The organism is Vibrio sp. 1159 (genome assembly GCF_033340395.1).
Taxonomy (GTDB): domain Bacteria; phylum Pseudomonadota; class Gammaproteobacteria; order Enterobacterales; family Vibrionaceae; genus Vibrio; species Vibrio alginolyticus.
This window is the reverse complement of record NZ_JAWOWL010000002.1, coordinates 288,358-344,493: the sequence shown is the minus strand read 5'-3', so window position 1 is coordinate 344,493 and position 56,136 is coordinate 288,358. Positions and strand designations below refer to the sequence as shown.

Here is a 56,136-nt window from a genome sequence, read left to right as displayed (position 1 = left end):
TCTGCTCTATATCAACACTCATAACTATCTCTGCAATCTCGTTTTCTTAATACTACATTAAGAAACATTTCAATCACAGTGATGGTAGTCTATTGACATAGGTTTATGACAGCTAAGCCCCCCAAAGAGGTTTCACGGTATTTTTTATTCATATCTTTACCAGTCTGATACATGGTTTCGATAACTTTATCTAACGAAATTAAGCATTTACTTGTGCGCTTTAATGCCATACGCGATGCATTAATCGCTTTCATTGCTCCCATGGCATTTCTTTCAATACAAGGTACTTGAACCAAGCCGCCAATCGGGTCACAAGTCATACCCAATGAATGCTCCATCGCAATTTCCGCAGCAATACAAATCTGCTCGTTACTGCCCCCTCTTAGCGCTGTTAAGCCAGCGGCAGCCATGGATGAAGAAACCCCAACTTCTCCCTGACACCCCACTTCTGCACCAGAAATTGACGCGTTAGTTTTATATAAGATGCCGATAGCGCCGGCGACTGCGAGAAAGTCTTTTAGCTGTTTAACATCGAGCTCTTTGATGAAGCGATGGTAGTACATCAATACCGCCGGAATCACCCCTGCTGCGCCATTCGTTGGAGAAGTAACGACTTGCCCTCCTGCTGCATTTTCTTCACTAACCGCAAAGGCGAAGAGATTGATCCAATCCATGATCTCCATCGGATCGTTTTCAACTGCAGCGTTGGCTTCGAGCTTTTTCAAAAGGTTTGGTGCTCGACGAGTGACATTTAGACCACCTTCCAAAATCCCTTCCGTATCGAAGCCACGTTGCATGCAGAGCGACATCACTTTCCAAATTTGCTCTGCTCTTTGGTTAATTTCTTCGTCTGAGCGAAATGCGAGTTCGTTTTGGAGGATCATGCCTCCCAAGCTGAAACCGTTCGTCTCGGCTTTTTCCAGCATCTCATCTGCGGATGTAAACGGAAATGGTACTGCGACCTCATTTTGTTGCGTGCCGTTCTCTAGTTCGTCGGCGGTGGCGATGAATCCGCCTCCAATGGAGTAATAAATTTCAAACGCTACTTGATCTCCAGCTGCGTCTAATGCCGTAATCGTCATACCATTTTCATGCAGGGGAAGGTTGTCGCTATGAAAGACGATGTCATGGTCGTAGCTAAACTCAATCTGGTGTGTACCGGCGAGCATGAGCGTATTATTGTCTATGGTATTTTGTAGCGCACTTTTGGCACTGCTCATTTTGATGGTATCAGGTTTATTTCCCATCAAACCAAGGACCGTGGCTCGGTCTGTATGGTGCCCTCGACCTGTCAGTGACAATGAGCCATAAAGGTCCACTTGCACCCGATGCACTTTCGCCATAGAGTCGCTAACTAGCTGAGTGAAATGGAATCCGGCAAGCATAGGACCATTAGTGTGGGAGCTGGATGGCCCGACACCAATTTTAAATATATCGAAAATCGACAGCATAATTGACTTCCTTTAGCAGTGAACCTTTATAAAGGTCTCTAGAACAGTGTTGTTAACTAGATGTTAAAGCTTGTGGGTCGGGAGTGAAAGAAGATTTTTGTAACACTGCCAACTAAGCGCGAGATTTTAAAATGAAGTTAGACAACATCGTCATCGTTTTAGGTAAACGCCTCGTCAATAACAGGTTGACCTCTGAGGGCATAACCAGAGTCGAAGCTTTGTCTTGTAGGACTGCATCACTACCGATAGAGCGAACGGTGATTGTTTTTTGTGGCGGAGTAACGCAAGGACAAAGTGTTTCTGAAGCAGAGGCGATGTACGCGTATTTTAGAACCCTAAACGCAGACTCTGTGAATCCGTTCCCTGAACGTCATATACTCTTAGAAACGGAGTCGTTGAACACGTTTCAAAACATGCGTTATGTTTCCCAAGTTTTGTGCAAAAGTGGGTTGTTCGAGTTATGGTTGGGGCATCCGGTTGAGGTTATCTTGCTGTCTAATGACTACCACCTCGAACGAATCATTGATATCCAGAATTTGATGGATGAGCAAGGCTTATTACGAGTACTTAAATCCGATTGCGAATCCATGGGGGTGACCCTCAATATTCCACTGGATATCAGCAAACATATTAGCGTGCCATACCCACATAAAGGGCTTATGGCGGAGACATTCTTGCTACTCGATGAACTCACAACCTACCGAGTTTATTTAGAAGGGGTCAAGCATGGCGTATTTTTCCGAGATTTATCAATTGTCCGAAAAAAGCCACTTATGATCGCAAGAGATACTATTCATAAATTGCTCTCTTTACCGCTCGATAAAGAGGCTTTGCAACATATTGAAGAAATGAAAAAGGCCGTCGAAATGACGGCCTTGGATGAATCTGTAGGTGCTGCGGAAAAGGCATTAAGTATCTTCCATCCGATACTGACGGCATTGAACCGTCGCTTTGACCCAGAGTCTATTCATTAAGCTCGCGTTTTGTGCGGACGGCGCTTAATGCGATCAAACAGTAGCAAAGCAGTTCTATACCTTCTTCTGAGATATTTTTAACATCACGGATGTAATTTTCGTCCATCACTTGTTGCCAAAAACTACCCATACCATACAAACGAGAGAAGACTAATAATAGCATTACAGCACCAACTAATAGCTTCATATGTGGCACCGTTAAAATGGTCGCCATTTCGTTCATGGTACCTTTACCACCTTGGTAAGCTTTGGCGCAAGCCAGTGCGGTGACAGCAAGTGCTGGGAAAACCCAAGAGCCATGATGAATCATGTCTGTCCAATAGTCCGTTTCGCGAATAATCAGTACTGCAAAAAATCCTGCAATCAAAATAGCCGCATGCTTTAGCTGAGGCTGTTGTTTCGATAAGCTGAAAAACGACCATGATGCAATAGCAAGCATCACAAGCTGGAGCGTTTCTGTAACGGAAAGCTCGCCAAGGCTTGATCCCAACACGACATAATCAAGACGAAGACTAAGGTTAACGAGAATACTTATAGCGACAATCATCAAGGCGTTTAAACTCGATTTATAAATAATGCGCTTTGATTTTTCAGTAACAACGTTGCTTGGGGCTGACTCGGCTTCTTTTACTATTTGTGTTTTCATCTTGCTCACCTGTCCCAGAAAATGTGGAAGAAATGTGAATTAGTGTGATCTGTGTTTGGAATTTTATTGTCCAAGTGGAAAGTTATGTCAGGGGAATGTCAAGAATAGAACACTGTTCGATATAGGGTCGATGTGCGGTAAAGTCAGAGATATGTAAAAACAACGTAAGAACACTTTGATAAATCAAATAAAAAGGAGCCCAAAGGCTCCTAAGTGATAGAGGGAAGGTGACGTATCGATAAAAATAATTAGTAGTTGTCACCCTCATTTTCTTTGTGATTCTCGCGATAGTATTCCCATTGCTCGACGCGTTCATTGTCCGACAGCACACAGTAAGTGACACGTTCGCCGTTTTCCGACACGGTATCCAGCTCACCACCTTGCTGAACACAGTATACGGCTGCGGGATTTGCAACGGAGGTATACTCAGTTGATCGGGTCGCTCCCTCGTAAGTTGAACAACCAGCCAGTACCAATGTTGCAGCCATAGCCATCATTAAATTTGTCTTTTTCATTCTTTATCTCCGCATGGGGTGGGCGAGTATTGTATTGATTATAGGCAACTTTAAGAGATTATTGTCTTATCGATGTTAAAAGTAAGAGGGACGTATAAGAATTTAGATATTCTCATTTATTGCTGATTAGCACGTCACACTTCTGTTCTTGGCGTATTGTTGTGAAGGTCATATCAATCACTTCCTGACAAGCGCTCGAACGTACCTGGCCTACAACAATGATTTAAAGTGTGAAATTCGGTAATATGCGCACAAAACATTGACCGTGGTATTTTCGATGAGACATTTAAAATCGACCGTTCATCCAGACATAGAGCATTTGGATGACAAAATTGTTTTTCAGCGCAATGCAGCGCGAGCCATTGTACTTGATGGTGAAGATGTGCTGTTGCTCTATACAGAACGTTACCATGACTACACGCTACCAGGCGGTGGTATTGATGATGGTGAAGATGTCATTGCTGGATTAGTCCGTGAATTAGAGGAAGAAACGGGCGCCCAAAATATACATGGTATTAAGCCTTTCGGAATCTTTGAGGAGTTTCGTCCGTGGTACAAGGATGACGCTGACGTGATGCACATGGTGTCGTATTGTTATACATGTAAAATCGAACGTGAGCTAGGCGAAACGGCGTATGAAGATTACGAAGTTAAAAATGGAATGCGCCCAGTATGGATGAACATACACGAAGCAATTGCACACAATGAAAAAACGATGGCAGAAAGCCCGAAAAAAGGCATGAGCATTGAGCGCGAAACGTTTTTACTTCAGTTGATTTCTAAAGAATTACTATAAACAGCTAGTTTGCAGCATTACGACTTAGCTTCTGTTGGCTCTATTGTGGGCAAAGATTTTAGAGCAATAAAAAAGTCCGGACTCCCCCCCGGAACCCGGACTTATTCCAGACGCGCAAGCGAAGCGTCATCTTGATATGTTAGATTTGTTTCGAACTATGAAAACAATAGCTGTTTTACATTTAGTGTGTAAATAATTATTAGGTCTGACCATTGGTTTTCATGTTTTTTTGCAAACGCAATGTGACGCATATCTACCCAATTGCCAAGCGCAATTGGGGCGCTTTTTAGTAAACCACTACTCTTTCTTATCTTTGAGATACCTTACCTCAACTTTTTTGCACACGTTTGCATAGAGATCACGAGTTTTCAAATTCGCCGAACAGGATCTTGTAATTTTACGTTTCTCTGACATTGAGCTCTGTCGTAGCTTTTATCACAAATTAACTAGCGGAGGCAGTCGGCTAAAGTCGACCAGCGGTTGTGAAATCATAGGAGCGTCTGGAGCAAACAAGAGTAAAGGTTGAAATGATGAGGATTGTAACTGACCGATATCTATCAACTTTTCCAATGCATAGAAGCGGCTGACGTATTGGCGAGTCTCGTTAGGCAGCGTGAGTTGTTGGAAATCTCGACTTCCTGCTCGCTGAATAGCACGTGCAACACGTCCTTCTCCGGCATTGTATGCAGCTAAAGTGAGAGCCATATTTTGATCGAATTTGTTGTATAAAAACGCCAGGTACTTGAGCGCGGCCGTTGTGCTGGCTTCTGTGTCAAAGCGATCGTCTTGTTTTGTATTTATCGTTAATCCGAATCGTTTCGCTGTGGTTGGTATCAATTGCCAAAGTCCGGCGGCGTTAGCATGAGAAACGGCTTTGGGATTGTAAGAAGACTCTAACATTGGCACTAAGGCTAGGCTATTTGGTAATGAGTGGTTTTGAAGCTGTTTGAAAATGTGGTTAATTACCGGTTTGGATGAATCGAGACGCTTGGCAATTTGTGGCTTGTATGGGGCTAATACTTGATACTGCGTTTGAATATCGACAGCATTTGGTTTTGCCTGGCATGTGAATGGAAGGTAGGACAGAAAGGCAATAAAAATAAAAAGGCCTACAGTACTCAGCCGAGATGGCGACTGAATCTGTAGGCAAGACGAACATCGTTTAGAACGATTTATCTTCATAAGTGTGTTGCACAGGTTGTTTGAGTTGACTGACCAACTCATGGAACGCCGCAGAGCTGTGGCCATTGCTCTGATTGTATTGTTGGCACTGACTTACCAACGTTTCCAATAGCGCCCATTGTTTTCTAGCTTGCATACCTATTTGGGCAGGCAAAGCGTTGAAAATTCGTTTTACGCTGGCGTCATTACATGCTAACCCCAGCGCTCGCATACACTGGCTTCTGTCATTGGCGGAGCGGCTGAGTTTATTGAGTATCGGCATTTGTTTTTGAACATTGTCGTTCAGTGCCTCTCCATCAAACTTTAAGTACAATACCTTTTGCTGCTGAAGCAAAGGAAGCAGTTGTTGATAAAGCTTAATATCCTCAGATATAGAGCGAACAAATTGTTGAATTCGCTGCGATACTGCGCTTGCCATGATGTCTTCCTAGCGTTTTATTACTCGTGACCTGTATGGAACTGCATGATTGCCTTGGATAACACTTTTGTATCTAGGCTAAGTTCACCACGCGCTAATGCGTTGCGTACTTGTTCTACTTTTTCCATATCAACATCAGGTAGTGATGCCATTTCAGCTTGAGCGCGATCTATCGCTACGGTATTCGCTTGAAATGCAGGCTCGTGTACTTTGCTCTGTTCGACGACGTCGACAGGCTGTTTGCTTGCTTGCTGTAATTTTGTTTGTGGGACATGACCGCCCGCGACTTTGTCGATTTTCATGCTGTGGTCCTCATCATCATGTTCTAAATTAAGTAGGCGGTTAGAATGTGATAAACATTAAATATTTTTTTTGTACTCGAAGTTCAGTGTTACTGACGAGAGCCAAAATTAAAAAATGTTACCCCGAGTCAAAAAATCAAAATTGAGTATGAACCTGGTTTAATCCAGTTACGACTGCTCTTATGACCTTGCCCGAACTTGGGTTTTCCACGTCAATTTGTTGCCCTTTCGCTCCATCTTCTAAGGCGACTCCTTTTGTGCTGGCACTAAATCCATTTTTGCTCGCAATGACTATGACTTCATTGCCTTTCTCGATTAGAGGTGGGGCCGACAAATTGGATGGATTAACCACTTGTCCAGCCCGCAAACGACGAGAGGTTTCTAAGCCTACTGCTTGCTCGGGGCGAGTATAAAAATCGTCTTGGCGAGAGATGGTTCGGGTTTCAAGCTTTATGTGTTTAGCCGTTACGACTTCATTTCGGCCAACCGTGGTTGTCGCGACCAAAACAGGCAGAGTCAGCGAAGACTTTATCGTAACGTTAATTCGCCATGGTGATGCGATATTGTCGCAGCTGACTGAGCGCTTGAGGTTACCGACTGGCAACGTGTTGTTGTCACGACCTGTGATAACTAAAGGCGATCCACATTCTGGCAAGTGATTGGCTGAACCGGGCACCCACATGTCGAAGTCCAGTTTGTACTTCCCCCACTGATTGGAGAGCGCTACGCGATCCACCTCTTGTTCGAAATCCGTTGCTACAACGGATTTTATCTCTTCAACGCTTAGGGTTTTGTCATTGGTGTTGGCGAATGCTTGTTCTGATGTCAAAGCGAGTAACGTCAGCATTATTGTTGAGGAAGTGGACACTTTCCTCTTGTTTTTAATGCTTTCCGAGAACCGGAAGTTTGGCTTCCATCCTTGTTTGTAAGTCATTGATATATATAGCTATTTTTTATGGCACGTATCTTGTTTGTATGTTGGCGTATTCGAGCCAACTGTAAGGAAGATGCATGGCGATCACATTTGAAAATGCTTTAGGAGTACATCCAGAGGCACTTAATTTTCGCGTTCAGCGTACCAAAGTCCTCGCCAGTAACCTAGCAAATGTTGACACCCCTGGGTATTTGGCGAAAGACCTAAGTTTCACCACCGTAATGAACCAAGTGACGGCAGGTGGTGTGAACAAACCGGTGCCAAAGTTCCAGGTTCAGGCCCAATACTCGGTGCCTTACCAGAATAGCAAAAATGGCAACACCGTAGAGCTTGGTGTTGAACAAGCAAAATTCACGCAAAACAACATGGACTTTCAAACTAGCCTGACGTTTCTCAACATGAAATTTAATGGCTTAGCGAAAGCGATTGAGGGACGTTAATTATGTCATTCACTGATATTTACTCGATCACTGGTTCCGCGATGACAGCACAAACTGTGCGTCTGAATACGGTAGCCAGTAACTTAGCAAACGCAGATGCAGTATCTGCAAATCCAGAAGATGCTTATAAAGCGCTTAAGCCAGTATTTGCGACTGTGTACCAAAAAACGCAAATGACAACGGAAAATGGAGCTTATCCCAATGCAGAAGTTCGCATTGTTGACGTTGTTAAAAATGCTGGAGATGCAGAGAAGCGTTTTGAGCCGAACAACCCACTGGCTAATGATGAAGGCTATGTGTTTTACCCAGATATTGATGTAGTTGCTGAAATGGCAGACATGATGTCCGCAACACGCAGCTTCGAAACGAATGTTGAAGTATTAGCCAATGTAAAAAGTATGCAGCAAGGTCTGCTTAGATTAGGGCAGGGTAGCTAATGAGTATTGCACAATACACCCCTTTATCGTCTGACGCTCCAGTAAATACAAAAGCAAAAGACAGCAACGGTATCTCACCAAACCCTAAAGACATGAACAGTGCTTCTTCATTGGAGAATGAGTTTATTTCTTTGATGGTGGCTCAAATTCAAAACCAAGACCCACTTAATCCCCTTGATGGTACGGAATACGTTGGTCAATTGGCTCAGTTCTCGCAGGTACAAAGTACCGAGAATATGTCTAAGACAATGCAACAGAGCATGGTGTTACTGGACAACATGCAAGTGCTGTCAACAGCGGGCCTTGTTGGGCAAACGGTTTACGTCAACGCGGATGAATTTCAGCTTGGTGAAGACGTACAAAACGGAAAAATCGAACTCGCTCATAGCTCAAACCAAGTCACGTTAGTTGTTAAAGATGAATTTGGACAATCAACTAAAGTGCCACTAGGTGCTCACGGTAAAGGTGACGTCGACTTTTCAATTAATCCTGAAGAACTTGGTCTTAAACCAGGCAAATACTCAGTGGCCGTAGAAGTGCAAGAAGGGCAAGCAAGTCCAAATGTGCTGATGGCAGGCACTGTTGAGCAAGTGCGCATTCCTAATACCGGTGGCGCAGCATTAGTCAATGTCCATGGCGTTGGCAACGTTCCTTTCTATCAAATCACTCAGTTTGGTGCTTAACCAAATACGGAAATCAGAGGTCTATTTATGAGTTTTAACATCGCACTAAGTGGTCTGGACGCGACCAACACAGAGCTAAACACAATCAGTCACAACATTGCCAACGCATCAACGTATGGTTTTAAAGGTGGCCGCACAGAATTCTCCGCTGTATATAACGGCATGCAACTTGGTGGTGTGGAAGTCGCGTCAATTTCACAGAACTTCGACAAAGACGGCAGTATCACAGGAACTGGCCGCGCGATGGACCTAGCTATTAATGGCGGTGGCTTTTTTGTTACTAAAGATAATATGGGCCAAATGTTGTACACACGTTCAGGTGTGTTCTCAACGGATAAGAACAACTTTGTTACGGCTAACAGCGGTGCAAAGCTTCAAGGTTACAGTGTCGATAGCAACAACAACCTAATGACAGGTTCTGTGGGTAATATTCAGGTATCGACTTCCTCACTGAATGCTAAAGCAACAGACAGCTTAGATTTTGTTGCGAACTTCGACGCAAGCGCGTCTGTTATTGATAAAGCCGTAACGCCATTCAATCCAAAAGATCCAAGCTCATTTAACTCGTCTTACACAACAAAAGTCTACGACTCATTGGGTAACTCGCACACGGTAACTCAGTACTTTACTAAGACTGCTTCTAACTCGTGGGAAGTGAACGTTCAAGTAGATGGCGGTACGACGCCAGTAGCAACTGTGCCTGTAACGTTTGGTAAAGACGGCTCGCTTTCAACACCGACTGCGCCGTTTAATGTTTCATTCCCTGCAGCAGGCGCGAACGCGATGAGTGTAGACATTAACCTGAAAGGCAGCACGCAATTTGGTGCAGCTTTTGGCGTAAGTACTAATAGCCCTAACGGTTACACGTCAGGTGAACTTGCAGGTGTACGCGTTGAAGGTAACGGCATGGTTTACGCGACTTACACTAACGGCCAATCACAGCTACAAGGTCAGGTTGTTCTTGCTGATTTTGCAAACACACAAGGCTTAGCGAAAGTGAGTGGAACATCATGGACTCAAAGCTTTAGCTCAGGTGCTCCAATTATGGGTGTTCCGGGTTCAGGTACGATGGGTGACCTAACTCCGGGTGCATTAGAAGGTTCTAACGTTGACTTAACCAGCGAGCTTGTTGCTCTAATGACTGCACAACGCAACTACCAAGCAAACGCAAAGACAATTTCTACCAGCGACAAGCTTACTCAAGCTTTGTTTAACGCGGTGTAATGGGAGTTTTGCATGGATAGTTTGTTATTTACGGCAACGTCGGGTGCCAGCCGAGTTCTTAAAGCGCAGCACGTTCGTTCAAACAACTTATCAAATGCTGATACTGCGGGTTTTCGAGCGGATATGGAGCGTGTGCGTAGTGTAGAGATGCAAGGCCCAGGTTTTGATGGTCGCACTATGGTTGTGACCAACTCTGCTTCAACACGTTTCGACGCTGGCGATATTGTGAAAACAGGACGTCCGTTGGACGTTGCGGTTATGGGTGAGGGGTATCTCTCTGTAGAAACCCCAGCGGGTAACGAAGCTTACACCCGTGCAGGCAATATTCAGGTCGATACTTTTGGCGCTCTAACAATCAATGGGTTCCCTGTCCTCGGTGACAATGGTCCTTTGGTTGTGCCGGATTATCAAAAGATTGAAATCAGCGAACGTGGTCAAGTCTCAGTGATCCCACCAGGTGGCGGCGCAGAAATTGTGGCAGGCACTTTGAAGTTGGTTAAACCGGAAATTAATCAACTGCAAAAAGAGAGCGATAGCTTGCTGCACAGCGTAGATGGCGTGCCATTCGCGGCAGATGAAACCGTGCAACTCTCTCCTGAGCACATTGAGGGCAGTAACGTATCTGCTATTGATGAATTGGTTAGTGTGATGTCGCTGACGCGCAACTTTGAAATGCAAGTTCGCATGATGAAAACGGCGGAAACTCTAGCAAAAGCTGGTAACAAATTAATGGCGGCGAGCTAAGTCTCGCCCCGCAAGGAGTAAAAAATGCATTCAGCATTATGGGTAAGTAAGACAGGCATGGCAGCGCAAGACACTAAGATGACTGCCATTTCTAACAACCTAGCAAACGTAAACACGGTAGGCTTTAAGCGTGACCGAGTTGTATTTGAAGATCTTTTCTACAGCATTCAGCGTCAACCAGGCGCTCAAGTAGACCAAGTTAACGAACTACCAAGTGGTATTCAGCTAGGTAGCGGTGTTCGCGTTGTTGGCACACAAAAAGTATTCACTCAAGGTAATACCCAAAACACAACGCAAGAGTTGGATCTTGCTGTAATGGGTCAGGGTTTCTTTCAAATAGAAAACTCGGACGGACAGATCATGTATACACGTAATGGTCAGTTCCATCGAAACTCAGAAGGCTTAATGGTGAACAGTCAGGGCCTGCCTTTAGAGCCTCAAATCCAGATCCCAGACAATGCGGTCTCTTTCTCTGTAGGTGTTGATGGCACCGTGACTACAACAACAGCAGACGATCCAACACCTCAGCAGCTTGGTCAAATTACACTTGCAAAATTCATCAATCCAGCAGGCTTAGAGGCCATGGGTGGCAACTTATTTCGTGAAACGGAAGCCAGCGGTCCAGCTGATGAGCTGATTGCTGGAGCTGATGGTGCCGGCATTATCAAGCAAGGTGCACTGGAAGGGTCAAACGTACAAGTAGTAGAAGAGATGGTCGACATGATCACCACTCAACGTGCGTATGAGATGAATGCGAAAGTGGTCTCTGCTGCAGATGACATGCTGAAGTTTGTTTCGCAATCAATGTAAGTATGAAATTGGTGATGATGAAGGAAAAAGCAATGAAATGGCTTTCTAAGAGTTGGGCAGTAGCCGCCGTGTTGCTGGTGGGATGTGCTGGCCGTCAGGAATTTATTCCGCCTGAGCCGAATGCTGAGGAATATGCACCACCAACGCTCGATTACACGCTGCCGGAAACCCAATCTGGTAGCCTTTATCGTCACCAATACACGATGACCCTGTTCCAGGATCGTCGTGCTTACCGAGTTGGCGATGTATTAACGGTTCAACTATCAGAAGAAACCTCATCGAGTAAAAATGCGGGTACTAAGTTCGGTAAAAGTTCAGCAATTAACTTTGTGGCGCCGACCATAGGCACGAAAACTATCGATGAGTTAGGGGTTAGCGTGGATGGCAAACGTAACTTCGATGGCAGTGCATCAAGTTCACAAGGCAACAAGCTTCAAGGTGCCATTACGGTAACGGTACACGAAGTATTACCTAATGGCGTATTGCGTATCAGCGGTGAAAAATGGCTTCGTCTGAATCAAGGCGACGAGTTTATTCGTCTAACCGGTATCGTCCGTGTGGATGATATTAACCGCAGTAACCAAGTTTCTTCTCAACGAATTGCTGATGCAAGAATTACCTACGCAGGTCGCGGAGCGCTAGCTGACAGCAACGCAGCCGGGTGGCTAACTCAGTTCTTCAACAGCCCATGGGTACCTTTCTAATGAAGACAATGCAATCTTTCTTTATGTCTCTCCTATTGGTGTTGACCTTGGGACTACCAGGCACTTCACGTGCTGAAGCGGAAATTCCGATCATGGACTTGGTCGATGTTCGCGGCATTCGAGAAAACCAGCTGGTTGGTTATGGTTTGGTGGTTGGCTTAGCCGGCCAAGGTGACCGAAACCAAGTGAAATTTACCTCTCAATCTATTACCAACATGCTACGTCAGTTTGGGGTTCAAATTGATGACAGTATGAACCCTAAGCTACGAAATGTGGCTTCTGTGAGTGTGACAGCGTCCGTTGATCCAATGGCAGGCCCAGGACAAACGTTGGATGTGGTTGTGTCTTCAATCGGTGATGCAAAGAGCCTTCGTGGTGGTACGTTATTGCTAACGCCTTTACGTGGTATTGATGGCGAAGTGTACGCGATTGCGCAAGGCAACGTGGTTGTGGGGGGCTTATCTGCAGAGGGGCGAAGTGGCTCCAAAGTAGAAGTGAACACACCAACGGCGGGTCGCGTTCCGAATGGTGCGACTTTAGAGAGAGAAATCAAAACAGATTTCAACCAACGTGATGAAATCACCCTAAACCTGCGCAAGCCTAGCTTCACTACAGCAAAAAATATTGCGCGTGAAATTAACAACACTTTTGGACCTAACGTTGCAGTTGCGATCAATAAAGCGCGCATTGATATGCGTGCACCAAAAGATACACAGCAGCGTGTCGTCATGATGTCGATGCTTGAAGAAATGAGCGTCGTTGAAGGCCGTAAACCTGCTCGTATTGTCTTTAACTCTCGCACTGGCACCGTGGTGATCGGTAAGAGTGTCAAAGTGAGTGAAGCAGCAGTAAGTCACGGTAACTTAACCGTGCGAATTTCTGAATCACAACAAGTTAGTCAGCCTAATGCGTTTGCAAATGGCGATACGAAAGTCGTTAACCAAACGGATCTTGATGTGAATGAAGATCTCGCTCAGATGGTGATTTGGCCTCCAGGCACGGAACTTAACACCATAGTTAATGCGGTAAATAGTTTAGGTGCCACGCCTACAGACTTGATGTCTATCCTGCAAGCTTTGAGTGAAGCGGGTGCATTGAACGCTGAATTGGTCGTGATATAAGGAGTTAAGGATGAAGCTAGACAGTACCAATGAACAAACTCAGTTAAATTCGATGCTTTATCACGACAATAGTGCATTGGCTAACATCAAGCATAGTCGTGATCAAGAAGGCGCACTTGAAGTCGTCGCAGGTCAATTTGAGGCAATGTTCCTACAAATGGTGTTACGCCAAATGCGCAGCAGTAGTGATGCTCTTGCTGATAAAGACAGCCCGTTTGCCAGTCAGCAACAAGGGGTATTCCGTGATATGTATGACGGTCAGCTGGCGATGGAACTAGCAAAGAAACAGAGCTCAGGCATTGCCAATATGCTCATCCAGCAGCTGAGCCCGTCTATGCGTGAGGTTGCTTTCGATGCTGCGCGCAACATCTCATCCGCTAACGATGGTAAAGCTTCGAATTCTGAATCTATCTCACAAGTAGATTCTAAAGAGGTGGAGAAGAATTCAAGCCTATTTAATACCGCTTCTCAAGCCGTCGCCTCTGTTAAACAGGTATTCGGTGAGGCCGGTATGACTACCGCGTTTTCTCAGCCGTTGATCAGAAAAATGGAGCTGTAAATGAACCTAGTTAATATTGCCCTTTCAGGTTTAGGCGCGAACCGTGTGGCCCTAGACGTAACCGCGCAAAACGTGGCAAACGTGAATACCGTGGGTTACAGTCGTCAACAAGCGTTGATGGCATCTGTCGATGATGGTAAAGCCAATCGCTTAAGTCCAGGTTTAGGGGTAGAAGTCACTAGCATTCGCCGCGTTACTGATCAATTTCTGATTAAGCAAACGTGGTCGACTAACAGTATGGCGGCATACGCATCTGGATACACCAGTAACATGAGTCAGCTGGAGAATACGCTTGGTGCCGATGGTTTCAGTATATCGGCTGGCTTGGACTCGCTAAACGCTGCGCTTAACGATGCGACCGTTAAGCCGGAATCCATACCTTACCGCCAGCAGATCATTAACGAATCTGAAGCTTTGGCCCGCCGTTTTAATACGCTTACCGAGTCTTTATACAATCAACATAAAGACATGAGTGACCAACGTAATGCAGCGCTTAACCACGCGAATAGCCTTATGGAAAATATCGCGAAGGTGAACAAGCAACTGGTAGAGATGCAAGGTACAGGTGGTAACCCATCACAGTTAATGGATGAACGAGATAGGTTAATCGGTGAGTTATCTCAAACCATTGAAATCAAAACAACACAGCAGCATGACGGCAGTGTTCAGGTCACACTAACCTCTGGTCAACCGCTTGTGATGGGTACGGACCATGGCAAACTGGAAGCCATTCCTGACCCGAGTGATCCTTACTTGGCGGACTTACACGTCACGTTCTCGAATCAAAGTTTTGCGATTGGTGACTCGCTTGGTGGCAAATTAGGTGCGATTAATGACTATCAAACCGAAGTGTTGAAACCAAACCAATTGGCTCTGAATGACATGGCGAAAGCTCTCGCGGATGAATACAACGCCGTGCTTGCGACTGGCAAAGACTTAAATGGCAACCCAGGTAAACCTTTGTTCAGCTATGACCCAGCAAACCCTGCAGCCAGTTTGGATATTACCAAGCTAACTCCAGATGAGCTTGCGTTCTCAAGTGATGGAACACCTGGTAACGCAGATGCGTTGCAATCATTGATCGAGTTAAGCAACAAGCCAGTGGCGGTATCAGGTTACGGCTCAGTAAGCTTGAACGATGCCTTTAGTTCAATGGTGGGTCAAACCGCAATTAAAGCACGCCAAGCTAACGCTGATTATCAAGCGAAGTTAGCCATGAACAAGCAAGCGCACGCAGCTCGCGATAATGTTAGTTCCGTAAACAGCGATGAAGAAGCGGCTAACCTAATGATGTTTGCTAATGCGCACAATGCCAACATGAAAGTGATCAGCACAGCAAATCAACTGCTCGATTCTATTCTGCAGTTATTCTAAGAGGAAAGTTTAGATGCGAATTAGTGACAATCAATTTAGTCAAATGATGTTGCACAGCTTGCAGAGCAATAGCGCGGGACTAGGCGAAGCTCTGCAACAGATGTCTACTGGCAAGCGCTTGACCAAGCTGTCTGATGATCCAATGGCTTCGATCAAGTTGCTTAACTTAGACCGAGAAACCAGTGCGATTGCTCAGTACAAAAACAACATTGAAAACGTAAAAACGACGCTATCGAGTCAAGAAACCCATTTAGATTCGATCAAAGAAAGCTTAAAAAGCATGCGAGACATCGCGCTTTGGGGTGCGAACGGCTCTCTTACTGACGAAAGTCGTGGCGGTATGATTACAGAGCTTAAGAGTTACCGTGACTCTATTGAGTCGTCTTTTAACGCGCAGGATGAAGAAGGGCACTACCTTTTCTCTGGTACTAAAACGGATACTGCGGCTGTAAGTAAAGCGAGCGGCAGCTACGTAATTGAAGGTAATAGTGACAAGCGCGTAGTAACAATTGCTAAAGGTGTCACGATGGATTCCAATATGACTGCAAAAGAAATATTGGACCTTGGGGGAGGTCATAACGTGCTTAACCAAATTGATGCGCTGATCAAAGAGTTTGAGAGCCCTACCGCCAACTTCAGAGCTGAAGTTGAGGCGAGTATCAGCGCTATCGACGATACTTTTTCAAACGTACTAGGGACCATGACTGAGATTGGTGGTCGACACAACAACTTAGATCTTGTTGGTGGCGCGCACAGTGAAAACAAGCTGTTCGTTGACAAAGTATCTGGAGACCTCTCTGCTCTGGACTATGGTGAAGCGTCGGTACGATTGAGTAATTACATGGCCGCTTTGCAAGCAACGCAAGCAAGCTATGTGAAGATCGATGGTTTGTCGCTGTTTGACCGTTTATAAGGTTAGGAAGTTCTTTTTATGGTAATGAGTACAGTAGAGGTTAGACCCCATAGCATACGCTTAGGTGGACAAGAACAAGCCTCTATCATGCCGACCCGTTCTGCAGACTCAAGTACGGCAATTAAACCGCGCCCGGCGCAAATTCAGGCTGACACTGCGTCAGCCTACTCTGTATCTGGTATTCAGCTTACGCAGGGTCAGCAGCAAGCCACGGCGGTTCAGATCGCGTCCAAATCGCTGCAGGTGATTGGCAAAGAGCTCACGCAAATTAAACGTGGTTTGACGCAAGCTATTAATCAAGGCGTACAAAATGTTCCTGGTTTGCAGGATACATTGGTTCGTTCTAAAGCCACCATCCAAAAAGTCGTTGAGCAAGCACGTTTCGATGGCCAGAAAGTCCTAAATAACGAACTGCACTTAAAACTGGATAAAGCGGATATTCGTCGCTTTTCTATTCCAGGTTTGAATGTTCATCGCTTAAGCGACAAGGCCGAGCAAATCCGTTTGGATTTTCCTCAAGGTCAAGCGGTGATGATTCAGTTTGATGGACAATCAGACGGTGAGCGAACGGTCAAAATGCTGGATCGCAGCTTGATTGCGTTAGGAATGCGAGCCTCATTAGCCGATGATGGCAGCATTTTATTTGAAGCCAGAGACAACGCTTATCAACAAATGCAGCAAAAGGTGATGGTAACGGGGGAAGGGCACCGCTTCCCTGCGGGACAGCCTAACGTTTTGAACTTAAAGTCTGAGCCAGATGGTATTGCGGAGCTCGGGTTTGATCTAGGCCCACGCGACGGCATCAAGCAGACGATTGCCAAAGTAAATCAGCATCTGAAACAAGTTCAAACGAGCTTGCAGGAAGCGAAAGCTTTTCATGGTGAACTGAATACTCAAATGCGTTCTATCCAAACCAAAACCGCACAGCTTTCAGTCAATGAAGTGAATGCAAAACTGGATGGATTCATGCAAAAGTCTGGCGAGTTTACTTCAACTTTTCAGGCATTGAATGCGCAAGCAAACGTGCGTCGTCATACCGTGGTCGCTTTACTGAAGTAACGAACACTCCAATGATTCCCGGCTTTACACTGTTATCGTCCCCCAATAACGAAAACAGCGCACTGTCGGGAATCTCTCTTTGACTCGTCTAGGGCTCGAGTGCTTTTGCCACCGAACGATTCAATTTCTGGAATAGCCATCCAAGTGCTATCAAAGACGCACCTAAGCCTAAGAAGCTTATTGCTCGCCAGAACCCATCCAGAGAGCTCACATCCCATAAGAATACTTTCAGTGCGACACAGGCAAGGACCACTAGACCGACACGCTGCATCATCAGGCCCTGTTGGGTCACGCCGCGCCAAGTCAGCAATCCACCTACGAGCAAGCCAGCCACTGAATAACTGAACAACTCTGCCATGCTGGTTGGCTGATACAGCATCATCGATGTGGTTTGCCAGAATTGACGGATAGACATCCCCAACCAAATGGCTGCAAGTAAAAAGCCTAGACTAGCAATCGCAAATCGATGAACTTGCAACGTATTCCAGCGTTTAAAGGTTGCGATAAGCAGGATGCAAGCTGGTAACAGCCAGCCGATACTCAGCATGTTAAAGATGGGAAGTGCTTGTGCCGAGACGTTATCAGTCACCAACGGCGATTCTGCCGTATTAAGCAAAATAATCAATATAGCGAACGCGCACCAAAGCAAGTAACTATAGATTTCGTAGATACGGCTTAAGCGTTGCGCAAATTGGCTGCGGTAGCTGTATACCAAACCCATAACTAATGCTTGATTGGCAAAGACTGCCGCACTTGTGAAGTCGATGTGCCCCAAGTAACCATATTGCCCCGTTAACCAGTAGTTAGTTTGGGTGAACAATGCCATTAAGAATACATGTAAAAACGCCCCTTCAAACCAGTTGGTCAGTTCTCGGTCCACTTGTTTTAGTGTTGAACGAGCATAAGACAAGATGAAGAGAGAAGGCATATAACTCACAAGAACCCAAGCCCAATGCCCAGCTTCTACCGGTTGCCATTCGGGGATGAAAGGTAGCAGCGTGAGTCGGATAACCAGTATTCCCATTGCCACTTTAATCGCCCAACTCGCAGGTCGAAATAACCCGACTTGAGCCTGTAAGGCCATTATCGCAACTTGTATTGAGATTGCTGTTGTTAACCAAGTATCGCTCAACCAAGCAAAAGCAATACCTATGATTAAAGCATGCATAACGGCAGAGCATTCTAATGCCAACGAACGTGCACGCTGACCAAGCACAACGTAGTAAGTGGCCATCAATGCGCAGAATGCAGTCCAATACCACAGGTAGCCCTGCATAAATTCGTCAATATAAAACAACGTAATTAAGCTCATCGCGGGAGCCAGTACCAGAAGAAGCAGCCCACTGAGTTGCGAACGGTCACTAAGTGATTGGCAATATGTTCGATAGCAGATCAGCGCAATACTCACCGCCAATGCGAATAGGATGCTAGCTTCTCGCTCTACCATATACAGCGCATCAAAAGCGATGGTAAGAACTATCAGCGCGGTTGCCGAGACGAGTATGGATGGCAAAAATACACGTAATGACCAGCCTGTACGAAGTGCTGGTAGCCAGATGCTCGCAACAAGCAGCGTATAACAGTACGCCATTTGTAGAGTGTTCAGCTCCGGCATTCTGGTGACGGCAGAAAAGGTCAATAAAGCAGTTGCGAGAGCGGTAGCGGTCGGCGAGTTTGTCCACTTGCTTTGATAGTGACGAAAGCGAGGATTGAGCATCCAACCCATTCTCGGAACCGCGAAAATGAGATACAAAGTGATGGAGAGATAAATCGCGAGCCACGAGAACAACCGTTCTGTTGGTACACTCTCAATCAACAGCAACATCCAAATGACATGTGGAATCGCGATACTTGGCGTAATCCATGCCCTACGCACTTTTTGCATCAATAAGGTCGCCGCGAACGAAATTGCGCAGATGTATCCGGCAAACAAGAAGTAGTTGGGTTCATTACCCCCAATCCACAGTGGTGCTGTGTAGCCACCAATTAAGCCAAGCACGGCCATTAACGGCCCTTGTCGCAATGATAATGCTAAACTGAAAAATGCCGCTGAAGCCAAGATGATCAACGAGATACTCGGTGTTAGCATTTGATAAACCACAAAGGCAAAAATGACGGTGCAGTAAATGCCCGTTAATCCCGTACCGGTAACAGCAGCAGGAACATACGTAAAGCCTTGGGCTCGTGCTGCCCGTTGCGGATTCTGTTGTTCTTTACGGTGAAACCACTCGCCAACAAGCACCATAAGTAATGAGATCACAAAGGCAAAGGACACTCGCATAAATGGCGAAAACTGGATGTGACTACCAATCACCTGTACGAGATAACCTCCACCGATCAGCATGGCCAATGCGCCTACCCAAACCAACCAATTTTCTTGAATGTTGCTAAGCAGGCTCTGAACTTTACTCTGAAGGAATGACTCATTTTCTTGACTAAAAACATCCAGTTGCACTTCTCTTGTCTGGGCGTACCCTTGATTCGCAGCGCTCTGGTCCAAGTCTAGGTTGGTAGCTGGATCATGTTCCCCAGAGGATGAGACATCTTTCTGTGGTGATTCTATGTGAGGTGACGTCGCTACAGATGGTGTGTCTTTTTCGATGCTGAATTGTTGGTGCGCTTGTTGGTTTGAGCCCCCATGGACACTGGCTCGTAGTGATGTGACTTCCTCACGAAGTTTGGCTAGTTCTTTTTCTAAAAGTGCAGCTCGGTTGGCGGCTTTCACTCCGATGAGGATGGCGAGACACGCCATGAACAGTGCTAGTATTACGTACAATCCATTTCTCCTTGCGTACGTCGCGTGACACACGATTCTTAACTTTGAGCACTTACGCTAAAGCTTAGTTCATGCTCTATGCCTTAGCCTCATATAGTGCTAGGTTCCGCGCTTTCTTTAGAAATCATTCTACATAATGAAACTCAATGCGTAATGATGAATTCGACAAAGTCGCACACTTGTGTGCCACTTTAAAACCTGATGAACAAAAATGAGTCGTTAAGTCATTGGGGGTCAACTATATTCATAGTTCTGATGCGATCGCCAAATGACTTCAAACATGTGCGTTTCGTAGCGATGTCATCGAAGGTCAGTCGTTTGATTTGCACGTTCGGTTGTTTCTATTTGACCGTAAGGCTGAATGTATTCGGGTATAGCGCATTCACGCGAAAAAAGACAAAAACAGGTAATTATTGATGCAAGTGGGTAATGAAGCGCTGGTGCTGTCAGCGGTTGGGGTTATTGGTTTAGGTTGCCAATGGTTAGCTTGGCGATTGCGTTTGCCAGCGATTTTATTTTTGTTGTTGGCAGGGCTGATCGTCGGGCCATTTATGCAGTGGTTAAACCCTGATGAGATATTAGGTAATTTGCTCTTTCCGTTGGTCTCTTTAGCGGTGGCAGTGATTTTATTTGAAGGCAGTTTGACCTTAAATTTTAAAGAAATTCGTGGCGTGAGTGGTTCGGTATGGAGCATTGTTTCCATCGGGGCGATCATTTCGTGGGCAGCGACCAGTATCGCAACACACTATTTCCTCGGCTTTACTTGGGAGCTTGCCATGTTGTTCGGCAGCTTAACCGTAGTAACAGGGCCGACGGTCATCGTGCCACTTCTACGAACCGTAAGACCTAACAGTATGCTTGCTAACATTTTGCGATGGGAAGGGATTTTGATTGACCCGCTCGGTGCGCTTTTTGTTGTGATGGTTTACGAGTTTATCGTATCTCACAGTGCGATAAATAGCGTCGAAGTGTTTGGGACGATCATTGCTGTCGGTGTCATGCTAGGTGCGGCCTCAGGCTATGCAGTTGCGACGATCATGCGTCGTTCTTGGCTACCGGAATATTTGCAGCCATTTGCGGTTTTGATGGTGGTTCTAGGTGTATTTTCGGTCTCTAACCACATTGAGTCTGAAGCTGGGTTACTAACCGTCACCGTAATGGGTATGTGGCTCGCAAACGCTAAAGACATCAATATTCAGCAAATTCTGCATTTTAAAGAGCATTTAACCATTTTACTGATCACCGGATTGTTCATCTTCCTTGCGGCTCGAATCAGTCTGGATGATTTTGCTGCGCTAGGTAGCGGTGCGTTATTGTTGTTTGTATTTATGCAGTTAGTGTCGCGTCCGTTATCGATTTTTCTTTCAACCTTCCGCAGCAACTTGCGTCTCAAAGATAAGCTGTTTTTGTCTTGGGTTGCACCGCGCGGTATTGTTGCTGCTTCGATTTCGTCTCTTTTCGCGATCAAATTGACTGGATACGGCATTGATGAAGCGATTTTACTGGTCCCTATGACCTTCATGGTGATTATAGGAACGGTCGTGTTACAAAGTGCGACGGCACGTCCTGTAGCGCTGACGTTGGGCATCGCAGAGCCAGCACCACGCGGCTTCTTGTTGATTGGTGCTAACCGAGTAGCAAGAGAAATAGGGCAGGCGTTGTCGCGTTATGACCGTCGCGTATTAATGACTGACTCAAACTGGGAGTACATCAGTCAGGTTCGTATGTTGGGACTGGATTACTATTACGGCAACCCTATTTCTAGTCACGCGGACGACAACTTGAACTTGATAGGAATAGGTCAAGTGGTTGCATTAACGCCCGATCAGCATTTCAACATTATGGCTTGCATGCAATTCGTCGACGAGTTCGGGGAAGATAAAGTTCACTGCTTACAAAAAGTGAAAACCAACAGCAATGGCAGCGAGAAGCACTCCGTGGCTCAGGAGTACCATGGTAAATTGCTGATGGGCGGCAATGTAAGCTATACCCAGCTAGCCAGTATGTTAAGTCGTGGTGCAGAGGTTAAACACACGAAATTGAGCGATAACTTCACGTATCAAGATTATTTAGCGCATCACAAAGGTAGTTCAGTTGTACCGCTGTTCCATGTAGAAGAAAAAGGAAAAATTCAATTCTGTGATGATCCCGAACAGTTTGAACCAACGACGACAAGCACTGTTGTGTCGCTAATTCTGTCGGACAGCGTAAAGTAAACTACAGAGCAATGTGATCCATTTGCATCATGGGTATCGTACGCTGATTATCTCAATTTGAAGAGAAACTTGCCGGCTTGTTTAAAACGGAAAGCGAGTTTCTTTTCTTATAATGTCAGGGGCAGTCGAGACTCATTACTCGTTTCGGAAAAGTAATCCGGCAAATTCACAAAATTCGCATTGACGTTACTGATAAGGATCGCAATACTGCGCGACTGTTTTACTTTAGGGTGACATTATGGCTCCGCAAACTAACCGAAAAGATTTACACCTAGATGCTGTTTTACATCATGATATGAGCATGAAGCATAAAACGGCGGGTTTTGAGTCTGTCGAGTTTGAACACTGTGCGCTGCCAGAATGTGACTTTCACGCGATCGATTTATCGACAGAGTTTCTTGGTCATCAATTAGCGCTACCGTTTTTGATTAGCTCGATGACTGGCGGAGCAAAAGACGCAGAAACGATCAATTGTCGTCTAGCTGAAGCAGCAAGTGAATTAGGTATTGCCATGGGTGTGGGCTCGCAACGGATTAGCTTAGAAGAAAGTCAGCATTCGGGCTTGGGTAAAACCATTCGTGAGTTGGCGAAAGAAGTACCGTTGTATTCCAATCTTGGAGCCGCTCAATTGCTCGATAAAGGTAAACTCGATAATGCGCAACGTGCGGTTGAGGCGATTCAAGCAGATGCCTTGTTTGTGCACGTTAATCCAATGCAGGAAGCGTTTCAGAAAAATGGCGACCACAATTGGGTTGGTGTTTTCCAGGCAATTGAGATGCTTAAATCTCGCGTGAAGGTTCCTATCATTATCAAAGAAGTCGGTTTTGGTATTAGCGGACACGTTGCGCAGCGATTAATTGATGCTGGTGTGGATGCAATTGACGTTGCGGGCGCGGGTGGCACAAGCTGGAGTGCGGTTGAAGGGTATTGCCAAGATAATCCGAAAATGCAGCGTGCAGCCGAGCTTTTCCGCGATTGGGGTGTCCCTACAGCAACATGTTTGGCTCAAATCCGCGCACTGCATCCTACATTACCCTTGATCGCCTCGGGAGGTGTTCATAACGGACTTGAAGCGGCGAAAGCCATTCATTTGGGTGCTAATCTCATTGGGCAAGCTGGTGCGGTATTAAAAGCTGCGACGATCAGCACGCAGTCTGTCGTCGATCACTTTGAACAAATGGCATTAGAGCTGCGTTTAGCGTGCTTTGGTACTGGCTCTTTTAAGGTTGGTGAGCTAACAAAAGCGCGCTGCCTATAGCTTTTAGAATGGCGCGCTTTACACAGAGTCGCTCAATAATTTTTCGGTGTCTTAACACGTAGACTGATAATTTCGTTATAGTTGATACAAAAGTCACTTCAGCTAGTGACGCCTTTATTCAGACACTTGAATGGGCATGTGTTGAAGAGATTGAGTTTAATTTTACTATTGTTTGCAACTGGAACCTTAAATTTATGAAAAAACTAGTCATGCTGATGTTGGCGGCTTCTGCTTTGACCGCTTGTAGTGATGAAGTGGGCACTGAAGGCTGGTGTAACGACATGCGCGATAAGCCAAAAACAGAATGGACAGCAGACAACGCGGTAGACTTTGCAAAGCATTGTGTTCTGCAAGATGGTGTCGGCAGCGAGCAATGGTGTGAAAACCTGAAAGATAAGCCGAAAGGTGACTGGACTGCAAACGAAGCGACCAGCTTTACTAAACACTGCATTTTTTAAGCACAGCGGAAAGCGCCTTTTCTGAGGCGACATTCTGTGAGGTAAACACCAAGCGTTATTGCTTGGTGTTTTTGTATCTAAAATAGCTCGATTTTTCACGTGTCGAGCGCACTTCCCTCTGAATGGAATGTTTTACATTTTCGTTTCATTTTTGAAAACCTGTATTGCCTGTCTTTAATTTTTCGTATTGCAGTGGCATGGTGTCGAGATAGCCATCTAATTCAATTAGATTCATAACAAAAAGGAATTCAAATGGAAGTACTAAAAGGCTCATGTCTGTGCGGCAAGGTAAAGTTGGAAGTGGCAGATGAATTTAAGTACATGGGAAATTGCCATTGCTCTGAATGCCGCAAGTTCACAGGTTCTGACTATTCATCTGCCGGTGGTATTGCGTTGGATAAACTGCTTATTATCCAAGGGAAAGAAGATATTCAAACTTATCAGAAAAGCGAAAATACCATGCTATGCTTTTGTCGCCACTGCGGATCGAGCCTGTATTCGAAAAAGAACAATGGGATCGTCAATATTCGCCTTGGTATCTTGGATGACACACCTTCTCACAAGCCTGATTTCCATATTTTTGTCGCGTCGAAAGCGCCATGGATCGAGATATCGGATAACCTGACTCAATTTGATGCAGGGCCAAAATAGAGTTGTTGTAGATAAGTATTTAGAAACAGAGCGCGTTACAATACGCTTGCGACGCGCTCTGTGCTTTTACTTTGTATATTAGAACGGAGACGACTATTTGGCGTCTTGTAGTTCTTCAAAGCCACCTGCATTGTGCAGATTCGTAAAGCCTTGCGATTGTAAGTATTGATACGCTTTGCCAGAGCGGTTACCACTGCGACAGTACAACACGATAGCTTGATCTTTATCGACGTCTTGAAAATGTTTATCAAGTTCAGATAAAGGGAAGTTGACGGCATTATCCAAATGCCCTTCAGAAAACTCTTGCGGCGTGCGCACATCGACAATCATCGCGCCCTCGTCAATCAATTGCCAACCTTGTTCAGCGCGTTCAGAAGCTGACACGTTGGGGGAGAGGAAGCTCACGCACAACGTTGCAAGAAATAGAGATACGGCCTTTTTCATTGTTTGATTATCCTTTTTAAGAGTACGTAACCACTCTAGATTTGATTGAGCATATTTTCCATCATAAAGAGATGCTAAGTAGTTGTGAATGCGATAATTCGATAGAAAATTTTATTTAATTTAATAAAAAATTTTTATCAAATTCACCTCTTGAACTCTAATTTTTCGACCTTATTATTTTCATCGAAAGCGAGCTGTCGACTCGCAAATCCATCTTGATGTTTATTTTGTCTTTTATTTTTGGTTCCAAGTAGGAGGCACTTAAAAATGAAAATTCGTCCTTTAAATGACAAGCTAATTGTTGAAAGACAAGAGGTGGAAAATAAATCTGAAGGGGGAATCGTTTTAACTTCTCAATCGGTGAAAAAATCAAACCGCGGGAAAGTCATTGCTGTTGGTTTAGGTAAACGTCTTGAAAATGGCGAACGCGCTGCGATGGAAGTCAAAGTGGGCGACCAAATCATTTTCAATGACGGTTACGGCGTGAAAACCGAGAAAATTGACGGCGCAGAATACTTAATTCTGTCCGAATCTGATGTGTTAGCAATCGTTGAGTAATTATTTTTGTAGTAGTTTTTTGAGGAGATAACCATGGCTGCAAAAGACGTATTATTTGCTAATGACGCACGTCAAAAAATGCTGAAAGGTGTGAACTTACTGGCGGACGCAGTAAAAGTGACACTAGGCCCGAAAGGCCGCAACGTTGTGCTTGATAAATCTTACGGCGCGCCAACCATCACCAAAGATGGCGTGTCTGTAGCGAAAGAAATCGAACTGAAAGATAAGTTCGAAAACATGGGCGCACAAATGGTGAAACAAGTGGCGTCCAAAGCGAATGATGAAGCGGGGGACGGTACAACGACGGCTACCGTACTGGCGCAATCTTTCATCAATGAAGGTCTTAAAGCGGTAGCCTCTGGCATGAACCCAATGGACCTAAAACGTGGTATCGACAAAGCCACTGAAGCGGCGGTTGAGAAACTACGTGAAATGTCTAAGCCATGCAGCGACAAAGAATCCATCACCCAAGTGGGTAGCATTTCTGCAAACAGCGATCGCGCGATCGGTGAAATCATTGCAGAAGCGATGGAAAAAGTGGGTCGCAATGGCGTGATTACGGTTGAAGAAGGCCAAGGTCTAAACAACGAATTGTCTGTGGTTGAAGGTATGCAATTTGACCGCGGTTACTTGTCGCCATACTTCATCACTAACCAAGAAAATGGCAGCGTAGAGCTAGACAACCCTTACATCCTATTGGTGGACAAAAAAGTCAGTAGCATCCGCGAGCTATTGCCTGTATTAGAAGAAGTGGCGAAATCTTCTCGCTCGCTATTGATCATTGCTGAAGACATCGAAGGTGAAGCGCTAGCGACATTGGTTGTGAACAACATGCGCGGCATCGTGCGTGCGACTGCGGTGAAAGCGCCTGGCTTTGGTGACAACCGTAAAGCGATGATGGAAGACATTGCGGTACTAACTGCTGGTACGGTCATCTCTGAAGAAATCGGCCTAGAGCTCGAAAAAGCAACGTTAGAGCAACTAGGTAGTGCGAAGAAAGTGACCATTACCAAAGACACAACAACCATTGTGGGTGGCGCAGCAGAAGCAAGCGCGATTGCTGATCGTGTGGCTTCGATTGAAAAACAAATCGAAACAACCACTTCTCAATACGACAAAGATAAGCTTCAACAACGTGTTGCGAAGCTATCTGGCGGCGTAGCGGTGATCAAGATCGGCGCTGCAACCGAAGTTGAGATGAAAGAGAAGAAAGATCGCGTGGACGATGCGCTACACGCTACTCGCGCAGCGGTTGAAGAAGGTATTGTTGCTGGTGGTGGTGTTGCCCTAACTAAGATCGCGAAAGAATTGGCGGATCTAAAAGGCGACAATGATGACCAAAACGTGGGTATCCGAGTTGCGCTACGTGCAATGGAAGAGCCTCTTCGTCAAATCGCAACTAACGCAGGTGACGAAGCTTCTGTTGTGGCGAACACTGTCAAAGCGGGTGATGCCGATTACGGTTACAACGCTGCAACAGGTGAATACGGCAACATGATCGAAATGGGTATCTTGGACCCTGCGAAAGTAACACGCTCAGCGCTTCAATTCGCTGCGTCTGTTGCTGGCTTGATGATCACCACTGAAGCGATGATCACCAACCACGTTGAAGACAAAGAACTTGATATCTAACGTCATCAATCGTTAGTGATTAAGTAAGCGTTAAAATAACAATAACATTGCAAAACCTAAGCGGGCTCGCTTGAGCCCGCTAATCAGTCATTTGAGGTAAGTGTTATGACCCGTTTACCTGCGTTTTCTTTCTCAATATCTGAGCCGGGCGGTAATGAAGCTTCGTCAACGTGGCCGACTGCTATTCACTTCCCCCTCGTTCCAGCTGGGCCAGAGTTTTCGATCGAAAATGCTCTGCCTAAACGTCCGACAGTGACGATATTCACTATCGATCTGTCTCAGTTATTTAAAGGGGACGCTCGGGTCATCCATTAACTGTATCGAAACAGCCAGCGCACGTTGGCTGTTTTTTTCTAATTTAAAGTATTGATAATGTAGATTTTTATTTGATTACTGCCACTTGTTCAATGATCAATTTGAACTGGGGTAATCGGACCGCAAGCGCACTACACCTTTAAGCCCAGCATTGCGCCGAAAATGATCAATCCCGCCCCACATGCTTGATTGAGTCGATGCTTAATCTTCAACAAGAAAGCTTGTAGCTGGGATGACGTGAATAAAACAGCAACGATAGAAAACCAAATACCATGCAGCGCAATCATATAAATCCCGTAAAAAAAGGCGATGTGTTGCTGATTAGAGTCGGGAGAAATCACTTGGCTAAAAATACTCAGAAAAAACAGCATCGTCTTGGGATTGAGTAAATTACACAGAAATCCCTGCATGAAAAATCGCCACATTGAATACTCGCTCTGTTGAATGGTTTCTGAGTTTGACGCAGGCTGCGAGGAGAATATTCCTTTAATCCCAAGGTAGACAAGATAAGCGGCCCCAAGATAGCGCACGAGATTAAACAACCATTCATTTTGTGAAATTAAGTAACTGATCCCCAGCATGGAGTAAGCGATGTGGATGCTGATCGCCATGCTGATACCAATCGCACTATACACGCCTGCTTTTCGTCCTTGATTTAAGCTATTTCTTAATACCAAAACAAAGTCTGCGCCAGGGCTAATGACAATAAGCACACCTAATAACGCAAGAGTTACAAATTCCATATCGATTTCCTGTTTGAATGATGAAGTCTGGGATGTAGCGAAATTGTAGGCGTCTTTATTACTAACTATAATCGAAAAATATTCCCATATTGGTGAGAAAAACTCACAGATGCGTCACCTGAAATCTTTTTATGTCTTCCACGTTGCGGCGAGTTCTTCAAGCTACACTGAAGCGGCTGACAAACTGAACATTACCCACGGAGCCGTGAGTAAGCAGATCAAGCAACTTGAGCAATATCTGTCTCAACCCTTGTTCTTCAAAGAGGGCAGGAAAGTCGTGTTGACGGCGGAAGGCGAATTACTCAAGACATACACAGAAACGGCATTCCAAACGCTAGAAACAGGCGTGAATACGCTTATTCAAGAGAAGCATCAGCATCTTGAAGTGTCTTGTGAACCGACATTAACCATGCGCTGGTTGATGCCAAGGTTGGCCGCGTTTAATGATGAACACCGTGCTGATGTTCGTTTGTCGACGGCTGGTGGCCCGGTAACATTAGGATCAACTGGGCTTTCGATGGCGATTCGTCGAGACGATTTTGCGCAGCATCACGATTACGACAAAACCATTCTTGTGGAAGAGTGGGTGGGGCCGGTATTTTCTCCTGAGTATTGGCAATCCATTAAAGACAATTTGAAAGCAGCTCGATTGTTGAATAGCCAAACCAGACCGAATGCTTGGGCGGATTGGCAGCAATCAACACGTTGTGAAACTTTCAACGGCAACACTCAGCAATCATTCGCGCATTTTTATTTTTGCATACAAGCCGCAGTGGATGGCTTAGGCGTCGCAATGGGATCGTATCCTTTTGTCATGGACGATATTAAGCGTGGTAATTTGGTCGCACCATTTGGGTTTTCTCCATCAAGTTGCAATTACGTTTTATTGAGTCAAGATAAAAAGCGTACAGAACTCGAACATAAATTTATCACGTGGTTACAAACGCAAATGGCAGAGTGTGTGCCACTGTCATCACAGCAGATTACGCAAGGCGAATAGAAGGCATAGAGCGAGATTACGTCAGTCAGTTTTATGGAAAAAGGCTTAGGAAATTGGAAATGGAAAACCTCAATATTGTTGAAATCAAATCATTTGTTCCGGCGAAAGATTACGCGCTATCAAAACGCTTTTATGAGGCGGTTGGCTTTGAAATGGCGTCGGACTTCGGTGATGTAGCATACTTCTCTCAAGGTAGCTGCGCGTTTCTTTTACAGAATTTTTATGAGCCAGAACACGGCAATAACTTCATGATGCACTTGCTCGTAGAAGACGCAGAAAGTTGGCATCAGCACTTATCCAAAGTGGGTCATGAAGAATTTGGTTCGCGTTTGACAGAGCTGGTCGAGCAACCTTGGGGCATGCGCGAATGTTGTTTGTTTGACCCTAGCGGCGTTTTATGGCGAATTGGTCAGAACATGAATACTGACTAACGCCAGTCTTATTTTCACCACATCTACGCGCAGGTATTGAGATCTCGATATCTGCGCGTTTTCTTTTTTACTTAGCCTTGCCAACGTTTGTAGCGCACTCACGCCTTTTTCGAGGTGGTGTGCGATGGGCTAACGCCAAAAAACTCCTCAAGCAGCATGGCTTTGAGTTCCGCTCTGACTTCTGCGCCACCGATTAACGCCAAAAGTGCGAGTCCTCCTGGAATAAGGATGACCATTAATATCGGTCTTAAAATATACGAAAAGCAGAAGATGGTCGGGAAGAAAATCAATCCTTGGCCTAGTTTGTTTAATACGTACATGAGCGATTCCTTTTGTTTTTATATAAAATGAGCATGCTCAATTTTATAAATGAGCGCGCTCAATTTGTCAATCTCAACCACGCAAGGTATGATCCTTTCAGGCTCATTAAGCAGACACATCAATGACGAAGCGACAACAAACCAGAGATAAAATTCTAAAAGCCGCATGGGCATCTTTTGCTCAAAATGGCTATGACATGACGACCACAAGGCAGATAGCGAGAGAAGCAGGAGTAGCCGATGGCACAGTGTTTAGCCATTTCCCGACTAAACTGTCGATTTTGCGCGAAGGGATGCTGGCGCAACTGCAACAGATCAGCCAAGAAACGCTAGTCAGTGTGGAAGGTAAAACCGATATCGACATTGGTTTGGCGCTGACGGAGAAATACTATCGCTACTATTTTGCGAACGTTGAGCTGAGCCGAGCTTTGTTGAAAGAGGTGATTTGGGATTTGGATTATTATCAGTCGTTTAACCAAGCTTTGTTTCAATCTGTAAACGGAAGCTCCGTCCTTGAGGGAAAAATACCGCTGATTTTTGACTGCTATTTTATGACGTTAATCTCGCACTTGAGCCGTGCAGAACCGGATGTTGAAGCGGCACTTGAAGAGCTTCATGCTAAGTTTCAGCAAATCATTGCGACTGCATAACATGGCCCCAACGCAGGAGCTGAAAGAATATACTGCCTGTCATTTTATTTGCTGGGCTCCCATTTTCTCGTTTCAGTTGGCGTCTCACCAAATAGCCGCTTGTAGCTTTGACTGAACTGCCCGAGATGGAAAAAACCAAAGTCAAAAGCGATTTCTGCAATTGTTCGATTATCTTCAGGGCTTTGTAGCACTCTACGTACTTGATTCAGGCGCATTCGATGTATGAACTGCTTTGGGGAAGTATTACAGCAATGTTCAAAGGTGTACTGTAGTGTGCGACGACTGACGTGTACTGCGTCACACAGTTCACTGACGGTTATCGGCGTACGGTAGTCTAGATCCTGTAGCTGTTGTTTTATACGGTGCATCACGTGTTGACGATGAGAGATTGATATCGGATGGCTCGTGTGCAGTGAACTGAGTGAGAACAACTCCAGCACAATATCTTTTAAGATTGCTTGATGTGTGGTTTCAGACCATCTTGGCTCGGCGGAACCAAGTAACATGCCTAAGTAGTATTTAAGTTGTTGAATGTGTTTTTCCGTCAACCCCGTTAAGTGCAATGTGTTGTTTTGGATGCTCCCAAGCTCAAGTTGATTTTCTATGATGTGAACGAAGTTTTTGTCGAGCACTATTCCATAGATAGAAAACTGCTCCGGTGTCATTAACTCAAAATCAGCGCCACCTTGCCTAAGCAAAAGTTGGCTTGAATTAAACTGACTGTGATTTAGGTGTAGCGGCTTATTTTCCGCACTCAAACCCAACCAAATACCTCCCTCTTCAACCCTGCATTGCTGTCTTAGCGAGCGGTTACTGTCTTCACGAAATACATGGAAATTGGGAAATCGTCGTTCTCGAATTTGACCTAAAAATCGACCATCGCTGAGTTGGTCATATTCCTGTTGCCAGTTTATCAGACTCGCAGCTTGTTGGTTTGCATCCTTAGTGTGATGGATGCACAGCATTGGTGCAGTTTGGGGCATTTGGTTACTCATCCTTGTGATGCTCATTCCTTTTTTGTGAGTCATGTTGGAGCAGTATTTACATAACTCATTGTTTATTATTGGTTTATAAATGTTGCCAGTTTTTGATAACGCTACGGAACACATTTGGCAATACTTTCTTAAAGCTTATTGATAGTTCAGCAAAAAGCGAACCAAATAGTGAAGAGGAAGAGCAATGACGGCAACTTATCGTCGGCAACAAGGAAGTAAAGTCTATACCTTTAAGTCATTAGCTGACTTGATGGCGAAAGCGACACCGGAGCGCTCAGGCGATGCGTTAGCCGGGGTTTGTGCTCAGTCAGCGGCAGAACGTGTAGTCGCACAAATGGCGCTGTCTGAGTTACCACTTAAAACGTTTCTTAACGAGGCGGTTATTCCATACGAAAGCGACGATATCACTCGCCTAATTATCGATACGCATGACCTTGAAGCCTTTAAGCCGATTGAGCACTTGACGGTCGGAGATTTTCGAAATTGGCTGCTGAGTGAAGAAGCCGATGGTGAAACGTTGGCTAAAATTCGTCAAGGTTTAACACCAGAAATGGTGGCCGCAGTCAGTAAGATTATGCGCAACCAGGATTTGATTCTCGTTGCTAAAAAATGCCAAGTTGTCACGGCTTTTCGGAATACGATTGGTTTGCCGAGTCGCCTGTCTACTCGCTTACAGCCGAATCATCCCACTGATTCTCTCAACGGTATCGCAGCGACCATTTTTGATGGTCTGATGTACGGAAATGGCGATGCGGTTATCGGTATCAATCCGGCAACAGATAATGTACCTCAAGCTATTAAGTTAATGAACTTAATGGATGAGGTGATTCAACACTATCAAATACCGACTCAGTCTTGTGTGTTAACTCATGTCACGAACACGATCGAAGCCATTGAAATGGGTGCACCAGTCGATCTCGTTTTTCAGTCGATAGGCGGCACGCAAGGGACGAATGATACCTTCGGAATCGACTTGTCGATTTTGAAAGAGGCCCATGAAGCCGCGTTGTCTTTGAATCGAGGTAGTGTAGGAAATAATGTGATGTATTTTGAAACCGGACAAGGTACAGCGCTGTCTGCTAATGCATTTCATGGGGTCGATCAGCAGACTTGTGAAGCCCGCGCTTATGCTGTCGCGAAACAGTTCGACCCTTTGTTGGTTAATACTGTCGTTGGGTTTATTGGCCCTGAGTATCTGTTTGATGGCAAACAGATCATTCGTGCTGGGCTTGAAGATCATTTCTGTGGGAAGTTGCTTGGTTTACCTATGGGTTGCGATATCTGTTACACCAATCATGCCTATGCCGATCAGAATGACATGGATAACTTGCTGACACTATTAGGTGTGGCCGAGTGCTCGTTCATCATGGGTATTCCAGGGTCTGATGACATCATGCTCAACTATCAAACTACCTCATTTCACGATGCCCTTTACGCAAGAAAAGTACTCGGTTTGAAGCCAGCACCAGAGTTTGAACAATGGTTAATGGAGATGCAGATTTTCGAGAGCGTGCAAGACGTTCGATTAAGTGAGCAAATCTCTCGCTCGTTTTCGGGAGCAATTAACCAACTGAATAAGGGGTATTCTCATGGGTAAAGTAATCACCATTGCTCAGTCCCCACAAGATGAGTCTGAAGTTGTCACACATAACCCTTGGGGCAAGTTACGCGACTTCACCTCTGCTCGGATCGCTCTGGGTCGCAGCGGGAACAGTGTACCAACCAACGAGTTACTCTCATTTCAGCTGGATCACGCCCAAGCTATGGATGCAGTGCATTGCAGTTTGAATACTGAGTCTCTCGTTGCTGGTTTGTCGGACTCTTACTCGATTCTTGAAAATACCTTAGAGCCTCCAGTGGTAGTGAGCAGTCAAGTGAGTGACCGACTTATGTACCTGCAAAGGCCCGATTTAGGACGGCTGCTTGATGAATCTTCTTGGCAAACGCTCAACTTGATAGCAAATGAGCATAACACTGACATTGATCTTGCGATTGTTATTGCTGATGGACTTTCTTCCGTCGCAATTCAAAACCATGCCGTGCCTGTTGTTACTCGATTGATTTCTCTTTTAAGCGCTGATGATGAACATCAATGGAAATTCGCACCTATCACAATCGTAAAGCAAGGAAGAGTAGCGGTAGGGGATGATGTTGGTGAATGTTTTAACGCCAAGGCCGTGCTGGTTTTAATTGGAGAGAGGCCCGGTCTAACTTCTCCGGATAGCATGGGTATGTATCTCACTTGGGGGGCTAAACGAGGCTCTAAAGATTCCCAAAGAAACTGCATTTCCAATGTGCGTCCCCAGGGGCTCAACTATGACGATGCCTGTGAACGCGCATTTTACTTGCTCAAGGAGGCTCGAAAATTACAACTGTCAGGAGTGAACCTGAAAGATCGCTCCGATATCAATGAGCCAAGTGGCGCAAGCGTTGAAGATAAACACAGCGACAACTTTTTAATTTCATCAAAGTAGAAGGATTTACTATGTCTAAACATCAGGAGTACTTGGCCAAAAGGCAGCTAAAAAGAGGCACCGCAGGTTGGATTTTACTTGCTGGCTTAGGTGTCTCGTATGTTATATCTGGTGACTTTGCCGGTTGGAACTTTGGCATCGCTCAAGCAGGATGGGGAGGCTTTCTTATTGCTGCTATCGCGATGGCAATAATGTATTTCACGCTAGTATTGTCTTTAGCTGAAATGTCTGCGGCGATTCCTGCTGCGGGTGGTGGTTACAGCTTCGCAAGACAGGCGATGGGGCCGACAGGCGGCTTTTTCACTGGCTTATCAGTTTTGATTGAATATGCGCTCGCGCCTGCTGCGATAGTGATTTTTATTGGCTCAGCAGTGAATGAATTGGTTGGTATCGATGGCCCTGTTGTTTACGCACTTTTCTACGCCGTCTTTATCGCTATTCATATGGCAGGGGTAGGCGAAGCTCTCAAAGTAATGATGGTCATCAGCGGTTTGGCTGTGCTAGCTATTCTCATTACTGCTGCTGTGCTTATTGATCACTTTGACGTTAATAACTTATTCGATATTGCTCCGGCGACGGCTCAGGCAACAGAAATCTTGCCGTTTGGGTGGTATGGCGTATGGGCTGCGTTGCCATTTGCAATGTGGTTGTTTCTTGCGGTTGAAGGTGTGCCTTTAGCGGCAGAGGAGGCAAAAAATCCGGCAAAAGATGTTCCCAAAGGCATCATTGGTGCGATGCTGTTTTTATTGCTAACCGCAACTCTCGTAGTCGTCCTTTTGGCTGGTGCGGTTGGCTCAAAGGTCATAGGCGATAGCGCGGTGCCATTAGTTGACGCCCTAAAGCTTACGGGCAATTCAACGGTAGCAATGGCCGTGAACTTACTTGGATTGGCTGGCCTTATCGCTTCTTTCTTTTCAATCATTTATGGTTACAGTCGCTTGGTGTTTGCGCTTTCCCGCGCGGGTTATTTACCGCAAACTTTGTCATTAACCAGTGACAAAAAAGTGCCTTCTCGTGCGCTTTTGGTTCCGGGCGTTTTTGGGTTCTTGGTTTCACTTACGGGTGAGGGGGACTTAATCTTGGCGATGGCTGTTGTCGGTGCGACTGTATCGTACGCATTAATGTCCTTGAGCCATATTTTATTGCGAATTAAACAGCCGGAATTAACTCGTCCATATAAAACGCCTGGTGGGATAATTACTTCGAGTATTTCTCTGGTGCTTTCTTTGATCGCAATGACAGGTGTTTATGCTTTTGATCCCTCAGCCTTTTTCATGACAATGGGATTGTTTCTTATCGGTGGTGTTTATTATGGGTTATACAGCCGCAACAAACTGGTGGCAGCAACCGCCGAGGAAGAGTTTGCCATGCTGTCTGTAGCAGAGCTAGAGCTTGAATCAGATGTCGTACGATAGTCACTTTGATTCTTGTTATTCAGCATATTAAGGGAGCCATAGGCTCCCTTTGTCATTTCTATCAAAAGTGCATAGCGCACAAATGCATCACTTTAACTTTATAAGCGGTTAATCATGTGAAAGTCTAGTCTGGATAACGATGGCGCAGATCCATCACAGGTAAAGGTTAAGTTTTCAAGGAAAGAGCATGATAAACAAGGTATTTAATACACTTTTGGGAACAGAGTTACCGATTATTCAAGCGCCAATGGCCGGTGTGCAAGACAGCCAAATGACCATAGCCGTCAGTAATGTTGGCGGGCTTGGCTCGTTACCTTGTGGAATGCTGAACAAAGACGCCATCGTAAAAGAACTTCAACTTATCAAGCAGGCAACTAACCGACCGTTTAACCTCAATTTCTTTTGCCATGAAATGCCGGAGTATGACGCCAACAAGCACGAAAAGTGGCAAAAAACGCTGCAACCGTATTTTTCCGAGGTTGATGCAACCGTTCAGGCTCAGCCAAACGCTCCGACAAGGATGCCTTTCAATCATGATATTGCTGACGCGATTGAACCATTTGCACCGCCAGTGATCAGTTTCCACTTTGGTTTGCCAGACGATGATCTGTTAGCTCGAATTAGAGGGTGGGGAGGGAAGATCCTTTCGTCAGCGACTACGGTGGACGAAGCACTTTGGCTAGAAGCAAAAGGCGTTGACGGTATTATCGCCCAAGGCTTGGAGGCTGGTGGACACCGAGGTATGTTTTTATCGGATGATTTAACTACTCAATTAAGTTTGATGGCGTTATTACCACAAATCGCCAAACGGGTGAATTTGCCTGTTATTGCTGCAGGCGGAATCGCTGATAGAAGTGGGGTGGAAGCCGCGTTGAGATTAGGAGCGAGTGCCGTTCAAGTTGGCAGCGCCTATTTGTTGTGTGATGAGGCGAAAACATCGTCTTTACATCGATATGCCATTGCCAGTGAACGCGCGCAACATACCGCTGTGACCAATGTTTTCTCGGGCCGACCAGCGAGAGGCATTGTGAATCGCGCGATGTCGGAGCTAGGCTACATCAGTGAGTTTGCGCCGAAATTCCCATACGCCTCCATTGAAATGGCTCAACTAAGAGCGCTTATGGAAAAGCAAAACCGAGATGAATTCACACCGTTGTGGTGCGGACAAAACTCGTCGGGTTGTAAGGAAATATCGGCGGCAGAAATGACATTGTCATTAGTGGAAGGCATCGATTTAAACTGATATGCATCTTGCCTTTTAAAGCGATGCTGACTGAATGGTTACGAGTTATCCCTGTATTTATGTAGTAAATCTAATGGGATGTGGCAGTAATCATTCGGAAAGTTTGTGAGTCTGTCTTGGTGCTCATCATCACTTGGCACATAATTTGTGAGTGGCAGTACTTCTACGGCGATCTTGTCGGCGTCCGGTCGTGCTGCGATAAACGCTTTCGCGATGGTGAGATGCTGTTCGTTTTGGCTATAAACACCAGTACGGTACTTCTCACCTACGTCTTCACCTTGCTTGTTAACGCTGTAAGGGTCGATTATCTCAAACAAATACCCCATTAAAGTTTCAACCGAAACTTGCTCAGCATCGAACTGGGTTTTCACGCACTCTGCGTAGCCATCGTATTCGGATTGAGTGTTATCCGTTGTGCCATTTGCTCGCCCGGCTTCTGTGTTGATTACGCCCGGAAGGTGGCGCATAAATTCTTGCACGCCCCAAAGGCAGCCGCCTGCGAAGTAAATTTCTTCCATTACTTTTATCCTAGTCTCTATCGTTGTTGGGATGTAGGGAGTTAACCCCTCTTCTTCCATCCCATTTTCGTTGCCCTATTATCTGTTGATGGGAGCGATATTCGCAAGGTACAGCTTGGCTAATCAGACCACGCGTTTTTTCCTTTTTACTTTCAAGTTCTTTTCATATGAAACATCAGGTGAGTATACTGTAAGCTCATCAATAAGGAGCGAACCTGTGAACCCAAGACAAAATGAAATCCTGCAATTAGTGAACGACCGTAAACGCGTTCAAGTCACAGAGCTTTCTGACATCATTGGCGTGTCGGGTGTGACCATCAGACAGGATTTGAACTTTCTGGAGCAACAGGGCTACCTAAAGCGCGTTCACGGCGCAGCTACCGCGTTGCAAAGTGATGACATTGATGCCCGCCTAGAAGTACGTTTCGATATTAAACAATCGCTCGCAAACCAAGCTGCGGATTTGGTCGCACCGAATGAGACAGTGCTGATTGAAGGAGGCAGTGCCAATGCGTTGTTGGCTCGGACATTGGCTGAGCGCGGCGATGTGACCATTATTACGCCATCGGCGTATATCGCCCATCTCATCCGTAACACTTCTGCCAACATTATCTTGCTTGGTGGCGTGTATCAGCACCAAGGCGAGAGCTTGGTCGGACCGCTGACTAAGTTGTGTATTGAGAACATTCATTTCAGCACGGCCTTCTTGGGTATTGACGGCTTCCATCAAGACACTGGCTTTACTAGCCGCGACATGATGCGCGCTGAGATCGCAGAAACCATCATTGCGAAAAAAAGGCGCAATATTGTTCTAACGGATTCTAGTAAATTTGGGCAAATTTATCCCTCATCAATTGGTAAGACTGACGAAATATCAGTGCTGCTGACTGACAAAGCCGCTCCGAAAAGCGACCTTGAACAAATCAAAAAGCGAGGTGTGGAAGTTATATTAGGCTGATTAAGCCACGCTTCGTTTTCGCTTCGCGAGCATTGCTGTTGGGGAGAAACCGGTGACTAGCATAGTGCCGCTAAGCACTAGAATTGTTCCTATGATGGTGTTAGAGCCGACGGGCTCATCTAGCACCAAGTAGCCCCATAAGATACCAAAAACAGGAACAAGAAAAGTGACAGTCAGTGCTGACGCTGGGCCGATATCAGAAACTAAGCGGAAATAGAGCAAATAAGCGAACCCTGTGCATACAACGCCGAGCGTGACAACAGAGCTCCATTCGAAATGACTTGGTTCTGCACGCATTGGTAAGAATGGTAGCAGCGGCAGTACCCAAATAACCGCCGCCCACATACTGCCGTGAGCATTGTCAAAAGCTGGTACTTGTGGCGCATTTTTAGTGTAGTTGGTAGCAATGCCATAGCTGAAAGAAGCCATCAAACTGGCGGCAATAGGGAGCATGGCTTCTTCACCTATGGTTGAAGTATCTAAGCCGACCAAGACTGCAACGCCTCCAATGCCTATTAGCATACCGAGAACAGATTTCGCTGTGAGTGGGCTGCGGTACCAAACAAAGCCAACTAGTGCTCCCCATATTGGGGCGGTTGAGTTCAATATTGCTAAAGTTGATGCATTCAGTGTCTGGGCTGCGTACGCAAAGAGTAAAAATGGAACTGCGCTATTGAATAAGCCAATAATAAAGAAGTGTTTAGTATGCGCAGTTAACGTGAGTTTCTTCTTCAAATATACGGCGATCAATAACAAAGCGACGGCGGCAAATGTAACTCGAAATTCGATTAAGTAAGCCGGCCCGAATGTGTTGGCGGCGACTCGCATAAACAGAAACGAGCCACCCCAAATAGCAGCGAGGCAGAGTAAGCGAAAAAAACTGACGGCAGTCATTTGACATCCTTGGTCGAGGTCTAGCGCCTCATCGATTAATTGTTGCGCTAACAGTGAATTAAACCAAGGATGAGGTCAACCAGAAATGTAATGCCAGTTCCGGATCTGGCTAGCTTGGGCTCACGTTGATGGTGTGTTGTTGATTTGTGATCACTTAATGGCTCTCTGACCATACTGCGAATTCATTTCCACTCGGTTCAGTGAAGTGGAATCGACAGCCGCCGGGGAATTCGAAAATAGGGCGGATAATTTTTCCACCATGCTGCTCTACTTTTGTCTGAGTGGCCTGAATGTCTGAGCTATAAAATACTAAAAGTGCGCCACCATTTGCGGTTTGGTTTATAAACTCAGATTTGAAGAATCCGCCATCCAACCCTTGTCCTGAAAATGCAGAATATTCTGGACCATAATCGGTAAAGCTCCAGTCAAAAGCACGCTCAAAAAATTGTTTGGTCGCACTGACATTAGTGGAACCAAATTCAACGTAATTCAATTTTTCATGTTGATGCATGGTGAAATCCTTCTCGGTTACTATCGTTTCTAAGCGAACTTTTCTACGATGATGTCGTCCGCTTTTTCGACAAATAATGCGCCATTATCTCTGAGCTCTGTCAGCACATTCTCTACATTATCAGGCAGCACCGCACGAGTTGAAGCAAGATTAACTACCACATTGTAGCCAAGTTCCAGCGCTTGCATGACGGATTTTTTCACACAAAAGTCTAAGGCAAGGCCACCGATAACTAAGGTATCAATCCCGTTGAACTTTAGAAATTCATGCGCGCCTGTCGTTTTGGTGTCGGCAATATCATGGAAAAAAATACCGTAAGGGTGTGCGTCAGGATCCATACCTTTATTAACTTGAAAATCGTAGTCCAACACGGGTGGTAAGCCATCTAGCAGCTCAGAACCTGTTGTGCCAAGCACACAGTGACGGTTCCACTTTATATCCACATTCGGTAAACCAACGGGCTCAAGCATATTGGCTGGCGATTCTGCATCCCATTTTGCTTTCGGTGGGTGCAAGTCACGACTGACCAGTTTTAATCGGCCTTTGGCATGATTGTTCAAAAGCTCCGGTACGATTTCCAACGCACCTGCAACGGGCAGTTCATTTGGACATAACTCACTAAAGCCTTTCTCTGGATCAACGTCGATCACTGCTGTAGTTTGATAGTTTACTCGAACAGTCATGGCAGACTCCTTGTCTGTCTGATTGTCTGCGTTTATCCACGCAAACAGTTTTGAAAAAAGGTTACTTCGTCGCTAGTCAGCGTATATACCATTGCGGGTTTTCCACCTTTGCCTTTGTTGGTTGAAGCGACTTTATTAGTGGGTTTTAGTACGCCTGAATCTATCAAGCGGCGCTTAATCGTCATTCGGCTGATATCAATACCAAACTCTTGATAAGCAGAAATGATGTCCGCAACCAAAAACTCTTTGTCTAATGCAAACAAAAGAACCGATGTGTATTCAATGGATGCACGAAGCTTTTGCCACGCTTTTTCAATGGTTTTTTGATGATCAAATGCGAGGGTTTCTTCTCCATTGAGAATAGCCTGTAGCGAAAACCATTTAAGTTGGCATTCCGGTACACCTGCATTATTTATTTGCTCTACATTGTTACGATCAACTAAGGCGTAGTGCGTAATGTTTAAGCTCCAGTCTTCTGGATCGCGCTTTGGATCACCGTCGATAAATGCTTCGCTAAAATGGCGAGGGTAGGTATGGATTTTCTCACGGCAAATTCGGCGACGCGCCGCTTCAAAGTTTTCATCGGCCGGGCGTCCGCCTTCACTGGTTAAGTCTTTATCAAAGACAAATCCGCCCGGTAGTGCCCAGACTCCATGGTATGGCCGATTTGGATTTGAACGTTTAATCAACAACACTTCCAATCCCTTATCGGCACAGCCAGATAGCCTGAATGGAATAATGTCGACAGATACGATCATGGTTGGGTCCTAATATTGATTTGTAAGTAATCTAGCGCATAACAAGTGGTCAATCAATGGGTAAGTAACGAGTTGTTAGAAACGTTTTTGGTAGTGTTCGTAATACGGTTTGAGCATAAATTTACGGATGACTCTGACTTATTCACAATGCTTGCTCGAATTCTAGACAAAAAAACCTTATAAAAATGAGTGGTTAGTAACAAAAGTTGACAAACTATAGATGGGTGTTTATTGTTTACGCAAATTAGTTAGTAACAAAAAGTTATATACCCAGGAAGGGCATGTAGAAGGGCACCTAATGACCACCAAACTATTTTCTTCCCGCATCATTCAAAGTGCTTTGGATTTCGATGTCTACAAAGTCAATATGATGAGCGCTGTAACAGCGCTTTACCCTGATGCGATGGTGTCATATAAGTTTATCGTGCGCAGTGAGGAAGACCTCTCTGAGCTTTTGCCCGAGGTAAAAGCCGAAGTCCTTAAACTGCAAGATATTCAATTTACGCAAGAAGAAATTGAATATATTAAGCGTGTCGCGCCTTACCTGAATCCTGACTTTGTTGATGCACTGCGCCATTTCCGTTTCAACCCACAAAGCGATGTCTCTTTCCATAACAAAGCCATGGCTGATGGCTCAAGCCAGTTAAGAATTACCATTAACGGTTTGTGGCGAGACACCATCTTGTACGAAACGATCATCATGAGCATCGTGTCTGAAGTTCGTAGCCGTCAGCGTTGGTCAGATATCCCTGTTGCGCAATTTACCACTGTTTTAGAAGAGAAAGTTCGACACCTAAAGTCGGAACTAAAACGTCGTAACATTACTAACTTTAAATTTTCTGACATGTCGACGCGTCGACGTTTTTCCTTTCAAGCTCAGCGCACTATGCTGGAATATTTGTGCCAGGAAGTGCCGGAATGTTTGACAGGAACAAGCAACTATCACTTAGCAAAAGAGCTGAATTTGACGCCTATCGGCACCGTTGCTCATGAATGGTTTATGGGACACCAAGCTCTGGTGAATGTGCGAGATTCGCAAAAAGTGGCGTTGCAACGTTGGCAAAAAATGTTTGATGGTGCACTAGGTATTGCGTTAACCGATACGATTGGTATCGATGCTTTCCTTAAAGACTTTGATGAAGAACTAAGTAACGCGTACTTCGGTGTACGTCACGATAGTGGTTGCCCTTATAGCTGGGGTGAAAAAATCATTGCACACTACCAGTCGCTGAATATAGACCCATTAACAAAAACACTGGTGTTTACCGACGGACTTAACTTCGAACAAGCGTTAGATATTTGCGAGTATTTCCAAGGACGTATTCAGGTGAGTTTTGGTATCGGTACTTTTCTTGCCAATGATATGGGTGATTATGTCAATAAAGATGGTGAAGCCTACCAGCCACTTTCTATCGTGATAAAAATGGTCACGTGCAATGGTTCACCGGTCGCCAAAATCAGTGACGAACCTGAGAAAGCCATGTGTGAAGATATCTTCTTTTTGATGAATCTCAAGCGCCGCTTTGAACAACCTCTTGATTTAAATGAGTGTCGTAAAATGATTGATCGTTTAGAAACTGAAGGTCAAAATTATCTCATCGACGCGTAGGCGTTATCTTCTCTCCATGATAAGCACCCTCTATCGTTACGACAAATTTATATAGGTAAACGTGGAGGGTGATTTCGTTATAGTAATATACAGAAGTAACCAGATACAGCGCAGGAAAGCACTCAAAAGTTGATGTGTTATCTGCCTTTGATAGGTGTAAATCGATACGTTACAGCATCGTGGACGGTGTATCTCATCCGACACTAAACTCAGTCTAATCACGTAGTTTATTCCCACGTACCATGAGCTCACTCGGGTATAGACGTCTATCTGCTTTTATGACTTTGGGCTTCACGTAGTTGCTTGAATCAGGAGTCAAAATGAACCTAGTAGTACATTTGCAAAAGAAAGCGATCCGAAAATATGGCTATGAGATGGCCACTCGCCAAGCATGGAGGTGTGGTATCAAGGCAAATCTTGTAAAGCGCGTGATTGGCCTTTTTAAAGGACAAATTGTTTGTGTGGTTGAAGGTTGCCGAGCAGAGTTTTCTTCTCCTCTTAATAACCCCCTTCACGAAGATGACAAGCAGGGGCGATATGTGTTTGTTGGCGGTGTATGCTGGGAACCAAATAACATTATAGCGCCTGGTTTCCCTGATTTTATGTTTATGCACGTGCGTAATCTAAGCCACCGTCATAAGTATTTAACGGATGACGAACTATTTTTGAGCTTGGCTTAAAAATAAATCTCATAGACTAGTCCAGCCCAATCATAATCAGTAGTGATACAGTTTTATCTCTGTTGACATTCTGCTGAGTGTTTCTTGACGTACCTCTTATAAAACAGTGTTTCTTTACTTGTTAATAACAGAGGGTTTGTTTTCGTCTGATGTGATTTCCCTTTTGCGATTTACCATAACGCTCATCAAAGCAAACCATACTGGGATGTAAATCATGAATATGAAATCTATCGCAATTGCAACGGCAGTTGTTGCTGTACTAGCAGGCTGTAAAGACAAAACGCCACCAGCTTCAACTCAAGCAAACATTACTTTGGTTGAAGCGGTGACTGAAACGGTGAAAAAGCCGCACCAAGTATGTAAAGACGTGGTAGTAACCGAGCAAGTTGCCCCTGCGGATGACAATAAAATTATTGGTACGGTTGGTGGCGCAGCAGCTGGAGCAGCGCTGGGCAACCAAATCGGTGGTGGCTCAGGTAAAGTGATTGCAACTGCAGCTGGTACGATTGCTGGTGCACTGACAGGTCGTAAGATCCAGGAAAATGTGCAAAAAGGTGATGTAGTAACAACGACGAAAAAACAGTGTCATACAGAATATACGACATCTGATAAAGTAGTGGGTTACGACGTCACTTACGAAGTTTCAGGTGCACCAACGACGGTTCGTTTGGCGAGCAAACCAGCGACAAAAACGTTCCCAATTCAAGATGGTAACGTTGTTCTACCACAATAGTTAGCGACTTAACCGAAGCGATTAACAAGCCCTTTTATCTTTGAGATGAAAGGGCTTTTTCACATAAGCGGCGTTTTCATCTGTTTTCCCATTGGAATGTGCGGCCAGAAATACCCGTTAATTTCCGCGTTCGATACAATCACTTTTCTTAAAGTACGAACGGAAAAAACATGGAAGATTTTTACCTGACCGAGCACGGTTTGGCTGGTTATTTCGAGGCGCAATGGTTCGACAAGTTCATTGAGGAGCAACAGATTGAGATGATAACCAGTCGCTCAAAACAAGTCCCACTTTCTTTTTTGTCATCACCTCACTGCTCCCAAGTTGCTGATTTTATTGCGCAAGCGGTAATCGAAAGCAGCGTTCAGCCGTACTCCCTACTTGAGGTTGGGGCGGCGCTGGGAAGAAATTATTATGAGCTAGTGCAACGCTTACCTAACCTTAAAGAAGCGACGCTTGTGGAGCCTTCAAATAGGTTAATGGATGGCTTGAAGCAACGATTAATAGAAGAACAACGCGTCGGGCTTACTTACCTTCACGATGTGAACACCTTAAACACTTTAGAGGTAGAGAATAGAGATATCGTACAGAAATGTGCTCATGTTGATTTGACGCTAATTAACCAGCCTTTTGAGCTCGATACTCTCCAATCTCGCTTTGATTTAGTCGTATGTTTAAATGTGATTGATCAATGTGAGTCGCCACTTAGCGTGATCAATGCTCTAAAAAAAACCACCAATGTGGGTGGGCTGATCGTTGTCTCTTGCACTTATCAGTGGAACGCGAAACACATCAAAAATAAAGAAGAGGCGGTTGATGATATCAAAGAATACTTTGCTGAAGGCTGGCGTCTAGTATCGGAAGCCGAGCATGAATATCGCATCCGGTTTAATGATCGCTTTGCAAGGCAGTTTTTATCTCACGTAGTCGCTTACGTAAAAACCGATTAGAGCCACATAAAAAAACCGAGCGCTTACGGCTCGGTTTTTTAGTCTTTGGGTTAGAGCACAACTTTAAGTAACGTGCGCTTCTTGTTGCTCTTGCAACTTTTTCTTGCGACGCTCTCGTTTAGAAAGCCAAACCAGAGGCACAACAATCATAATGGTTCCTATTGCCATAAATATGTCTGGCACTTCTCCAAACCAAATCAATCCCACAAACACGGCACCAATTAAGCCACTGTATTCAGCGCTGGCAATTTTGTTGCTATCGATCGAGCGGTAAGCGATGACACATGTTGCTGCATAAATCATGATGAACAAACTTGAGCCAGCAGCAACAGGGAAAGCACTCCAGTCCCAAGGTTCTGCTTCGATCAGAACAAGCAAGAAGGCTACTGGAATACCTGCCAAGTTTGTCATCAATAACGTTTGCATCACAGACTGATTTTTTGGCAGTTTTCGAATGAGCAAGTTATTGATTGCTAAAGTAATTGCAACAACTAAAGCTGAAATGGCTGCCCAATCGATTTGGTCTGGACGAATGATGACCAATACACCGGCAAAGCCCATTATCGCTGCGGCGACCGATTGCTTAGACAACTGTTCTCCAAAAAAGATTGCTGCAAGCGGCAACATGATTAATGGCGCGGCGTAAAAGATCGCGTTCGCAGTTGCGAGCGGTAAAGATGAGATCGCCAAAACCATGAATATTGCACCAAGTAACCATACGTGAGCGCGAACAGCATGCCACTTAAACCCTTCAAGAAAAGGCGCATTTTTTGTTAGCAAGTAGACTGGCAGCAGGAAAAGCACCGCTGAAATTTGTCGGAAAAAGACAAATTGAAAAATAGGCACTTCATTTCCGACACTTTTAATTAAAGAGTCCGAAAGCACCGCAATGAGATTTCCAACAATTAATAGCAGCATCGCTGCTCCGACCGATGTAACTTTCACTTTTTCCTCTCCTCTGTCTTTGCCAAAGAGTAGGTGATGTCATAGGATGAAGTGAAGTGATATTTATTAGTTTAAGTATGAGATTTTTAGATAATGAAATTGCCACCACTCAGAGCTGTTCACTGTTTTGAATCTGTTGCCAGAAACTCTAGCTTTTCGCTTGCTGCTGAAGAACTCAATGTGACGCAAAGTGCCGTTAGCCACCAGATACGATTATTAGAAGATTACTTGGGTGAATCATTATTTATCCGCCAAGGCAGAAAGCTCTCTTTGTCCGATACGGGCACCCGCTATTTAGAGGATATTAGCCCAGCAATTAGCTCAATTGCGATGGCCAGCCAAAAGGTGCGAGAAGGGGACAAAGGCAGCATACGGTTGGCGATTTATAGCTCGCTCGCCGTAAAGTGGCTTATTCCGCGTTTGTCTGATTTTAAGCGCCTACATCCAGAAATCGATCTGACACTCAATATGGTCGTTGGTGATCCTGAACAGACAGACAGCGTTGGCGATTGTTTTATCACGGTAGAGAAGCCAAAGCGAAACTACATGTCGGTAAAGTTATACGCGGAGACGTTGTATCCGGTCTGCAGCCATAAAATTTGGAAAGAGTTGCAAGATCAACCTATTCCAGAAGCGCTTTGGCGATACCCTATTTTGTCGACAGACTCAATTTATCGAGAGAGAGGAAAAGATTGGGCAGAGTGGTGCAGAGCGGGCGGTTACACCTTGCCGAAAGATGTCGATGTTCAACATTTTAGTCATATGTTGTTGGCAATAGAGGCGGCGCGTTATGACCAAGGCATCGCATTTGCGAATGATTTTATGCTCAATGAAAGAGATAAAGCACATGATTTGGTGTACATCCCTTCTCATGGATTGGAAACCGGCGACAGCTTTTATTTTATTCATAAAAAGAGTCGAGCCAAACAAGCGGAAATCATCAAACTCACTAACTGGTTGAAGCAGCAATGCTTGTGAAATGACTAAATTGTCAAAATTAAGAAAGAAAGTGGCAAAGTTGTGTCTAAATATTTCATGTTTTATTGAGTTTTTATTCATTAACATCCACTTGGTTTTGAAACCAAGTGAAATGGATAGCATGGCATGCTTAAGGATGGGCAAAACACAACCTCAATAATTAACAGGCAGTGAAATACAATGTTTAAAAAAACATGGCTAATGACAGCCCTTCTAGCAACATGTTCTGTTGCAAACGCAGCTCCTTACGTTGGTGCATCTGTAGGTCAAGCATCGTTTGGTGATGTTAATGGCTCTATCAATGGTGGTGGTACTAACGCTAGCACTAAACTTAAACTTGAAGATGACTCAAGCCTTTCAGGCAAAGTATTCGGTGGTTACAAATTCAACGAATACATTTCTCTAGAAGCAGCCATTGGTGGTTACGATGCTTTAGACGGCAAAGTTGTTACTGTTGGTGATATGAAGTATCTATCGATTCAGCCAAAAGCGACTCTACCGATTGGCGATCGTTTCAACCTTTTTGCTAAAGCTGGTCTTTCTTACTTCAATGCTGAATTCAAAATTAGCAACTCTGTGATTGACGGTAGCGCAGGCCATACCACCATTTCTGACAGCACTGTAACAGGCATGTACGGTTTAGGCGCAGAGTTCGCTATTACTGAAAACTTTGCTCTACAAGTTGAATGGGAATACATGATGCCTGAGCTAGACATTGCGAAATTTGGCAATGAAAAAGTAACGGTTGATGCAGACATCAATGTATTCTCTGTAGGTATGAGCTACCGTTTCTAAGAATACTTATTCAAGTTACCTCTTGGCTTAGTAAACGTTTTTGACTTCTGTTGGTCGAGCTGAGTCCAAGCTTTGAATTTGTTTAGATATAGCACAGGAAGTTTAGTTGCTAAGCGTCCTGTGCTATTTTTTTGCTTTGGAATAACTCTTAGGAATCTTTGTGAACGATGTCAATCTTAGGTATCTGGATCTACTGTTAAAGCACTTTGAACCTCACCAGTATCACCTTGTTACGCTTTCTGAGCTAGAAGCGGTGATTTGCACGTCGAGGCGCAATGTTTCTATTGTGATGAAAAAGCTTGCCACTTACGATTGGGTCGATTGGCAACCTGCGATTGGCCGAAGTAACGCTAGCCGTCTCAGTATTAATATTTCCCTCCAACAAGCGATGACCGAGTTTTTGGTTGAGGAGCTTGGCAGAGGAAGAATGAACTCAATAACGAAACTTATTGATTGGTTCGGTCAAACCGCGGTTAGAGCACTAACTATCGCTTCTGAAAAAGTGAATCGATTGAATGAATCAAATAACGCTATTTTGATTTCTTCTTACCCTTGGGTATCCAAAATCGACCCTGCGAATACTTACCGTCACACTGAATTACACGTCGCGAAAAGCGTTTATGACGTATTGCTGACCCAAAATTCCAATGGTGGTATCGAGCCATCGTTAGCACACGAATGGAAAATGGAAGGCAAGGTAATGACGTTATGGTTGCGGCCAGGCATATATCGCCATGATGGCGAGCCCCTTAACATACAGGATGTGGTTTGGAGTATAGAAAGACTCAGGGAGATAAAAGGACCAGTTCACGAGCTCTGGCAATGCATTGATAGCGTGGTTGCAGAAACATCTAACTGCTTAAAAATTATATTGAAGCATCCGAACAAGTTGTTTCCATACATGCTAGCAACTCCTCATGCGTCTATTCTGTGTCGAGATGTCGTCTCTTTCGGTTCTAGTTATTCCTACCACATAGGGACTGGACCATTTAAAATCAGCGGCTGGAACCAGGAGAGTATGACTCTTGAAGCGCACAAAGAGTATTTTTCAGCACGCGCATTGTTAGATCAAATAACGCTGTCTCATGGTGATGTTAAAACCTTAAATATGTTGAGCTTTAACCAAAGCTCCGATCACGTTGAAGTGGAAAAAATTAGCGCATTTTCATATCTGACCTACCGCGAACGTGCGGAATCCCAACTCACAAAAGAAACTTGGTATCAACTCGCTGATTACATCCATGTGCAAAAGCGAATTTATGATGCGCCAAGTGCCGTTGACAGCATTCAGTTAGAGACTCACGAGCAAGATTTATCAATAACAGATGGTGTTGTGATACCTAAACTGAAAGGTAAAGTGGTATTAGCTGAACCTGTCTGGACGATACCGAGTTTAATTCGTCATTCCGAATGGTTGCACAGTGTGATTCGTGCAACGGGATTGGAGTTGCAGATCGTCGTTATTGATGACATTAGTTTTCCTGAGGTAGTGTCTCACCAAGCAGACTTGCTCTTCATTGAGGAAGTCATGGAAGCACCATTTGAATATGGCATCTTCGAATGGCTGTCGATAGCAACTGGACTGCGTTTTAGTTTTGATCAAAGCCAGATGTTAAGCCATAGAGAAAAGGTTCGCAGGGCGATGGCAGATGATCACTCGCTACAGTCTTTATTAAACCTAGAGAAAGCGCTGCGCGATCAGTACCTATATTTGCCTTTGTTTGTTGGCTACGAAGAAGTGACAAAAACACAGCAAGTGCGAGGTGTGCAGGTGAAGAATACAGGCTATAGCGATTTACATAGGTTATGGATTGCTCATTCACACTAAAGTCTGTGTTCAATATGATGCAAATGTCCAACGCATAAAGCCATCGAAATGATGGCTTTATAAGGGCGTATCGGATTAGAAGTTGTACGACACACTTGCGCCAACAACCCATTGGTTTGCGCTATCAACGATAGAAGAGTCGCTGATACCGCTGCCTAGGCGCGTGTATTGTGTCATTTGGCTTACTTGCCAGTTGTCGTTGATTGGCATAACAAGTTTGTAGCCCACACCATAGCTTACCGTTGAATCACCTTTGTATGCTTTGCGGTTTGCGTTTGCTTCGCGTTGTTTTACACCAAAGTAATAATCTACGTAGTCTTCACTTTGATAAGTTAGGTTAGCAAAAGGAACAAAATCAACACTACCGAATTTCATGATGTGGAAGTAAGTCGCGCCCGCTAAGTAACCTTTGTAAGCACCGCTGATATCGTGCTGAAGGTACGTAGAAATGACGTTGTTTTGATCCAGTGTAAAGTCTGCGTTTAAACCTAGATCGACGGCGAAGCGGCGTTTATCTGTGCCTTTCAGGCTTTTCGCTGTATCACCGTCGCGCATCACACCGCTACCTACAAGGTAGGCACTCATGTTGATTAACTCATTGGTGTTACCGAAGAAGCGGTAGTTAATGCCACTTAGGTCAGCATTAAAGTCGTCACCATGGTAACCACCGTTGAGAATTGGTGCTGTATTATGCTTTTGATCTTTGAAAAGATCGCTGCCTTGAGCCACACCAGCTTCTACGTTCCAACTGCCTTCGTTGTTGTAGATGTTACCGTTACGAATGTAAGTATCGCCAGCGAAAGCTGAGCCAGCAGCTGTCAGAGTAAGTAGTGCAATTAATGTTTTTTTCATCATTTTTCCGAGTTGTTCTGTTTTGTTTTGAACACTGTACAAAATGACGTTGTAAGCATCTATCGGCAAAGCGTATGGAAATGTAATGAACAATCAGGGTAAGAAGCAGAATGTTGCTTCAGAATAGAAAGGTTGCTGGAATAGTTTTCGTTAAAACAACGAAAAATCCGAGCTGGGGTGGCTCGGATTTGGGGTATTTATCAGGTATTGATACTAACTTCTTACTGTTTCGTTAAGTTGTATAGTGGTGCTAGGTCACCCGTTACTTTTTCGCCATTCATGTCTAGCTTCATAAGTACGTTTTCACCAACAAAGTATTGGTTTGGTGCATCTTCATTTGTCAACGTTACGATGCTGCCATTTGCGTCCCAAGTGAATTGACCTTCAGATTTTGATTGACCGTCTTCTTTGTCTTGGTAGCTTTCTTCAAGTACGTAAGTGCCATCTTGATTTAGTGTGATGGTCATATCGATACCAGCACAATCCGCGCAAGGTAATGTTCCTTTGTAGGTGCCGTTCCAGTCCAGAGCACTTTGTGCGTTGTGTTCAGAGTCTACAAAAGTCTCTTCAGTAATTACTTGTTCTTCTTCTACTGGTAACGTGTCAATTGTCTCAGTCGTAACGTCTGCACTGGTGGTGACTTCAGTTTCCGTTGCTTGAGGTACTTCAACTGCGCTTGTTTCGGCAGGTTTCTCATCTTGACAGCCTGCAAGAATGATTACCGCGCCTGTTAGTGCCAACATTGTCTTTTTCATTTTATCCCTCTTTAAATCAAGATTTTGTATGAGAGTAATAGTAGACATTTATCGAGGATTTGCGTCATCAAAAAGCAATAGAATGATCTAACTATGTCAATAAAACCGGATATGAGCATGAAATTGTCAGGAAAATCAGAACAATGTAAATGTTGCTTTGGGTATCAAGCTTGAGCCCACAGACATATATCTAAAAGGGGATTGTGAGCGAGTTAATTGATAACAGCCCACATTGTTGTGAGCTGTATTATCAACATCATCTAAGAGACGTTATTGAAGCTTGAGCGTGAAGTGCCCCGTTTTGTGCTTCGTTGATCAGAAAACAGCTCCGCAATAACCTGACGATTTAATTCGCCTTTCAAATGGCCGTGCTCATCGATGACGGGCAGTGAATATTCACACGACGTGACTTCAGTCAGCACTTGCTCAATGGCTAAATGTGGAGAGATGATAGGCACCTCTTCATAGATATCATCACGCCAATCTGATATGTGAGTTAACTTCGCTGCGTTTAGCAATCCTTGCTGTGTTATCACGCCTTGATAGCCTGCATTGGTCTCATGGTAGGCATAATCACGTTTAACACGTTTCATTTCACTCAGCGCATCTTCAATGGTTTCAGCGCGAACACAGTACGAAGGTGGCTGCATCAGCGTTTCGACCGTCAGTGCTCGCGCTCTATTGACGTCTTTTACAAAGGCTTCAACGTACTCATCGGCAGGATGCAGTAAAATTTCGTCTGGTGAACCTTGTTGGACAAGTTCACCGTCTTTAAGTATCGCGATGCGATCGCCAAGTCGAAGCGCCTCATCTAAATCATGAGTAATGAAAATAATGGTTTTGTGCAGCTTCTGTTGCAGCTCTACCAACTGATCTTGCATTTCGCTCCGAATCAGAGGGTCCAATGCTGAGAAAGCCTCGTCCATCAACAGTATTTCGGCGTCGGTAGCCAGTGCCCGTGCAAGGCCCACACGCTGTTGCTGTCCACCCGATAGTTGAGCAGGATACTGGTGCTCATAACCCGTCAGTCCAACGGTTTCTAACCATTCATTTGCTTTTTCTAAGCGCGCCTCTTTATTTATTCCCTGAACTTCTAAACCATATGCGATGTTGTCGATAACAGTGCGATGAGGCAGCAAGCCAAAGCGTTGGAACACCATAGACATCTTGTGACGGCGAAACTGTTCAAGCTCTTTGTTAGAAAGTTGCATGACATCCACCCCTTCTACCAAAATCTGCCCCATGGTTGGATCGATTAATCGGTTGAAGTGGCGAATCATGGTGGATTTTCCAGAACCGGATAATCCCATAATGACAAAAATTTCACCCTTTTGAATTTGCAGGTTGATGTCTTTTAGTCCGACCGTGTGGCCCGTTTCCGCTAAAACCTGCTCTTTACTATGTCCCAACTTAACGCGCTCAATCACGCTATTGGGCTTGGGGCCGAAGATTTTATACAGACCGCTGATTTCGATAAGTGGACTAGTCATGTTTTGAGTCTCCTAAATGAGCTTGAGTGCGTTTCGCATACGCTTGTGAAGCACGATCAAAAAGGATTGCTAGGGCGACAATTGCTAAACCATTGAGAAGACCAAGAGTGAAATATTGATTGGTAATAGACTTTAGAACAGGCTGACCTAAACCTTTTACCCCAATCATTGATGCGATGACCACCATTGACAGTGCCATCATGATCGTTTGGTTAATTCCCGCCATGATGGTTGGCATTGCAAGCGGAAGCTGAACCCCAAAAAGCCGTTGCCGAGTGCTGGCACCAAATGCGGTTGCGGCTTCCAATACTTCTTTGTCAACTAGACGAATGCCCAAATTGGTTAAACGAATAACCGGTGGAATCGCGTAGATCACTACTGCGATAAGGCCAGGAATTTTCCCAATGCCCAATAACATCACAACTGGAATGAGATACACAAATGCCGGCATGGTCTGCATGACGTCGAGTAATGGTGTTACCACCGACTGAATGCGATTAGAGCGCGCCATAGCGATGCCGATAGGGATACCAAGTGCGATGGCAAGCATAGTACATACAGTGATGATACTGAGCGTACGCATAGTGTCTTCCCACATTCCAAAATAGCCAATCAGAATCAGCGAACCAAAACATGCAGCGGCCAGTTTCCAAGAGCGGCTGGCGGCATAAACGAGAGTGGTGCAGACACCTAAAATAATGAACCAAGGTGTAGAAATCAGAAGTTTTTCAAACCAGACAAGAAACGAAAGGAGCGGATCAAACAGAGACTCAATGAGTTCACCATACTCGCGAGAGAAATCTCTGTAGGCGCCGTCGAGTGTTTTGCGAATCGCCCTGAGATCAGAGGCATCCATTTCCGGGAATTCGCTGAGCCAATTTGAGTCAGACATATGTACTTCCTTTTTCTGATATACCTAAGCGCTTTCAAGAAACTTAATTTGGCAAGAAGAGTAGGGCACCTAGGCCAAGTAATGGTCGTTCGACAGGTTCTGTATCGAACGTATTACCCTTTAAGCTCAGACCAATGTTGTCAAACTTCTCTTTTTCGTTCCTTAGGTATACATCCTTTTAAATAAAACAATCATTAGTGTTCAAACTAATGATTTGCTTGGATTATAGTTTTTCTTCTTCAATAAAATGAACACATTAGCGTGTATTTGTATGAAAAATCTGCGCAAACTAACGTTTTTATTATCCGGTTAATTAGAATTGATCTTTTTGTTCGTTTGTCATCAAAATTCCTAAATTATTAGATGTCTAATTAATGCTGATGTATTACGTATTTGTCGTGTTGATTTTTGCAAACTTAGTTTATTGGCATATGCTAAAAATGTTATTGGCATATGCCAGTTTAAGGCGTAATTTGACTCTGTGTTTTTGAGGGACAATGATGGCAAGACCAAAGATAGAAAGACGAATATGCGGACGTGCGGCTCACCACTGCTTTAAGCCCAATGGCATTCCATTTAATCAGTTGGAGCAAGTCGCCATATTACCAGAAGAGTTAGAAGCGCTACGTTTAGCCGACTTAGAGGGGCTTAGCCAGCAGCAAGCTGCGGAGCAGATGGGCGTTTCTAGACAAACTTTTGGTAACACAGTAAAAAGTGCAAGATTGAAAGTCGCAAAAAGTTTAGTTGAAGGTCATGCATTAGTTTTTCCGAATGAGGAGTCAAACTTATGATTTATGCTATTCCTAATGATGGTGAGCGGGTGGCAAACCACTTTGTAAAAGCACCATACATCGCTATTTATTCTGATACTGACGGTATGCTAAAAAACTTAGCGAACATTGCTTCTATGCCACAAGCGGGTTGCAATGCGAAGTCTCAGTTGATTCAGTCTCTACAAGGGTACAATGTGGATGCTGTTCTTGTGCGAAATATTGGTGAACGTGTATTGGCAAAGCTACTTAGCAGTGGCACGCCAGTATTTAGGCTGTCTACTCGTAGTTCCTTGGAAGATGTGCTTGCGGTTCCAAGAGAGCCTTTTATTGAGCCCTCTCAAGGACGCCCATCAAACAATCATAAGAAAAGTGTTCACAAACAAAAAGGCGGCTGCGGCCCCTGTGGTTGTGGTGGCCAAAAATCAAAACCCTCCTTGTTGGCAAGACCTAAGGCACTACTCAAAGCAACATCTAGCCCTGCTATACTTAAGCTAGAGTCGATGGCTAATAAGGCAGGTTAATATGGTTTGGTTATTTACCTTTCTTGGTTTTCTCGCAATCATTTTGTTGATGTCACTTGGCGTCATTTTTCACAACAAGCGCATTCAAGGGAGTTGTGGTGGTTTGAATAATGTCGGCGTTGACAAGGTGTGCAATTGTGAAACCTCATGCGCAGAACCTGAAAGGCGTTTATATCAAATCTCAGAGCCTAACTCATCACCTGAGCGCTAAGGCTTTTGGCCCATTGCGGTAAGGTTTGTCGAAACCAGTCCAAATATTTGCTGGTCTGCGGATTCTCTCTGGAGACCAGTATGTTGACTACCTCGACAACGATCCACGCTTTTGCTAGTCCGATATCGCGCGCCAATTCTGTTGTTTCACCTTTCTCTGCGCACTTTATATATTTGTCTGCTACGTTCAAGTAATCATCAAATGTGCCCATGCCCTCGATGAGCGGCGCTAAATCTATCGCGACATGCCCTGTAGAAAAGCGCTCCCAGTCGAACAGCACCAGCTCGCCATTTTGGCGCTGTCCCCAGTTTCCTGCATTGGTGTCTCCGGAGATCAAGTTCTGCCCATCGAAAAGGTGCGCCGATCGTTGTTGTAGCTGGTGGAAGAACTTGAGCCCAGTTTAAGTGTTGCGAGTGCTTGTTGGGTCGCTTGTGGTGTCCACTGATGGCGGTGATAAATACCATCTGATATTGGTGGAAGTCGGTGCAGCTTGACGAGTTGTTCAATGACTCGATCATCTTCAAGTAAGAATGCTTGCTCGACTGCGTGGGGAACGTATTCAATGTGCAGAACGTTTTTCTGGTCGTCGAGTTGAATCAAGCGCGGTACGTGTATTCCAAGCGCGTTAAACTGCTCGGCATAGCGTTGATAAAACACCACTTCTATTTGAGTAGGGTTACGTTTTTCTATTACTTGGACGCCATCTTTTTCGATGAGAAAAACTTTGGCACTGCCCATTTGGTTGAGTTCTTGTTGCGACACCGGACTTCCTGTCTTCATGTAGAGAGAGCTCACCTTAATCGCTGCACTCACGTTTTCCAATAGCCACGACAAAGTGCCTCAAAAATATTAAATGCAACTGTTTAAATATAATTTTGCTGTGGGTGTCTAAATTTTACACAGTCTCGCCTGTACTCCGATAAATTCGTTCTACGCT

62 protein-coding genes and 1 pseudogene (1 of these 63 only partly in view) are annotated in these 56,136 nt (G+C 44.8%); 39 read left to right on the top strand and 24 right to left on the bottom strand.

The window, feature by feature from the left end; translation table 11 throughout:
- Both R7127_RS03330 and R7127_RS03325 read right to left on the bottom strand, forming a co-directional pair.
- Positions 1-22: the start of a recombinase family protein gene (locus tag R7127_RS03330; RefSeq protein WP_213963372.1), read on the bottom strand. The gene continues 1,859 nt to the left of window position 1, outside the view; 22 of the gene's 1,881 nt are visible here — the first part of the coding sequence; the start codon lies at positions 20-22; its stop codon lies off the left edge, out of view.
- A gap of 67 nt (positions 23-89) precedes the next feature.
- Positions 90-1,451 (bottom strand): L-serine ammonia-lyase, encoded by a 1,362-nt coding sequence (locus tag R7127_RS03325; protein ID WP_318141776.1) that lies wholly within the window; start codon positions 1,449-1,451, stop codon positions 90-92.
- Positions 1,452-1,582: 131 nt separating this feature from the next.
- Between R7127_RS03325 and R7127_RS03320 the strand changes: the two genes are divergently transcribed.
- Positions 1,583-2,425, top strand: coding sequence for a YdcF family protein (locus R7127_RS03320; RefSeq protein ID WP_161440985.1), 843 nt, complete (start codon positions 1,583-1,585; stop codon positions 2,423-2,425).
- On the opposite strand, the gene R7127_RS03315 is transcribed toward R7127_RS03320, so the two are convergent.
- Together R7127_RS03315 and R7127_RS03310 are read right to left on the bottom strand one after the other, a co-directional pair.
- Positions 2,415-3,071, bottom strand: a complete 657-nt coding sequence (locus tag R7127_RS03315) for a hypothetical protein (protein ID WP_005374025.1) — start codon at positions 3,069-3,071, stop codon at positions 2,415-2,417. The two genes, R7127_RS03320 and R7127_RS03315, sit on opposite strands and share 11 nt — an antisense overlap.
- 248 nt (positions 3,072-3,319) lie before the next feature.
- Positions 3,320-3,586, bottom strand: coding sequence for a DUF333 domain-containing protein (locus R7127_RS03310; protein WP_005374023.1), 267 nt, complete (start codon positions 3,584-3,586; stop codon positions 3,320-3,322).
- A gap of 277 nt (positions 3,587-3,863) precedes the next feature.
- Here R7127_RS03310 and R7127_RS03305 point away from each other — a divergent pair, with 277 nt between their 5' ends.
- Positions 3,864-4,382, top strand: coding sequence for an NUDIX hydrolase (locus R7127_RS03305; RefSeq protein WP_005374021.1), 519 nt, complete (start codon positions 3,864-3,866; stop codon positions 4,380-4,382).
- A 435-nt stretch (positions 4,383-4,817) separates the two neighbouring features.
- On the opposite strand, the gene R7127_RS03300 is transcribed toward R7127_RS03305, so the two are convergent.
- From R7127_RS03300 to flgA, 4 genes are all read right to left on the bottom strand, one after another.
- Positions 4,818-5,564 carry a lytic transglycosylase domain-containing protein gene (locus R7127_RS03300; protein WP_054579235.1) on the bottom strand — a complete coding sequence of 249 codons (747 nt, stop codon included), beginning with the start codon at positions 5,562-5,564 and terminating at the stop codon, positions 4,818-4,820.
- Positions 5,545-5,982, bottom strand: a complete 438-nt coding sequence (gene flgN, locus R7127_RS03295) for a flagellar export chaperone FlgN (RefSeq protein ID WP_005374018.1) — start codon at positions 5,980-5,982, stop codon at positions 5,545-5,547. The genes R7127_RS03300 and flgN overlap by 20 nt, the downstream gene beginning before the upstream one ends.
- A 20-nt stretch (positions 5,983-6,002) precedes the next feature.
- Positions 6,003-6,284 (bottom strand): flagellar biosynthesis anti-sigma factor FlgM, encoded by a 282-nt coding sequence (gene flgM, locus R7127_RS03290; protein ID WP_005374016.1) that lies wholly within the window; start codon positions 6,282-6,284, stop codon positions 6,003-6,005.
- Positions 6,285-6,420: 136 nt separating this feature from the next.
- Positions 6,421-7,218, bottom strand: coding sequence for a flagellar basal body P-ring formation chaperone FlgA (gene flgA / locus R7127_RS03285; protein ID WP_033906286.1), 798 nt, complete (start codon positions 7,216-7,218; stop codon positions 6,421-6,423).
- Between the two features lie 77 nt (positions 7,219-7,295).
- Here flgA and flgB point away from each other — a divergent pair, with 77 nt between their 5' ends.
- The 12 genes from flgB to R7127_RS03225 are packed head-to-tail and all read left to right on the top strand — an operon-like array spanning position 7,296 to position 17,286.
- The gene (gene flgB / locus R7127_RS03280; protein ID WP_005374013.1) at positions 7,296-7,658 is read left to right on the top strand and encodes a flagellar basal body rod protein FlgB; all 363 of its coding nucleotides are present in this window, start codon (positions 7,296-7,298) and stop codon (positions 7,656-7,658) included.
- A 2-nt stretch (positions 7,659-7,660) separates the two neighbouring features.
- On the top strand, positions 7,661-8,095 hold the full coding sequence (gene flgC / locus R7127_RS03275) for a flagellar basal body rod protein FlgC (protein WP_005374012.1): 435 nt from the start codon (positions 7,661-7,663) through the stop codon (positions 8,093-8,095).
- A complete protein-coding gene (gene flgD / locus R7127_RS03270; protein ID WP_005384410.1) occupies positions 8,095-8,778 on the top strand; it encodes a flagellar hook assembly protein FlgD in 684 nt (227 codons plus the stop codon). Before flgC ends, flgD begins: the two co-directional genes overlap by 1 nt.
- Positions 8,779-8,805: 27 nt before the next feature.
- Positions 8,806-10,002, top strand: coding sequence for a flagellar hook protein FlgE (gene flgE, locus R7127_RS03265; RefSeq protein WP_137282833.1), 1,197 nt, complete (start codon positions 8,806-8,808; stop codon positions 10,000-10,002).
- Between the two features lie 12 nt (positions 10,003-10,014).
- Positions 10,015-10,746, top strand: coding sequence for a flagellar basal-body rod protein FlgF (gene flgF / locus R7127_RS03260; RefSeq protein WP_005374009.1), 732 nt, complete (start codon positions 10,015-10,017; stop codon positions 10,744-10,746).
- A gap of 24 nt (positions 10,747-10,770) precedes the next feature.
- Complete coding sequence (gene flgG / locus R7127_RS03255; RefSeq protein WP_005374008.1) at positions 10,771-11,556, top strand: flagellar basal-body rod protein FlgG; 786 nt, start codon at positions 10,771-10,773, stop codon at positions 11,554-11,556.
- A 32-nt stretch (positions 11,557-11,588) separates the two neighbouring features.
- Positions 11,589-12,260, top strand: coding sequence for a flagellar basal body L-ring protein FlgH (flgH, locus tag R7127_RS03250; protein ID WP_017635111.1), 672 nt, complete (start codon positions 11,589-11,591; stop codon positions 12,258-12,260).
- Positions 12,245-13,381 (top strand): flagellar basal body P-ring protein FlgI, encoded by a 1,137-nt coding sequence (locus R7127_RS03245; protein ID WP_086026720.1) that lies wholly within the window; start codon positions 12,245-12,247, stop codon positions 13,379-13,381. Before flgH ends, R7127_RS03245 begins: the two co-directional genes overlap by 16 nt.
- 10 nt (positions 13,382-13,391) lie before the next feature.
- On the top strand, positions 13,392-13,940 hold the full coding sequence (locus R7127_RS03240; protein ID WP_005374002.1) for a rod-binding protein: 549 nt from the start codon (positions 13,392-13,394) through the stop codon (positions 13,938-13,940).
- A complete protein-coding gene (gene flgK / locus R7127_RS03235; RefSeq protein ID WP_005374000.1) occupies positions 13,941-15,314 on the top strand; it encodes a flagellar hook-associated protein FlgK in 1,374 nt (457 codons plus the stop codon).
- Positions 15,315-15,327: 13 nt separating this feature from the next.
- Positions 15,328-16,227 carry a flagellar hook-associated protein FlgL gene (gene flgL / locus R7127_RS03230; RefSeq protein ID WP_005373998.1) on the top strand — a complete coding sequence of 300 codons (900 nt, stop codon included), beginning with the start codon at positions 15,328-15,330 and terminating at the stop codon, positions 16,225-16,227.
- 18 nt (positions 16,228-16,245) lie between these two features.
- Positions 16,246-17,286, top strand: coding sequence for a flagellin (locus tag R7127_RS03225; RefSeq protein ID WP_033906289.1), 1,041 nt, complete (start codon positions 16,246-16,248; stop codon positions 17,284-17,286).
- An 88-nt stretch (positions 17,287-17,374) separates the two neighbouring features.
- Here the strand turns inward: R7127_RS03225 and R7127_RS03220 are convergent, their stop codons facing one another.
- Entirely contained in the window at positions 17,375-20,038 is a 2,664-nt protein-coding gene (locus R7127_RS03220) for a DUF2339 domain-containing protein (RefSeq protein WP_050550084.1), read from the bottom strand.
- A 440-nt stretch (positions 20,039-20,478) separates the two neighbouring features.
- Here R7127_RS03220 and R7127_RS03215 point away from each other — a divergent pair, with 440 nt between their 5' ends.
- The 4 genes from R7127_RS03215 to R7127_RS03200 all read left to right on the top strand — a co-directional run bounded on the left by R7127_RS03215 (position 20,479) and on the right by R7127_RS03200 (position 24,645).
- Entirely contained in the window at positions 20,479-22,278 is a 1,800-nt protein-coding gene (locus tag R7127_RS03215) for a cation:proton antiporter (protein ID WP_172563710.1), read from the top strand.
- Positions 22,279-22,516: 238 nt separating this feature from the next.
- Positions 22,517-23,536: a type 2 isopentenyl-diphosphate Delta-isomerase gene (gene fni, locus R7127_RS03210; protein WP_005388695.1), complete on the top strand. Its 1,020-nt coding sequence runs from the start codon at positions 22,517-22,519 to the stop codon at positions 23,534-23,536.
- Positions 23,537-23,730: 194 nt separating this feature from the next.
- Positions 23,731-23,994 (top strand): DUF3012 domain-containing protein, encoded by a 264-nt coding sequence (locus R7127_RS03205; RefSeq protein ID WP_005373992.1) that lies wholly within the window; start codon positions 23,731-23,733, stop codon positions 23,992-23,994.
- 252 nt (positions 23,995-24,246) lie between these two features.
- Positions 24,247-24,645, top strand: a complete 399-nt coding sequence (locus R7127_RS03200; protein ID WP_064376173.1) for a GFA family protein — start codon at positions 24,247-24,249, stop codon at positions 24,643-24,645.
- Between the two features lie 93 nt (positions 24,646-24,738).
- On the opposite strand, the gene R7127_RS03195 is transcribed toward R7127_RS03200, so the two are convergent.
- On the bottom strand, positions 24,739-25,089 hold the full coding sequence (locus R7127_RS03195) for a rhodanese-like domain-containing protein (RefSeq protein ID WP_222716450.1): 351 nt from the start codon (positions 25,087-25,089) through the stop codon (positions 24,739-24,741).
- 267 nt (positions 25,090-25,356) lie between these two features.
- On the opposite strand from R7127_RS03195, the gene R7127_RS03190 reads away from it, so the two are divergent.
- From R7127_RS03190 to R7127_RS03180, 3 genes are all read left to right on the top strand, one after another.
- Positions 25,357-25,647, top strand: coding sequence for a co-chaperone GroES (locus tag R7127_RS03190; RefSeq protein ID WP_005373989.1), 291 nt, complete (start codon positions 25,357-25,359; stop codon positions 25,645-25,647).
- A gap of 33 nt (positions 25,648-25,680) precedes the next feature.
- Positions 25,681-27,279: a chaperonin GroEL gene (gene groL / locus R7127_RS03185; RefSeq protein WP_318141777.1), complete on the top strand. Its 1,599-nt coding sequence runs from the start codon at positions 25,681-25,683 to the stop codon at positions 27,277-27,279.
- A gap of 105 nt (positions 27,280-27,384) precedes the next feature.
- Entirely contained in the window at positions 27,385-27,594 is a 210-nt protein-coding gene (locus R7127_RS03180) for a hypothetical protein (RefSeq protein ID WP_005373984.1), read from the top strand.
- Positions 27,595-27,725: 131 nt separating this feature from the next.
- Here the strand turns inward: R7127_RS03180 and R7127_RS03175 are convergent, their stop codons facing one another.
- Positions 27,726-28,337 (bottom strand): LysE family translocator, encoded by a 612-nt coding sequence (locus R7127_RS03175; protein ID WP_064376175.1) that lies wholly within the window; start codon positions 28,335-28,337, stop codon positions 27,726-27,728.
- 109 nt (positions 28,338-28,446) lie between these two features.
- On the opposite strand from R7127_RS03175, the gene R7127_RS03170 reads away from it, so the two are divergent.
- Together R7127_RS03170 and R7127_RS03165 are read left to right on the top strand one after the other, a co-directional pair.
- Positions 28,447-29,337: a LysR family transcriptional regulator gene (locus tag R7127_RS03170; RefSeq protein ID WP_005388706.1), complete on the top strand. Its 891-nt coding sequence runs from the start codon at positions 28,447-28,449 to the stop codon at positions 29,335-29,337.
- A gap of 59 nt (positions 29,338-29,396) precedes the next feature.
- Entirely contained in the window at positions 29,397-29,768 is a 372-nt protein-coding gene (locus R7127_RS03165; RefSeq protein ID WP_318141778.1) for a VOC family protein, read from the top strand.
- 98 nt (positions 29,769-29,866) lie between these two features.
- Here the strand turns inward: R7127_RS03165 and R7127_RS03160 are convergent, their stop codons facing one another.
- Entirely contained in the window at positions 29,867-30,088 is a 222-nt protein-coding gene (locus tag R7127_RS03160) for a hypothetical protein (protein ID WP_017635120.1), read from the bottom strand.
- 122 nt (positions 30,089-30,210) lie between these two features.
- On the opposite strand from R7127_RS03160, the gene R7127_RS03155 reads away from it, so the two are divergent.
- Positions 30,211-30,738, top strand: coding sequence for a TetR/AcrR family transcriptional regulator (locus R7127_RS03155; RefSeq protein WP_005373975.1), 528 nt, complete (start codon positions 30,211-30,213; stop codon positions 30,736-30,738).
- Between the two features lie 44 nt (positions 30,739-30,782).
- On the opposite strand, the gene R7127_RS03150 is transcribed toward R7127_RS03155, so the two are convergent.
- Positions 30,783-31,733, bottom strand: coding sequence for a helix-turn-helix domain-containing protein (locus R7127_RS03150; RefSeq protein WP_172563711.1), 951 nt, complete (start codon positions 31,731-31,733; stop codon positions 30,783-30,785).
- Positions 31,734-31,917: 184 nt separating this feature from the next.
- Here R7127_RS03150 and R7127_RS03145 point away from each other — a divergent pair, with 184 nt between their 5' ends.
- From R7127_RS03145 to R7127_RS03130, 4 genes are all read left to right on the top strand, one after another.
- Entirely contained in the window at positions 31,918-33,330 is a 1,413-nt protein-coding gene (locus R7127_RS03145; protein WP_005388715.1) for an ethanolamine ammonia-lyase subunit EutB, read from the top strand.
- Entirely contained in the window at positions 33,323-34,207 is an 885-nt protein-coding gene (eutC, locus tag R7127_RS03140) for an ethanolamine ammonia-lyase subunit EutC (RefSeq protein ID WP_005388717.1), read from the top strand. Before R7127_RS03145 ends, eutC begins: the two co-directional genes overlap by 8 nt.
- A gap of 11 nt (positions 34,208-34,218) precedes the next feature.
- On the top strand, positions 34,219-35,622 hold the full coding sequence (eat, locus tag R7127_RS03135; RefSeq protein ID WP_005388719.1) for an ethanolamine permease: 1,404 nt from the start codon (positions 34,219-34,221) through the stop codon (positions 35,620-35,622).
- A 187-nt stretch (positions 35,623-35,809) separates the two neighbouring features.
- The gene (locus tag R7127_RS03130) at positions 35,810-36,865 is read left to right on the top strand and encodes an NAD(P)H-dependent flavin oxidoreductase (RefSeq protein WP_042523324.1); all 1,056 of its coding nucleotides are present in this window, start codon (positions 35,810-35,812) and stop codon (positions 36,863-36,865) included.
- A gap of 38 nt (positions 36,866-36,903) precedes the next feature.
- Here the strand turns inward: R7127_RS03130 and R7127_RS03125 are convergent, their stop codons facing one another.
- Positions 36,904-37,383 carry a peptide-methionine (S)-S-oxide reductase gene (locus R7127_RS03125; protein ID WP_005388723.1) on the bottom strand — a complete coding sequence of 160 codons (480 nt, stop codon included), beginning with the start codon at positions 37,381-37,383 and terminating at the stop codon, positions 36,904-36,906.
- 217 nt (positions 37,384-37,600) lie between these two features.
- On the opposite strand from R7127_RS03125, the gene R7127_RS03120 reads away from it, so the two are divergent.
- Positions 37,601-38,341 (top strand): DNA-binding transcriptional regulator YciT, encoded by a 741-nt coding sequence (locus tag R7127_RS03120; RefSeq protein WP_017635127.1) that lies wholly within the window; start codon positions 37,601-37,603, stop codon positions 38,339-38,341.
- Here R7127_RS03120 and R7127_RS03115 read toward each other — a convergent pair whose 3' ends face one another.
- From R7127_RS03115 to R7127_RS03100, 4 genes are all read right to left on the bottom strand, one after another.
- Positions 38,342-39,235 carry a DMT family transporter gene (locus R7127_RS03115; RefSeq protein ID WP_005373960.1) on the bottom strand — a complete coding sequence of 298 codons (894 nt, stop codon included), beginning with the start codon at positions 39,233-39,235 and terminating at the stop codon, positions 38,342-38,344.
- A 154-nt stretch (positions 39,236-39,389) separates the two neighbouring features.
- Positions 39,390-39,746 (bottom strand): VOC family protein, encoded by a 357-nt coding sequence (locus R7127_RS03110; protein WP_042523322.1) that lies wholly within the window; start codon positions 39,744-39,746, stop codon positions 39,390-39,392.
- Positions 39,747-39,775: 29 nt separating this feature from the next.
- Positions 39,776-40,429 (bottom strand): isochorismatase family protein, encoded by a 654-nt coding sequence (locus R7127_RS03105; RefSeq protein WP_033906301.1) that lies wholly within the window; start codon positions 40,427-40,429, stop codon positions 39,776-39,778.
- Between the two features lie 32 nt (positions 40,430-40,461).
- Positions 40,462-41,187, bottom strand: coding sequence for an NUDIX domain-containing protein (locus tag R7127_RS03100; RefSeq protein ID WP_005373953.1), 726 nt, complete (start codon positions 41,185-41,187; stop codon positions 40,462-40,464).
- Between the two features lie 298 nt (positions 41,188-41,485).
- Between R7127_RS03100 and pncB the strand changes: the two genes are divergently transcribed.
- From pncB to R7127_RS03080, 4 genes are all read left to right on the top strand, one after another.
- Positions 41,486-42,796, top strand: coding sequence for a nicotinate phosphoribosyltransferase (gene pncB, locus R7127_RS03095; RefSeq protein WP_132936988.1), 1,311 nt, complete (start codon positions 41,486-41,488; stop codon positions 42,794-42,796).
- A gap of 320 nt (positions 42,797-43,116) precedes the next feature.
- Entirely contained in the window at positions 43,117-43,476 is a 360-nt protein-coding gene (locus R7127_RS03090) for a hypothetical protein (protein ID WP_017819785.1), read from the top strand.
- 214 nt (positions 43,477-43,690) lie between these two features.
- Complete coding sequence (locus tag R7127_RS03085; protein WP_104980417.1) at positions 43,691-44,209, top strand: glycine zipper 2TM domain-containing protein; 519 nt, start codon at positions 43,691-43,693, stop codon at positions 44,207-44,209.
- 170 nt (positions 44,210-44,379) lie between these two features.
- On the top strand, positions 44,380-45,159 hold the full coding sequence (locus R7127_RS03080; RefSeq protein WP_104980419.1) for a methyltransferase domain-containing protein: 780 nt from the start codon (positions 44,380-44,382) through the stop codon (positions 45,157-45,159).
- Between the two features lie 63 nt (positions 45,160-45,222).
- Here the strand turns inward: R7127_RS03080 and R7127_RS03075 are convergent, their stop codons facing one another.
- A complete protein-coding gene (locus R7127_RS03075; RefSeq protein ID WP_005373940.1) occupies positions 45,223-46,104 on the bottom strand; it encodes a DMT family transporter in 882 nt (293 codons plus the stop codon).
- A 93-nt stretch (positions 46,105-46,197) separates the two neighbouring features.
- Between R7127_RS03075 and R7127_RS03070 the strand changes: the two genes are divergently transcribed.
- The 3 genes from R7127_RS03070 to R7127_RS03060 all read left to right on the top strand — a co-directional run bounded on the left by R7127_RS03070 (position 46,198) and on the right by R7127_RS03060 (position 49,705).
- Entirely contained in the window at positions 46,198-47,082 is an 885-nt protein-coding gene (locus tag R7127_RS03070) for a LysR family transcriptional regulator (RefSeq protein WP_005387224.1), read from the top strand.
- Between the two features lie 180 nt (positions 47,083-47,262).
- Complete coding sequence (locus tag R7127_RS03065) at positions 47,263-47,877, top strand: outer membrane beta-barrel protein (protein ID WP_005373936.1); 615 nt, start codon at positions 47,263-47,265, stop codon at positions 47,875-47,877.
- 160 nt (positions 47,878-48,037) lie between these two features.
- Positions 48,038-49,705, top strand: coding sequence for an ABC transporter substrate-binding protein (locus tag R7127_RS03060; RefSeq protein ID WP_172563712.1), 1,668 nt, complete (start codon positions 48,038-48,040; stop codon positions 49,703-49,705).
- A 75-nt stretch (positions 49,706-49,780) separates the two neighbouring features.
- Here R7127_RS03060 and ompV read toward each other — a convergent pair whose 3' ends face one another.
- From ompV to R7127_RS03040, 4 genes are all read right to left on the bottom strand, one after another.
- Positions 49,781-50,557 carry an outer membrane protein OmpV gene (ompV, locus tag R7127_RS03055; RefSeq protein WP_042523313.1) on the bottom strand — a complete coding sequence of 259 codons (777 nt, stop codon included), beginning with the start codon at positions 50,555-50,557 and terminating at the stop codon, positions 49,781-49,783.
- A gap of 221 nt (positions 50,558-50,778) precedes the next feature.
- The gene (locus R7127_RS03050) at positions 50,779-51,312 is read right to left on the bottom strand and encodes a copper resistance protein NlpE (RefSeq protein ID WP_005373930.1); all 534 of its coding nucleotides are present in this window, start codon (positions 51,310-51,312) and stop codon (positions 50,779-50,781) included.
- A 260-nt stretch (positions 51,313-51,572) separates the two neighbouring features.
- Positions 51,573-52,802, bottom strand: a complete 1,230-nt coding sequence (locus tag R7127_RS03045) for a quaternary amine ABC transporter ATP-binding protein (RefSeq protein ID WP_170890211.1) — start codon at positions 52,800-52,802, stop codon at positions 51,573-51,575.
- A complete protein-coding gene (locus tag R7127_RS03040; RefSeq protein WP_064354518.1) occupies positions 52,795-53,694 on the bottom strand; it encodes an ABC transporter permease in 900 nt (299 codons plus the stop codon). The genes R7127_RS03045 and R7127_RS03040 overlap by 8 nt, the downstream gene beginning before the upstream one ends.
- A gap of 500 nt (positions 53,695-54,194) precedes the next feature.
- Between R7127_RS03040 and R7127_RS03035 the strand changes: the two genes are divergently transcribed.
- The 3 genes from R7127_RS03035 to nqrM are packed head-to-tail and all read left to right on the top strand — an operon-like array spanning position 54,195 to position 55,199.
- Entirely contained in the window at positions 54,195-54,485 is a 291-nt protein-coding gene (locus R7127_RS03035) for a DUF134 domain-containing protein (protein WP_005373924.1), read from the top strand.
- Positions 54,482-54,988 (top strand): NifB/NifX family molybdenum-iron cluster-binding protein, encoded by a 507-nt coding sequence (locus R7127_RS03030; RefSeq protein ID WP_064376183.1) that lies wholly within the window; start codon positions 54,482-54,484, stop codon positions 54,986-54,988. Before R7127_RS03035 ends, R7127_RS03030 begins: the two co-directional genes overlap by 4 nt.
- A 1-nt stretch (position 54,989) precedes the next feature.
- Positions 54,990-55,199 carry a (Na+)-NQR maturation NqrM gene (gene nqrM / locus R7127_RS03025; protein ID WP_017635136.1) on the top strand — a complete coding sequence of 70 codons (210 nt, stop codon included), beginning with the start codon at positions 54,990-54,992 and terminating at the stop codon, positions 55,197-55,199.
- Here nqrM and R7127_RS03020 read toward each other — a convergent pair.
- Positions 55,177-55,979 (bottom strand): annotated as a pseudogene (locus tag R7127_RS03020) (phosphotransferase). The gene nqrM and the pseudogene R7127_RS03020 overlap by 23 nt on opposite strands.
- Positions 55,980-56,136: the final 157 nt, after the last annotated feature.

Bases quoted from the DNA above. Each gene is read 5' to 3' on its own strand.
- R7127_RS03325 (WP_318141776.1), bottom strand. From the start codon at position 1,451: ATGCTGTCGATTTTCGATATATTTAAAATTGGTGTCGGGCCATCCAGC.
- R7127_RS03320 (WP_161440985.1), top strand. From the start codon at position 1,583: ATGAAGTTAGACAACATCGTCATCGTTTTAGGTAAACGCCTCGTCAAT.
- R7127_RS03315 (WP_005374025.1), bottom strand. From the start codon at position 3,071: ATGAAAACACAAATAGTAAAAGAAGCCGAGTCAGCCCCAAGCAACGTT.
- R7127_RS03310 (WP_005374023.1), bottom strand. From the start codon at position 3,586: ATGAAAAAGACAAATTTAATGATGGCTATGGCTGCAACATTGGTACTG.
- R7127_RS03305 (WP_005374021.1), top strand. From the start codon at position 3,864: ATGAGACATTTAAAATCGACCGTTCATCCAGACATAGAGCATTTGGAT.
- R7127_RS03300 (WP_054579235.1), bottom strand. From the start codon at position 5,564: ATGAAGATAAATCGTTCTAAACGATGTTCGTCTTGCCTACAGATTCAG.
- flgN (WP_005374018.1), bottom strand. From the start codon at position 5,982: ATGGCAAGCGCAGTATCGCAGCGAATTCAACAATTTGTTCGCTCTATA.
- flgM (WP_005374016.1), bottom strand. From the start codon at position 6,284: ATGAAAATCGACAAAGTCGCGGGCGGTCATGTCCCACAAACAAAATTA.
- flgA (WP_033906286.1), bottom strand. From the start codon at position 7,218: ATGACTTACAAACAAGGATGGAAGCCAAACTTCCGGTTCTCGGAAAGC.
- flgB (WP_005374013.1), top strand. From the start codon at position 7,296: ATGGCGATCACATTTGAAAATGCTTTAGGAGTACATCCAGAGGCACTT.
- flgC (WP_005374012.1), top strand. From the start codon at position 7,661: ATGTCATTCACTGATATTTACTCGATCACTGGTTCCGCGATGACAGCA.
- flgD (WP_005384410.1), top strand. From the start codon at position 8,095: ATGAGTATTGCACAATACACCCCTTTATCGTCTGACGCTCCAGTAAAT.
- flgE (WP_137282833.1), top strand. From the start codon at position 8,806: ATGAGTTTTAACATCGCACTAAGTGGTCTGGACGCGACCAACACAGAG.
- flgF (WP_005374009.1), top strand. From the start codon at position 10,015: ATGGATAGTTTGTTATTTACGGCAACGTCGGGTGCCAGCCGAGTTCTT.
- flgG (WP_005374008.1), top strand. From the start codon at position 10,771: ATGCATTCAGCATTATGGGTAAGTAAGACAGGCATGGCAGCGCAAGAC.
- flgH (WP_017635111.1), top strand. From the start codon at position 11,589: ATGAAATGGCTTTCTAAGAGTTGGGCAGTAGCCGCCGTGTTGCTGGTG.
- R7127_RS03245 (WP_086026720.1), top strand. From the start codon at position 12,245: ATGGGTACCTTTCTAATGAAGACAATGCAATCTTTCTTTATGTCTCTC.
- R7127_RS03240 (WP_005374002.1), top strand. From the start codon at position 13,392: ATGAAGCTAGACAGTACCAATGAACAAACTCAGTTAAATTCGATGCTT.
- flgK (WP_005374000.1), top strand. From the start codon at position 13,941: ATGAACCTAGTTAATATTGCCCTTTCAGGTTTAGGCGCGAACCGTGTG.
- flgL (WP_005373998.1), top strand. From the start codon at position 15,328: ATGCGAATTAGTGACAATCAATTTAGTCAAATGATGTTGCACAGCTTG.
- R7127_RS03225 (WP_033906289.1), top strand. From the start codon at position 16,246: ATGGTAATGAGTACAGTAGAGGTTAGACCCCATAGCATACGCTTAGGT.
- R7127_RS03220 (WP_050550084.1), bottom strand. From the start codon at position 20,038: ATGGCGTGTCTCGCCATCCTCATCGGAGTGAAAGCCGCCAACCGAGCT.
- R7127_RS03215 (WP_172563710.1), top strand. From the start codon at position 20,479: ATGCAAGTGGGTAATGAAGCGCTGGTGCTGTCAGCGGTTGGGGTTATT.
- fni (WP_005388695.1), top strand. From the start codon at position 22,517: ATGGCTCCGCAAACTAACCGAAAAGATTTACACCTAGATGCTGTTTTA.
- R7127_RS03205 (WP_005373992.1), top strand. From the start codon at position 23,731: ATGAAAAAACTAGTCATGCTGATGTTGGCGGCTTCTGCTTTGACCGCT.
- R7127_RS03200 (WP_064376173.1), top strand. From the start codon at position 24,247: ATGGAAGTACTAAAAGGCTCATGTCTGTGCGGCAAGGTAAAGTTGGAA.
- R7127_RS03195 (WP_222716450.1), bottom strand. From the start codon at position 25,089: ATGAAAAAGGCCGTATCTCTATTTCTTGCAACGTTGTGCGTGAGCTTC.
- R7127_RS03190 (WP_005373989.1), top strand. From the start codon at position 25,357: ATGAAAATTCGTCCTTTAAATGACAAGCTAATTGTTGAAAGACAAGAG.
- groL (WP_318141777.1), top strand. From the start codon at position 25,681: ATGGCTGCAAAAGACGTATTATTTGCTAATGACGCACGTCAAAAAATG.
- R7127_RS03180 (WP_005373984.1), top strand. From the start codon at position 27,385: ATGACCCGTTTACCTGCGTTTTCTTTCTCAATATCTGAGCCGGGCGGT.
- R7127_RS03175 (WP_064376175.1), bottom strand. From the start codon at position 28,337: ATGGAATTTGTAACTCTTGCGTTATTAGGTGTGCTTATTGTCATTAGC.
- R7127_RS03170 (WP_005388706.1), top strand. From the start codon at position 28,447: ATGCGTCACCTGAAATCTTTTTATGTCTTCCACGTTGCGGCGAGTTCT.
- R7127_RS03165 (WP_318141778.1), top strand. From the start codon at position 29,397: ATGGAAAACCTCAATATTGTTGAAATCAAATCATTTGTTCCGGCGAAA.
- R7127_RS03160 (WP_017635120.1), bottom strand. From the start codon at position 30,088: ATGTACGTATTAAACAAACTAGGCCAAGGATTGATTTTCTTCCCGACC.
- R7127_RS03155 (WP_005373975.1), top strand. From the start codon at position 30,211: ATGACGAAGCGACAACAAACCAGAGATAAAATTCTAAAAGCCGCATGG.
- R7127_RS03150 (WP_172563711.1), bottom strand. From the start codon at position 31,733: ATGAGTAACCAAATGCCCCAAACTGCACCAATGCTGTGCATCCATCAC.
- R7127_RS03145 (WP_005388715.1), top strand. From the start codon at position 31,918: ATGACGGCAACTTATCGTCGGCAACAAGGAAGTAAAGTCTATACCTTT.
- eutC (WP_005388717.1), top strand. From the start codon at position 33,323: ATGGGTAAAGTAATCACCATTGCTCAGTCCCCACAAGATGAGTCTGAA.
- eat (WP_005388719.1), top strand. From the start codon at position 34,219: ATGTCTAAACATCAGGAGTACTTGGCCAAAAGGCAGCTAAAAAGAGGC.
- R7127_RS03130 (WP_042523324.1), top strand. From the start codon at position 35,810: ATGATAAACAAGGTATTTAATACACTTTTGGGAACAGAGTTACCGATT.
- R7127_RS03125 (WP_005388723.1), bottom strand. From the start codon at position 37,383: ATGGAAGAAATTTACTTCGCAGGCGGCTGCCTTTGGGGCGTGCAAGAA.
- R7127_RS03115 (WP_005373960.1), bottom strand. From the start codon at position 39,235: ATGACTGCCGTCAGTTTTTTTCGCTTACTCTGCCTCGCTGCTATTTGG.
- R7127_RS03110 (WP_042523322.1), bottom strand. From the start codon at position 39,746: ATGCATCAACATGAAAAATTGAATTACGTTGAATTTGGTTCCACTAAT.
- R7127_RS03105 (WP_033906301.1), bottom strand. From the start codon at position 40,429: ATGACTGTTCGAGTAAACTATCAAACTACAGCAGTGATCGACGTTGAT.
- R7127_RS03100 (WP_005373953.1), bottom strand. From the start codon at position 41,187: ATGATCGTATCTGTCGACATTATTCCATTCAGGCTATCTGGCTGTGCC.
- pncB (WP_132936988.1), top strand. From the start codon at position 41,486: ATGACCACCAAACTATTTTCTTCCCGCATCATTCAAAGTGCTTTGGAT.
- R7127_RS03090 (WP_017819785.1), top strand. From the start codon at position 43,117: ATGAACCTAGTAGTACATTTGCAAAAGAAAGCGATCCGAAAATATGGC.
- R7127_RS03085 (WP_104980417.1), top strand. From the start codon at position 43,691: ATGAATATGAAATCTATCGCAATTGCAACGGCAGTTGTTGCTGTACTA.
- R7127_RS03080 (WP_104980419.1), top strand. From the start codon at position 44,380: ATGGAAGATTTTTACCTGACCGAGCACGGTTTGGCTGGTTATTTCGAG.
- R7127_RS03070 (WP_005387224.1), top strand. From the start codon at position 46,198: ATGAAATTGCCACCACTCAGAGCTGTTCACTGTTTTGAATCTGTTGCC.
- R7127_RS03065 (WP_005373936.1), top strand. From the start codon at position 47,263: ATGTTTAAAAAAACATGGCTAATGACAGCCCTTCTAGCAACATGTTCT.
- ompV (WP_042523313.1), bottom strand. From the start codon at position 50,557: ATGAAAAAAACATTAATTGCACTACTTACTCTGACAGCTGCTGGCTCA.
- R7127_RS03050 (WP_005373930.1), bottom strand. From the start codon at position 51,312: ATGAAAAAGACAATGTTGGCACTAACAGGCGCGGTAATCATTCTTGCA.
- R7127_RS03045 (WP_170890211.1), bottom strand. From the start codon at position 52,802: ATGACTAGTCCACTTATCGAAATCAGCGGTCTGTATAAAATCTTCGGC.
- R7127_RS03040 (WP_064354518.1), bottom strand. From the start codon at position 53,694: ATGTCTGACTCAAATTGGCTCAGCGAATTCCCGGAAATGGATGCCTCT.
- R7127_RS03035 (WP_005373924.1), top strand. From the start codon at position 54,195: ATGGCAAGACCAAAGATAGAAAGACGAATATGCGGACGTGCGGCTCAC.
- R7127_RS03030 (WP_064376183.1), top strand. From the start codon at position 54,482: ATGATTTATGCTATTCCTAATGATGGTGAGCGGGTGGCAAACCACTTT.
- nqrM (WP_017635136.1), top strand. From the start codon at position 54,990: ATGGTTTGGTTATTTACCTTTCTTGGTTTTCTCGCAATCATTTTGTTG.